Origin of the sequence: Gordonia marina, from assembly GCF_052036135.1 — a bacterium.
In the GTDB taxonomy this organism is placed as follows: Bacteria; Actinomycetota; Actinomycetes; order Mycobacteriales; family Mycobacteriaceae; genus Gordonia.
In genome coordinates this window covers 1-48,761 of the sequence record NZ_JBPSDN010000033.1, presented here as the reverse complement: position 1 = coordinate 48,761, position 48,761 = coordinate 1, and the positions used below count along the sequence as shown (strand labels likewise).

General features: G+C 69.3%; 54 protein-coding genes, 1 pseudogene and 1 riboswitch. Of the genes and pseudogenes, 24 read left to right on the top strand and 31 right to left on the bottom strand.

Going from position 1 to position 48,761, the window contains the following annotated elements:
* Positions 1 to 302 precede the first annotated feature (302 nt).
* Positions 303 to 1,535: a PucR family transcriptional regulator gene (locus tag ACSEEN_RS17375; protein WP_440713860.1), complete on the top strand. Its 1,233-nt coding sequence runs from the start codon at positions 303 to 305 to the stop codon at positions 1,533 to 1,535.
* Positions 1,536 to 1,831: 296 nt separating this feature from the next.
* Here the strand turns inward: ACSEEN_RS17375 and ACSEEN_RS17370 are convergent, their stop codons facing one another.
* Genes ACSEEN_RS17370 through ACSEEN_RS17360 form a run of 3 tightly spaced genes read right to left on the bottom strand, consistent with a single transcriptional unit; the run spans position 1,832 to position 3,947 of the window.
* Positions 1,832 to 2,362 carry a PaaI family thioesterase gene (locus ACSEEN_RS17370; protein WP_440713859.1) on the bottom strand — a complete coding sequence of 177 codons (531 nt, stop codon included), beginning with the start codon at positions 2,360 to 2,362 and terminating at the stop codon, positions 1,832 to 1,834.
* Between the two features lie 3 nt (positions 2,363 to 2,365).
* Positions 2,366 to 3,022, bottom strand: coding sequence for a nitroreductase family protein (locus tag ACSEEN_RS17365; RefSeq protein WP_440713858.1), 657 nt, complete (start codon positions 3,020 to 3,022; stop codon positions 2,366 to 2,368).
* Between the two features lie 43 nt (positions 3,023 to 3,065).
* Positions 3,066 to 3,947 carry a crotonase/enoyl-CoA hydratase family protein gene (locus ACSEEN_RS17360; protein WP_440713857.1) on the bottom strand — a complete coding sequence of 294 codons (882 nt, stop codon included), beginning with the start codon at positions 3,945 to 3,947 and terminating at the stop codon, positions 3,066 to 3,068.
* 112 nt (positions 3,948 to 4,059) lie between these two features.
* Here ACSEEN_RS17360 and ACSEEN_RS17355 point away from each other — a divergent pair, with 112 nt between their 5' ends.
* Positions 4,060 to 4,548 carry a winged helix-turn-helix transcriptional regulator gene (locus tag ACSEEN_RS17355; RefSeq protein ID WP_440713856.1) on the top strand — a complete coding sequence of 163 codons (489 nt, stop codon included), beginning with the start codon at positions 4,060 to 4,062 and terminating at the stop codon, positions 4,546 to 4,548.
* The gene (locus tag ACSEEN_RS17350; protein WP_440713855.1) at positions 4,545 to 6,353 is read left to right on the top strand and encodes an FAD-dependent oxidoreductase; all 1,809 of its coding nucleotides are present in this window, start codon (positions 4,545 to 4,547) and stop codon (positions 6,351 to 6,353) included. Before ACSEEN_RS17355 ends, ACSEEN_RS17350 begins: the two co-directional genes overlap by 4 nt.
* A 22-nt stretch (positions 6,354 to 6,375) precedes the next feature.
* Here the strand turns inward: ACSEEN_RS17350 and ACSEEN_RS17345 are convergent, their stop codons facing one another.
* The 5 genes from ACSEEN_RS17345 to ACSEEN_RS17325 are packed head-to-tail and all read right to left on the bottom strand — an operon-like array spanning position 6,376 to position 10,249.
* Positions 6,376 to 6,903 (bottom strand): carboxymuconolactone decarboxylase family protein, encoded by a 528-nt coding sequence (locus ACSEEN_RS17345; protein ID WP_440713854.1) that lies wholly within the window; start codon positions 6,901 to 6,903, stop codon positions 6,376 to 6,378.
* A gap of 13 nt (positions 6,904 to 6,916) precedes the next feature.
* Positions 6,917 to 7,297 (bottom strand): carboxymuconolactone decarboxylase family protein, encoded by a 381-nt coding sequence (locus ACSEEN_RS17340; RefSeq protein WP_440713853.1) that lies wholly within the window; start codon positions 7,295 to 7,297, stop codon positions 6,917 to 6,919.
* Positions 7,294 to 8,001: an MBL fold metallo-hydrolase gene (locus ACSEEN_RS17335; RefSeq protein ID WP_440713852.1), complete on the bottom strand. Its 708-nt coding sequence runs from the start codon at positions 7,999 to 8,001 to the stop codon at positions 7,294 to 7,296. Before ACSEEN_RS17335 ends, ACSEEN_RS17340 begins: the two co-directional genes overlap by 4 nt.
* Positions 7,998 to 8,915 carry a fumarylacetoacetate hydrolase family protein gene (locus tag ACSEEN_RS17330; protein WP_440713851.1) on the bottom strand — a complete coding sequence of 306 codons (918 nt, stop codon included), beginning with the start codon at positions 8,913 to 8,915 and terminating at the stop codon, positions 7,998 to 8,000. Before ACSEEN_RS17330 ends, ACSEEN_RS17335 begins: the two co-directional genes overlap by 4 nt.
* Positions 8,912 to 10,249, bottom strand: coding sequence for an alpha/beta hydrolase family protein (locus tag ACSEEN_RS17325; RefSeq protein ID WP_440713850.1), 1,338 nt, complete (start codon positions 10,247 to 10,249; stop codon positions 8,912 to 8,914). Before ACSEEN_RS17325 ends, ACSEEN_RS17330 begins: the two co-directional genes overlap by 4 nt.
* Before the next feature lie 97 nt (positions 10,250 to 10,346).
* Between ACSEEN_RS17325 and ACSEEN_RS17320 the strand changes: the two genes are divergently transcribed.
* Positions 10,347 to 10,958: a TetR-like C-terminal domain-containing protein gene (locus ACSEEN_RS17320; protein WP_440713849.1), complete on the top strand. Its 612-nt coding sequence runs from the start codon at positions 10,347 to 10,349 to the stop codon at positions 10,956 to 10,958.
* 156 nt (positions 10,959 to 11,114) lie between these two features.
* Here the strand turns inward: ACSEEN_RS17320 and ACSEEN_RS17315 are convergent, their stop codons facing one another.
* A complete protein-coding gene (locus tag ACSEEN_RS17315; RefSeq protein ID WP_440713848.1) occupies positions 11,115 to 11,477 on the bottom strand; it encodes a hypothetical protein in 363 nt (120 codons plus the stop codon).
* A gap of 78 nt (positions 11,478 to 11,555) precedes the next feature.
* On the opposite strand from ACSEEN_RS17315, the gene ACSEEN_RS17310 reads away from it, so the two are divergent.
* Positions 11,556 to 12,407: a glycoside hydrolase family 16 protein gene (locus ACSEEN_RS17310; RefSeq protein ID WP_440713847.1), complete on the top strand. Its 852-nt coding sequence runs from the start codon at positions 11,556 to 11,558 to the stop codon at positions 12,405 to 12,407.
* Positions 12,408 to 12,417: 10 nt separating this feature from the next.
* Here the strand turns inward: ACSEEN_RS17310 and ACSEEN_RS17305 are convergent, their stop codons facing one another.
* Together ACSEEN_RS17305 and ACSEEN_RS17300 are read right to left on the bottom strand one after the other, a co-directional pair.
* The gene (locus tag ACSEEN_RS17305; protein WP_440713846.1) at positions 12,418 to 13,251 is read right to left on the bottom strand and encodes a mycofactocin-coupled SDR family oxidoreductase; all 834 of its coding nucleotides are present in this window, start codon (positions 13,249 to 13,251) and stop codon (positions 12,418 to 12,420) included.
* A 19-nt stretch (positions 13,252 to 13,270) separates the two neighbouring features.
* Positions 13,271 to 13,879: a TetR/AcrR family transcriptional regulator gene (locus ACSEEN_RS17300; RefSeq protein WP_440713845.1), complete on the bottom strand. Its 609-nt coding sequence runs from the start codon at positions 13,877 to 13,879 to the stop codon at positions 13,271 to 13,273.
* Positions 13,880 to 14,007: 128 nt separating this feature from the next.
* Here ACSEEN_RS17300 and ACSEEN_RS17295 point away from each other — a divergent pair, with 128 nt between their 5' ends.
* The gene (locus tag ACSEEN_RS17295; protein ID WP_298443128.1) at positions 14,008 to 15,417 is read left to right on the top strand and encodes an acyl-CoA synthetase; all 1,410 of its coding nucleotides are present in this window, start codon (positions 14,008 to 14,010) and stop codon (positions 15,415 to 15,417) included.
* Positions 15,418 to 15,434: 17 nt separating this feature from the next.
* On the opposite strand, the gene ACSEEN_RS17290 is transcribed toward ACSEEN_RS17295, so the two are convergent.
* Positions 15,435 to 16,040: a CGNR zinc finger domain-containing protein gene (locus ACSEEN_RS17290; RefSeq protein ID WP_440713844.1), complete on the bottom strand. Its 606-nt coding sequence runs from the start codon at positions 16,038 to 16,040 to the stop codon at positions 15,435 to 15,437.
* A gap of 59 nt (positions 16,041 to 16,099) precedes the next feature.
* On the opposite strand from ACSEEN_RS17290, the gene ACSEEN_RS17285 reads away from it, so the two are divergent.
* The 3 genes and pseudogenes from ACSEEN_RS17285 to ACSEEN_RS17275 form a co-directional block, all read left to right on the top strand.
* The gene (locus ACSEEN_RS17285) at positions 16,100 to 16,573 is read left to right on the top strand and encodes a VOC family protein (RefSeq protein ID WP_440713843.1); all 474 of its coding nucleotides are present in this window, start codon (positions 16,100 to 16,102) and stop codon (positions 16,571 to 16,573) included.
* Positions 16,557 to 17,423 (top strand): pyridoxamine 5'-phosphate oxidase family protein, encoded by an 867-nt coding sequence (locus ACSEEN_RS17280; RefSeq protein WP_440713842.1) that lies wholly within the window; start codon positions 16,557 to 16,559, stop codon positions 17,421 to 17,423. The genes ACSEEN_RS17285 and ACSEEN_RS17280 overlap by 17 nt, the downstream gene beginning before the upstream one ends.
* Before the next feature lie 113 nt (positions 17,424 to 17,536).
* Positions 17,537 to 17,764, top strand: a pseudogene (locus ACSEEN_RS17275) (carboxymuconolactone decarboxylase family protein); the annotation flags it as partial.
* A 121-nt stretch (positions 17,765 to 17,885) separates the two neighbouring features.
* Here the strand turns inward: ACSEEN_RS17275 and ACSEEN_RS17270 are convergent.
* The 7 genes from ACSEEN_RS17270 to ACSEEN_RS17240 all read right to left on the bottom strand — a co-directional run bounded on the left by ACSEEN_RS17270 (position 17,886) and on the right by ACSEEN_RS17240 (position 23,356).
* Entirely contained in the window at positions 17,886 to 18,206 is a 321-nt protein-coding gene (locus tag ACSEEN_RS17270) for a metal-sensitive transcriptional regulator (protein WP_440713841.1), read from the bottom strand.
* On the bottom strand, positions 18,203 to 20,446 hold the full coding sequence (locus tag ACSEEN_RS17265; RefSeq protein ID WP_440713840.1) for a heavy metal translocating P-type ATPase: 2,244 nt from the start codon (positions 20,444 to 20,446) through the stop codon (positions 18,203 to 18,205). The genes ACSEEN_RS17270 and ACSEEN_RS17265 overlap by 4 nt, the downstream gene beginning before the upstream one ends.
* 23 nt (positions 20,447 to 20,469) lie before the next feature.
* On the bottom strand, positions 20,470 to 21,366 hold the full coding sequence (locus ACSEEN_RS17260) for a DUF8832 domain-containing protein (RefSeq protein WP_440713839.1): 897 nt from the start codon (positions 21,364 to 21,366) through the stop codon (positions 20,470 to 20,472).
* A complete protein-coding gene (locus ACSEEN_RS17255) occupies positions 21,363 to 21,569 on the bottom strand; it encodes a heavy-metal-associated domain-containing protein (RefSeq protein WP_440713838.1) in 207 nt (68 codons plus the stop codon). Before ACSEEN_RS17255 ends, ACSEEN_RS17260 begins: the two co-directional genes overlap by 4 nt.
* Positions 21,570 to 21,738: 169 nt before the next feature.
* Entirely contained in the window at positions 21,739 to 22,032 is a 294-nt protein-coding gene (locus ACSEEN_RS17250) for a hypothetical protein (protein ID WP_440713837.1), read from the bottom strand.
* A gap of 28 nt (positions 22,033 to 22,060) precedes the next feature.
* Entirely contained in the window at positions 22,061 to 22,600 is a 540-nt protein-coding gene (locus ACSEEN_RS17245; RefSeq protein WP_440713836.1) for a hypothetical protein, read from the bottom strand.
* A 45-nt stretch (positions 22,601 to 22,645) separates the two neighbouring features.
* Positions 22,646 to 23,356, bottom strand: a complete 711-nt coding sequence (locus tag ACSEEN_RS17240; protein WP_440713835.1) for a hypothetical protein — start codon at positions 23,354 to 23,356, stop codon at positions 22,646 to 22,648.
* A gap of 106 nt (positions 23,357 to 23,462) precedes the next feature.
* Here ACSEEN_RS17240 and ACSEEN_RS17235 point away from each other — a divergent pair, with 106 nt between their 5' ends.
* Positions 23,463 to 24,734 carry a competence/damage-inducible protein A gene (locus ACSEEN_RS17235; RefSeq protein WP_440713834.1) on the top strand — a complete coding sequence of 424 codons (1,272 nt, stop codon included), beginning with the start codon at positions 23,463 to 23,465 and terminating at the stop codon, positions 24,732 to 24,734.
* 23 nt (positions 24,735 to 24,757) lie between these two features.
* Here the strand turns inward: ACSEEN_RS17235 and ACSEEN_RS17230 are convergent, their stop codons facing one another.
* The 4 genes from ACSEEN_RS17230 to ACSEEN_RS17215 are packed head-to-tail and all read right to left on the bottom strand — an operon-like array spanning position 24,758 to position 27,080.
* Entirely contained in the window at positions 24,758 to 25,756 is a 999-nt protein-coding gene (locus ACSEEN_RS17230) for an acrylyl-CoA reductase family protein (RefSeq protein WP_440713833.1), read from the bottom strand.
* 33 nt (positions 25,757 to 25,789) lie between these two features.
* A complete protein-coding gene (locus ACSEEN_RS17225; RefSeq protein WP_247867778.1) occupies positions 25,790 to 26,170 on the bottom strand; it encodes a fluoride efflux transporter FluC in 381 nt (126 codons plus the stop codon).
* Positions 26,167 to 26,604 (bottom strand): fluoride efflux transporter FluC, encoded by a 438-nt coding sequence (locus tag ACSEEN_RS17220; RefSeq protein ID WP_298443100.1) that lies wholly within the window; start codon positions 26,602 to 26,604, stop codon positions 26,167 to 26,169. The genes ACSEEN_RS17225 and ACSEEN_RS17220 overlap by 4 nt, the downstream gene beginning before the upstream one ends.
* Positions 26,601 to 27,080 carry a universal stress protein gene (locus ACSEEN_RS17215; RefSeq protein WP_440713832.1) on the bottom strand — a complete coding sequence of 160 codons (480 nt, stop codon included), beginning with the start codon at positions 27,078 to 27,080 and terminating at the stop codon, positions 26,601 to 26,603. Before ACSEEN_RS17215 ends, ACSEEN_RS17220 begins: the two co-directional genes overlap by 4 nt.
* A gap of 55 nt (positions 27,081 to 27,135) precedes the next feature.
* Positions 27,136 to 27,211, bottom strand: a riboswitch (Fluoride riboswitch).
* Between the two features lie 72 nt (positions 27,212 to 27,283).
* Here ACSEEN_RS17215 and ACSEEN_RS17210 point away from each other — a divergent pair.
* Complete coding sequence (locus ACSEEN_RS17210) at positions 27,284 to 29,083, top strand: MFS transporter (RefSeq protein WP_440713831.1); 1,800 nt, start codon at positions 27,284 to 27,286, stop codon at positions 29,081 to 29,083.
* Positions 29,084 to 29,194: 111 nt separating this feature from the next.
* Here the strand turns inward: ACSEEN_RS17210 and ACSEEN_RS17205 are convergent, their stop codons facing one another.
* Positions 29,195 to 30,160 (bottom strand): arsenic resistance protein, encoded by a 966-nt coding sequence (locus ACSEEN_RS17205; protein WP_440713830.1) that lies wholly within the window; start codon positions 30,158 to 30,160, stop codon positions 29,195 to 29,197.
* Positions 30,161 to 30,221: 61 nt separating this feature from the next.
* Here ACSEEN_RS17205 and ACSEEN_RS17200 point away from each other — a divergent pair, with 61 nt between their 5' ends.
* Entirely contained in the window at positions 30,222 to 30,908 is a 687-nt protein-coding gene (locus tag ACSEEN_RS17200) for a DUF6629 family protein (RefSeq protein WP_440713829.1), read from the top strand.
* A 344-nt stretch (positions 30,909 to 31,252) separates the two neighbouring features.
* On the opposite strand, the gene ACSEEN_RS17195 is transcribed toward ACSEEN_RS17200, so the two are convergent.
* A complete protein-coding gene (locus ACSEEN_RS17195; protein ID WP_440713828.1) occupies positions 31,253 to 33,667 on the bottom strand; it encodes an ATP-binding cassette domain-containing protein in 2,415 nt (804 codons plus the stop codon).
* Between the two features lie 66 nt (positions 33,668 to 33,733).
* On the opposite strand from ACSEEN_RS17195, the gene ACSEEN_RS17190 reads away from it, so the two are divergent.
* On the top strand, positions 33,734 to 34,543 hold the full coding sequence (locus tag ACSEEN_RS17190; protein WP_247867771.1) for a hypothetical protein: 810 nt from the start codon (positions 33,734 to 33,736) through the stop codon (positions 34,541 to 34,543).
* Here the strand turns inward: ACSEEN_RS17190 and ACSEEN_RS17185 are convergent.
* Positions 34,516 to 36,336 (bottom strand): serine/threonine-protein kinase, encoded by a 1,821-nt coding sequence (locus tag ACSEEN_RS17185; protein WP_440713827.1) that lies wholly within the window; start codon positions 36,334 to 36,336, stop codon positions 34,516 to 34,518. The genes ACSEEN_RS17190 and ACSEEN_RS17185 overlap by 28 nt on opposite strands.
* Positions 36,337 to 36,450: 114 nt before the next feature.
* On the opposite strand from ACSEEN_RS17185, the gene ACSEEN_RS17180 reads away from it, so the two are divergent.
* The 9 genes from ACSEEN_RS17180 to ACSEEN_RS17140 all read left to right on the top strand — a co-directional run bounded on the left by ACSEEN_RS17180 (position 36,451) and on the right by ACSEEN_RS17140 (position 44,170).
* Positions 36,451 to 37,476 (top strand): phosphotriesterase family protein, encoded by a 1,026-nt coding sequence (locus tag ACSEEN_RS17180; protein WP_440713826.1) that lies wholly within the window; start codon positions 36,451 to 36,453, stop codon positions 37,474 to 37,476.
* Positions 37,477 to 37,489: 13 nt separating this feature from the next.
* Positions 37,490 to 37,960: a Fur family transcriptional regulator gene (locus ACSEEN_RS17175; RefSeq protein ID WP_247867768.1), complete on the top strand. Its 471-nt coding sequence runs from the start codon at positions 37,490 to 37,492 to the stop codon at positions 37,958 to 37,960.
* Between the two features lie 59 nt (positions 37,961 to 38,019).
* A complete protein-coding gene (gene katG, locus ACSEEN_RS17170; protein ID WP_247867767.1) occupies positions 38,020 to 40,254 on the top strand; it encodes a catalase/peroxidase HPI in 2,235 nt (744 codons plus the stop codon).
* Between the two features lie 128 nt (positions 40,255 to 40,382).
* Positions 40,383 to 41,708, top strand: a complete 1,326-nt coding sequence (locus ACSEEN_RS17165; protein WP_440713825.1) for a PepSY-associated TM helix domain-containing protein — start codon at positions 40,383 to 40,385, stop codon at positions 41,706 to 41,708.
* Positions 41,705 to 42,070, top strand: coding sequence for a hypothetical protein (locus ACSEEN_RS17160; RefSeq protein WP_440713824.1), 366 nt, complete (start codon positions 41,705 to 41,707; stop codon positions 42,068 to 42,070). The genes ACSEEN_RS17165 and ACSEEN_RS17160 overlap by 4 nt, the downstream gene beginning before the upstream one ends.
* Positions 42,071 to 42,121: 51 nt before the next feature.
* Positions 42,122 to 42,358: a FitA-like ribbon-helix-helix domain-containing protein gene (locus tag ACSEEN_RS17155; protein WP_247867764.1), complete on the top strand. Its 237-nt coding sequence runs from the start codon at positions 42,122 to 42,124 to the stop codon at positions 42,356 to 42,358.
* On the top strand, positions 42,355 to 42,774 hold the full coding sequence (locus ACSEEN_RS17150) for a type II toxin-antitoxin system VapC family toxin (RefSeq protein WP_440713823.1): 420 nt from the start codon (positions 42,355 to 42,357) through the stop codon (positions 42,772 to 42,774). Before ACSEEN_RS17155 ends, ACSEEN_RS17150 begins: the two co-directional genes overlap by 4 nt.
* A gap of 59 nt (positions 42,775 to 42,833) precedes the next feature.
* Positions 42,834 to 43,871: an LLM class F420-dependent oxidoreductase gene (locus ACSEEN_RS17145; RefSeq protein WP_440713822.1), complete on the top strand. Its 1,038-nt coding sequence runs from the start codon at positions 42,834 to 42,836 to the stop codon at positions 43,869 to 43,871.
* Between the two features lie 56 nt (positions 43,872 to 43,927).
* On the top strand, positions 43,928 to 44,170 hold the full coding sequence (locus ACSEEN_RS17140) for a hypothetical protein (RefSeq protein ID WP_440713821.1): 243 nt from the start codon (positions 43,928 to 43,930) through the stop codon (positions 44,168 to 44,170).
* 52 nt (positions 44,171 to 44,222) lie between these two features.
* Here the strand turns inward: ACSEEN_RS17140 and ACSEEN_RS17135 are convergent, their stop codons facing one another.
* The 3 genes from ACSEEN_RS17135 to ACSEEN_RS17125 are packed head-to-tail and all read right to left on the bottom strand — an operon-like array spanning position 44,223 to position 45,662.
* A complete protein-coding gene (locus ACSEEN_RS17135) occupies positions 44,223 to 44,498 on the bottom strand; it encodes a hypothetical protein (RefSeq protein ID WP_247867760.1) in 276 nt (91 codons plus the stop codon).
* Entirely contained in the window at positions 44,495 to 45,349 is an 855-nt protein-coding gene (locus ACSEEN_RS17130; protein ID WP_440713820.1) for an adenylate/guanylate cyclase domain-containing protein, read from the bottom strand. The genes ACSEEN_RS17135 and ACSEEN_RS17130 overlap by 4 nt, the downstream gene beginning before the upstream one ends.
* A gap of 31 nt (positions 45,350 to 45,380) precedes the next feature.
* On the bottom strand, positions 45,381 to 45,662 hold the full coding sequence (locus ACSEEN_RS17125; RefSeq protein WP_440713861.1) for a hypothetical protein: 282 nt from the start codon (positions 45,660 to 45,662) through the stop codon (positions 45,381 to 45,383).
* Positions 45,663 to 45,833: 171 nt separating this feature from the next.
* Here ACSEEN_RS17125 and ACSEEN_RS17120 point away from each other — a divergent pair, with 171 nt between their 5' ends.
* Positions 45,834 to 46,178, top strand: a complete 345-nt coding sequence (locus ACSEEN_RS17120; protein WP_247867758.1) for an RNA polymerase-binding protein RbpA — start codon at positions 45,834 to 45,836, stop codon at positions 46,176 to 46,178.
* A 104-nt stretch (positions 46,179 to 46,282) separates the two neighbouring features.
* The gene (locus tag ACSEEN_RS17115) at positions 46,283 to 47,233 is read left to right on the top strand and encodes an IS481 family transposase (RefSeq protein ID WP_440713819.1); all 951 of its coding nucleotides are present in this window, start codon (positions 46,283 to 46,285) and stop codon (positions 47,231 to 47,233) included.
* 217 nt (positions 47,234 to 47,450) lie between these two features.
* On the opposite strand, the gene ACSEEN_RS17110 is transcribed toward ACSEEN_RS17115, so the two are convergent.
* Together ACSEEN_RS17110 and ACSEEN_RS17105 are read right to left on the bottom strand one after the other, a co-directional pair.
* Complete coding sequence (locus ACSEEN_RS17110; RefSeq protein ID WP_440713818.1) at positions 47,451 to 48,122, bottom strand: class F sortase; 672 nt, start codon at positions 48,120 to 48,122, stop codon at positions 47,451 to 47,453.
* A gap of 3 nt (positions 48,123 to 48,125) precedes the next feature.
* Positions 48,126 to 48,521 (bottom strand): hypothetical protein, encoded by a 396-nt coding sequence (locus ACSEEN_RS17105; RefSeq protein WP_440713817.1) that lies wholly within the window; start codon positions 48,519 to 48,521, stop codon positions 48,126 to 48,128.
* Positions 48,522 to 48,761 lie beyond the last annotated feature (240 nt).

The window sequence follows — 48,761 nt, the reverse complement described above, 5'->3', positions numbered from 1 at the left end:
TGACCCTGACCACCGACACAAACACCGACTCGACGACGGAGGTGACCACCGATGACCTGATGCAAATACCAGCCTGACCACCACCGAAGGATCAACAACGAGTTACACCACTACTTGGGGCTTGACCCTGCGGCGGCGGGTTTGAGTATCGTCATGGGGGTCTCCAATCGTTCGCCGGCTTGTTCGGCTGTCGGTAGCGCTGCCCGGAGCGTTGCTACCGTGACCACGTTGCCATCAACGCAGGGCAGAGCCTAGGTCTAGTTCGGCCCTAGTAGCGCCCGCGAATGGTCCAAAATGGACCCATGGAGGATCAATGGCCACTGCCGTCAGCCGCAGCGCAAGACATCATCCGACTCGGCGCTACGCAACTCCTCGACCCTCGCGCGGAATGGCTCGACACATGGAACCACGCAGTCGAGCACGGCGACGGAACGGTCGCGCCCATGCTCTCGGACCCAGTGTTGGTGGAGGGCTCCCGGAACTCCAATCTGGACAGCTTGCAGCATTGGGCTGGAGCGAACATCCGGAACCCAGGTGCGCGCGTTTCAGCCAACCTCAGCCCGACGATTCTCGAGGCCACCCGCGATCTACTTCGCCGCGATCTCGATGAAACGGCGTTGGGCCTATGGCGGGTTGGTCAGAATGCCGGCTGGCAGCGGTGGATAGAGATCTGCTTCGAGTTGACCTCGGATACCCACGTACTGCAGGAAGTCCTCGCCGTCACCTCACGTTCGATTGCGGCTTTCGTCGACGACACCATCGCGGCTGTGGCTCGAATCATCCGACAGGAGCGTCAGGATTTGGCCCAGGGCTCGCACTCCGACCGGCTCACAACGGTTCTTCTGTTGTTGGAGGGTGCCCCGATCCCGAGAACGAGGGCCGAAGGCCGACTCGGCTACGGACTAACCGGCAGCCATCTCGCCGCCGTCATCTGGGCCACAGGCACTGCGACCGGCGAGGACTTGGAGTTCGCCGCCGAGCAGCTGATGCGCGCCACGGGTGCCACACGCCGACTCACCGTGCTTGCCACGCGTGCGTCGCTGTGGCTGTGGCTGCCGGTCGACAGCGCGCCTGCCGTGAGCGACCTCGAGCCGGCAATCGCCGCGGTTCCGAACGTGCGTATTGCGATCGGCAGACCACGCCCAGGAATCGATGGGTTCAGGCAGAGCCATCTGGAAGCAACCACAGTCCAGCAGATGATGGCCCGGCTCGGAACCGAGCGACAGGTCGGCAGCTACCGAGACGCCCAGCTCGTCTCGATGCTGAGTGCCGATGTAGGCCGCGCCGACGAGTTCGTCGCGGACACGCTGGGAGATCTTGTGACTGCAGATCCGCAGCTCCGGACCACGCTGCGCGTGTATCTGGAACAGCAAAGCAACGCCGCGAGAACCGCAGAAATTCTCTACGCCCACCGCCACACAGTCGTGCGGAGACTAGCGCGCTGCGAGGAACTCCTGCCTCTCCCTCTTGACGACAATCCTGTCGCCATCGGCGCGGCTCTGCAACTGATGTGGTGGCGTGACGAGAGACACTGAGGTGGTCAAAGATCGGTTCTTCGGGTTTCTGGTGCGTATGGTTCGCCGACCGTTCGGCCCAGCACAGAACCATCGGAGTTTGGCCCGGCCGCCGTGAGTGACCACCTTCGTTGGGCGTCGACCCCTTGGGTCGGTCGTCACCTATCGGTTGTGTTCGACAGCCAACCCCCGGCCGGAATCCGGTAGAACATGACCGCAATCGCACCGTAGTGCGCCGGCTGCGATCTTGGCCGGCGTCTTGGGCAACTCCCCCGCGACCATCGAACGACACGCCAGCCTGCCGAAACGCACCGACCTCAGTCTCGCAGAGGAGTGATCAGACAACTGCTGCTCGCGGTGGCGAGGACGGTGCCGTGGGCGTCGCGGAGGTCGGCCTCGGCGAAGCTCACCCTCTTGCCGGGTTTGACGACCCAACCGCGGGCGACGATGTCACCGTCGAACGCCTGGATCGGCCGCAGGAAGCTGACCTTGATCTCGATCGAGCTGTAGCCGACACCGGCCGGGAGCATCGAGTGGACCGCGCAGCCGGCCGCGGAGTCGAGCACGGTGCAGGCCAGTCCGCCGTGCACCATGCCGATGGGGTTGTAGACGGATTCGTCGGGCGTGCAGGCGAAGGCGACCTCGCCGTCGGCCACGTGGACCAGCCGGAATCCCATCAGCTCGCCCATCGGCGCGCCCGGGACGTCACCGCGCATCCACTGCGTGAGGAAGTCGCGCCCGGATAGTCCGCGGCTGCGCTCCGCCGTGGCGCTCGGGTCGTGCCATCGGACGGTCTTCGTCCTCACCGCATCGTCGCCGGCGGGAGCGGAATCGATCATGCTCGTCATCGCCTACCAGCCGTTCACGTGCAGCACGGACTCCAGCGGAGCGCGCTTGGCGGGCTTGAAGTCCGTGCCCTTGGTGTAGGCGACGGGCAGCAGCACGCCCTGCCGGACGTTCGGCGGAATCCCCAGCGCTTCGGCGACCTCTCGCTCGTACTCCAGGTGCAGTGTCGTCCAGGCGGATCCGAGGCCGCGCGAGCGCAGCGCCAGCGCGAGATTCCACGCCGCGGGAAGCAACGAGCCCCAGGTCTGCGCCTGGTTCCCAGACGGCAGTTCGCCGCCGGGCACATGTATCGCGCCGATCACCAGTGCCGGCACCCGGTCCATGACCTCGGCGAGGTAGGTCGCGCTCGAGGCCACCTTCTCCGCGGTCGCGAGATCCTTCGGCGGCTTGGCGGCCCGCGCCACAGCGCCCGCCGCCGCGTAGGCGGCGTAGGCCCTGCGGTAGTGCTCCGCGACGATCCGCTTCGGCTCGGGATCGGTCAGCACGATCCAATGCCAGCCCTGCGCATTACTGCCCGACGGCGCCTGCAGCGCCACCTCGAGCGCCTCCGTGATCACCTCCAACGGCACCGGCCGGTCCAGGTCGAGGCGCTTGCGCACCGAGCGCGTGGTGGTCAGCACCTCGTCGACGGACAGGTCCAACTGCGGGAATGTCGTGGTCATCGTCGTCCTCTTCTTCGCGTGTGTGGGTTCGATCCGATCAGGGCTACGGCGCGCTGCCGGCGATCCACTGCTCGTAGTAGGCGGGCATCGCGGAGGCCCGGGAGGTGAACTCCGGCGATCGCTTCTCGAGGAACGCGGCCACGCCCTCTTTCGCATCGCCGACGCTCGCCCAGAACAGCGCGAGCGACTCGACGCGGTGCGCGTCGGCGGGATTCGGGAGCGCGCCGTTGCGCCGCAGCATCTGCTTGGCCTGGGCCACGGCGACCGGGGACCTGCCACGTGTCCACGCGTTCGCGACGTCGACGGCGCGGGCCAGCAGGTCCTCCGGCCCCACCACCTCGTCGACCAGGCCGACCGCGGCCGCCGCGCCGGCATCGAGGATGTCCGCGCGGAGTACGAGATCCAGCGCGGCGGACTGCCCGACGATCCGCTCGAGGAACCAGCTCGAGCATGCCTCGGGGGTCACGCCGATCCTGCCGAAGATCAGGCCCATCCGCCCCTCCGTCGACAGGATCCGCCGATCCATCGCCAGCGTCATCGTGGCACCGACTCCCACCGCGGCCCCGTTGATCGCGGCGATCACGGGCTTGCGGCAGTCATGGACGGCGAGCGTGACCCTGCCGCCGGGGTCACGCACGTGGGCGACCTCCGGGTCGTCGAGATCCTGCAGGTCGGCGAGGCCGGGGCTCTTCGACTCGTCGAGCCCGAACACGTTCCCCTCGCCGCTCAGGTCCATACCCGCGCAGAACGCGCGGCCCGCGCCGGTGACGATGACCGCGCGGACGGCGTCGTCGTCGTTGACCTCGCGGAAGGTGCGCTCCAGCTCGTCCCCCATGGTCAGGACGAAGGCGTTGAGATTGTCGGGACGGTTGAGCGTGACGGTCAGGATGCCGTCGACGAGGCGGTGCGTGATGGTCTCGAACATGGTGATACCTCGGTGATCTCGGTCGTGGATCGGGAATTCCGCCACACTCTGGCTTCTTTGTTAAAAGCTAGCTAGACTCCACCTGACTGTCAATATCGAAGTGAGGTACGACGTGGACTGGCTCCGTCTGGACACTCAGAACTGCCCCGTACAGCGCACGCTCGAACTCGTCGGTGAGAAGTGGAGCCTGCTCCTCATCCGCGAGGCGATCAACGGCGTCCGCAGGTTCGACGACTTCCGGGACCACCTCGGCATGTCCGAGGCCGTGCTGTCGGACCGGCTCCGCAAGCTGGTCGCGGCGGGGATCCTCGAGACCCGCCCGTACCGGCCGGAGGGCGGCCGCACACGGAACGAGTACGTGCTCACGAACAAGGGCTGGGACCTGTGGCCGGTGATCGTCTCGCTCATGCAGTGGGGTGACCGGTACACCGCTGATCCCGAAGGGCCGTTCCTCGACGTCCGTCACTCCGACTGCGGCGCACCGGTTCGCGTGGTCGTCGAATGCAGCGACGGGCACGGCGCCATCGGGCGCGATCAGGTGGCCGTCAGCCCGGGCGCGTCCGCACGCGAGCGCACGACCGTGGGTGAGGTGTCGTCATGACCGAGCGAGATCACCGACCCGCCACGGACACCGACCTCCTCGTCCTGGCGACCGACTTCGACCGCGGCGGCTGGGTCCTCGACTCCCAGTTCCAGTCCCAGATGGGCGGCGCGTACCTCCTGGCCCACGGGCTCGGGAGCCCCGTCGCCGACGCCTCGGCCGCCGTCGAGGTCACGCACCCGGGCGAGTACCACGTCTGGGTGCGCGCCAAGGACTGGGTGCCGGCGCACCATCCGGGGCGCTTCACCGTCACCATCGGCGGTCGGACCCCGGAGACGGAGTTCGGCGCGAACGGCCAGGACTGGTCGTGGGAGCGCGCGGGCACCGTAGACCTCCCCGCGGGTGCAACGCGGATCGACCTCCACGATCTGACCGGCTTCGACGGACGATGCGAAGCGATCTACCTCAGCCTCAGCGACGTCCCGCCACCGGAGGGGAACAACGCCGTCACCCGGGCGTGGCGCCGCCGCCTGCGCGGGCTCCCGGCGGCGCCGATGGATGCCGGCGCCTACGACGTCATCGTCGTCGGTGGCGGAGTCAGCGGCGCCGCCGGAACACTCGCCGCGGCACGGCTCGGTCTCCGCGTGGCCCTGATCCAGGGCCGGCCGGTGCTGGGCGGCAACGCGAGCGTCGAGATCGGGCTCACGCCCCGCGGGGAGACCGGTCCTCTCGTGCACGAACTCACCGCCCGGCATCCCGACGGCGACCTGCTCGCCCGGGACGTCCTCGACCGGGAGGCGAACGTCTCGGTGTTCACCGAGCACGAGGTCTTCGACGTCGTCGTCGACGGACGGCGGGTCACCGCCGTCGATGCCCGCGACACCCGCACCGGAGCGGAGTACCGGTTCGCGGCCCCGCTCGTGATCGACTGCAGCGGAACGGCGATCGTCGGCCTCCTGGCCGGAGCCCGCACACTGTTCGGCAACGAGTCCGCGGCGGAGTACGGCGAGCCGTCCGCGCCGCCCGAGCACCTCGATCAGCACCACGGCCACACCGTCTTCTTCCGGACGCGCGAGTCGGATGCGCCGGTCACCTTCCCGGACGTTCCGTGGGCGCAGGAGGTCGCCAAGGACTACGCGAACCTCAACGGACAGCTCATCAAGCCCGGTGAGGACAACGGTCCCGGTCCCGTCGCCGGACGCTTCCGCACCCCGGATCCCGAGACCCGCCGGCGGATGCTGGTGCCCGCCACGCACTTCTGGGAGTACGGGCAGTGGCTGGACCCGTACACGCAAGGCGAGGAGATCCGCGATCACCTCCTGCGCGCGCTCTACGGGACCTTCGCCAACGTCAAGCAGACCGAGCCCGAGACGTACGCGAACCTCGCCCTGGACCACGTGGCCTTCGTCGCCGGACAGGGCGAGTTCCGGCGCTACCTCGGCGACTACGTCCTGACCGAGAACGACATCCGCGAACACCGGCAGTTCCCCGACGCCGTCGCGCTGAACTCCGGCGCATTCTGCCTGCACTACCCCATCGACAAGGACTACGACTTCCGGCTCCGCGACTGGAAATGGGACACCCGCGACGGACTGCCCTTCGAGGTGCCCTTCCGCTGCCTGTACTCCGCGGACCTCGACAACGTCATGATGGCCGGCAAGCACATCAGCGTCACCCACATCGCCGGGTCCGTCACCAAGTTCATGGGCAACGGCGCCCAGCACGCCATCGCCACCGCGGCCGCCGCGGCGCTGTGCCTGAAGCACGGCGTGTCACCACGGACGATCGCATCCGATCACATGGATGAACTCCAGCGAACGGTGGCGGGGCTGACCGAGGCCGGCCTGGGAAGTACACAGGCCTAGGGATTGAAGATCCGCCCCTGGATCAGGCGTTGTCCCAGCTGGTCGGCGCCGCGTCCAGGTCGATCTCGAGCGTTTCCAGAAAGCGCGCCGTCATCAGATAGTGCCCGGTGAGTAGAGCCACCGTCGCGGTGCCTTGCTCGCCGAGGACGGCCACCGCACCGTCGAACGACGCGGTACCCGCCTTCGGTTGCGCCACCATGTCGTCGACGAACCGCAGAACCGCGCGTTCGGATCGCGACAGCGCGCTGAGGTCCCCGGATTCGATCGCAGCGAGCTCGTCGCGGCCCAGACCGACCGACGCGGCGATAGCGACGTGCTGCATCCACTCGTAGGAACTGCCGCACCGGACACCGACTCGGAGAATGACCATCTCACGAATACGGGGCGACAGCGGTGAACTCGACAGCGCCGCTCCCAGGGCGAGATAGCCGTCAGCGATGTCCGGCGTCGTACGAAGAAGGCCTGCGACCAGGTTCGAGGGGAATCGGTGATAGATCGTCTTCTCCCGCTCGGATACCCCCGAGGGGTCGGCGAGGGTGATCCTTGCCATGAGTTCTCCTTGCTCAGTCGGTTTCGTCGAGGACCTGCTGGACGGTGCGCATCGCGGCAAGTGATGCGGGCGCGCCGCAGTACCCCGCGGTCTGGATGATCGCCTCGACGATCTCCTCGCGGGTGAGGCCGTTGGTGAGTGCCCCGCGGACGTGCCCGACCAACTCTTCGTGGGCACGCAGCGCGGTCAGCATGCCGAGGTTGAGCAGACTTCGATCCCGGCGGCTCAGGCCCGGCCGGTTCCAGACGGCATCCCAGACGTGTTCGGTGATGAACCGCTGCAACTCCTCGGATGCGGTCCCGGCGGTGCGGACGAGTGCACGATCGACGAAGTCGTCACCCATCACCTGCCGCCGAGTCGCCATCCCGTCGCGGTACGCGCTCTCGTCGGTCATGCGGACTCCGGATTCACCTGGATCGACGGCCCGTGCCCGGGGACGATCGTGCGGGCGGCATGGTTCTCGAGAAGCCGAGCGCTGTCGCGTGTGCGGGCCTCGTCGTGATTGAACACATCCGGAAGGATCTGCAGCCCGCAACACGGACTCAGCGGATGCCCGGTCACGAGGGCGTCACCGGAGAACAGCACGCCTTCGTCCGCCAAGAAGTACGCCGTGTGCCCCGTCGTGTGCCCGGGCGTCGCGATCGGCGTCAGCCCGCCGGGCAGGTCCACGCCGTCGGCGCTGATGACCGAGGGGATCTTGATGTCCATGCGCCCCCGAACCGCGACCATCGTCTGCGCGACCCAGCGCCGGCCCGCGGAAGTCGTGAGCTGGCGGAGCATGTCCTTCGGCGTGATCTGCTCCAGGTACTCGCGCCGGGCGTGCGGTACTTCGGCTTCGCCGGTGTAGACCGGCATCCCGACCTTCTCGATGAGAGTGGGGATCGCGCCGATGTGGTCGAGGTGCGCGTGGGTGATCAGAACCGCTGCGACGTCGTCGAGACTGTGTCCGATCTCGTGCACCGACTTCAGCACGTCGGCCGTGTCGCCGAAATAGCCCGCGTCGATGAGTGTCACGCCGGAATCACTGGTGACCAGCGCCCAGTTGACGTTCGTTCCGGCCGCCACGTAGACCGAGTCGGATACCTGGTCGATCTTCATTCTTCTCCTCCGATGAGATGCTCGATGACCCCGATGCCGTCGATCTCGAGGCGCAGTGTCTGTCCCGGGGCGAGCCAGCGCCCCAGCTCCATTCCCGATCCACCCGGCAGTGTCCCCGTCGCGAACAGCTCACCGGGGAAGAGCTGCTCGCCCTGCGAACAGTGCGCGATCGCCTCGCCGACCGAATACTGCATTCCCCGGGTCCCCGTCTCCGAGACCACCTCACCGTCGATCGTGACACTCGCCGTCAGCCGATCGAGATCGGCGGCGAGGTCCGGCCCCGTGACCGCGGTCGACGACATGGAGCTGGCGAAGTGCTTGGACCGCTGCGGCCCGAAACCCGATTGCATTTCGGCGAGCTGCACATCCCGGGCGGAGAAGTCGTTGATGACGACGAGGGCTCCGATGGCCGCCGCGGCCTCCTCCGCCGTGGCATCACGCAGGGGACGCGCCAGCACCACACCGAGCTCGAGCTCGAAGTCGAGCGCAGTGGTGTACGCCGGAGCGCGCACCGGCACACCGGACGGAATGATCGTGAGGGCGTTGGACATGTAGTAGATCGGCTGGCGGTACCACAGCGCGTTCGGACGGAACTGCGGGAAGCTCTCGCCGTTCGCCCGCTCGAAGGCGCAGGCCTCCTCGTAGACCTGAGGCAGGAATCGTCGAGCCATCCCGCGGGCGGCATCGATCGCGTGTTTCTCGAAGAGCATGAAGTCGCGAAAGGACGTGGGGCACACCGGAAGCACCGCGGCACCGTCGGGCATACCCGCGTAGCGCTCCAGCTCGACGTCGGGCCGGAACGGTGACTGCCAGCCGAGCTGCTCGGCCGGCCGCCAGCCCTCACCGGTGTCGATCTGCGCATCGATGCAGTGGTCGGCACGGTTGAGCAGTCGCCGAACGACGGTCCGGCTCATGACCGCCCCGCCCCGTCGGCGGCGAGCAGGTGGCGGCGGAAGAAGTCGTGGGACAGCCGCATCCATTCATCGCCGTGCCCCATGGCGCAGTGATCGTCACCGTCGTACAGCACGAGTTCGCCGTAGGGTGCCCCGATGGCGATGTCGATCGAATCCCGGGTGCTGACGAGCGTGTCGTCGGCCCCGTTGATCACCAGCAGCGGGTTGGGAATACGCGCGTAGTAATCGGCGATCGCCATGGCCGCGAGCCTCTTGGACGTATCCGCCGTACTGGTGGCACCGGTGGCGTTGCTCAGCGTCCACAGCATGATCTCGGGCATCCCGATCGACGCGAGCGGCCCGAAGCTCCGGTTGGTGGGCGCCCCGTTCGCGACGGTGGCCTTCAGGCGTGCGTCGACCGCCGCCATCCGAGTGGCCCAGTAGGCGCCGAAGCTGAGGCCGATCATCCCGATGCGTTCGCCGTCCAGCCGCGGATCCTCGGCCAGGAAGTCGATGGCCTTCGTGTAGACGCGCTCGGCGGCGGGCGACAGCGGCTCCCGGTACGAGTAGGTGCCCGGCATCTCCATGACGAACATCGCCAGACCACCGGACCTGTACTTCAGGAGCGGCAGGAGCGCCTCGGCCAGGGTGCCCTCGACGCCGTTGCTCACGAGCACGACCGGCGGCTGCTCCACCCCGCTCGGAATCACGAGGTAGCCGCGAATCCGGTCCCCGTCGCCGAAGGGAATCTCCACCCGCTCGATGGTCACATCCATCGCGGGAGCCAAGGCGGTCAGCAGGATCTCGCCGAGAACATGCGAACGCTCGTAGGCGCGGAGCCGGAGCGGGCTCCAGCCCGGCCATGCCGCGACGAACTCGTAGGTCATCGCCTTGATCAAGCTGTCGAGCGCGATCGCCGCGTCGGCGTGGGCGGGATGCTCCGCGCAGAAGCGCTCGGCGGCTTGGGGATCGGCTGCGGCATCGCGTTCGGCGAGGATCGTGACGGCGGGGTCAAGCAGTTCGCCCAGGGCACGGACATCGACGGTTCCATCGCCGAGCAGTTCGCTCGTGCTGGGCCCTCCGAGTTCGGCGAGCGCGGCGTCGGCCGCGGCCAGGTGCCGGTCGGCGATGGCGTCCCAGTAGCCGGCCCAGTTGGCATCCTCGAACGATCGGCAGCCATCGAGCTGCTGGCGAAACCCGGTCTTGTCGATGCCGCCGAGATGCGTGAACCGGTCGGCGAAGAGCCGCGGCAGGAAGGGCACCGGCCCGAGCCGGCGGGTCGCCGTCTCGGTCGTGTGCGTGAGAGCGCAGGCGGTCACCATCACTCGCTGGGCCAGATCGGACAGGGACATCATGGATCCTCCGGAACTCTCGATCGCAGAATATTCTGCTTTTAACGAGGCTACGGTCGGCGGCCACCAAACGCAATAGTTTCTGCGTTAGCATGTGCATGTGACTGAATCCGAGGCGCTCCGCCGGCCGGGTGGCCGTTCCGCTCGTGTGCGCGACGCCGTCCATCAGGCCGTGCTGGAGACGGTGATCGAGCTGGGCGTGGGCAAGGTCGGCATTCCCGAGGTCAGCCGTCGCGCCGCAGTCCGGGACAGTTCGATCTACCGACGCTGGGGGACTCGCGAGAACCTCCTCGTCGACGCCCTGCTCGGTGCTAGCGAGCACGCGCTCCGCGTGCCGGACACCGGATCCCTCCGAGGAGACCTGAGCGCCTTCGCGAGCGATCTCATCGACTACCTGAACACTCCCCTGGGCGACGGTCTGGTCCGGACACTCGCATCCATTCCGGACTCGGAAGACACCCGATCCGCGCGAGATGAATTCTGGACCAGTCGACTACGGACGCTCATGCCGATACTCACGCGAGCGAGCGAGCGCGGCGAGGTACCACCGGACGTCGACGGGCGCATCCTCATCGAACTCGTCATCGCACCGATTCACTTCCGGCATCTGCTCACCCGGGAACCCACCGATCCCGCGCTCGTGAGCGTTCTGGTGGATACCGCGATCCGGGCGGCGCAAACCACCGCGCACGGTCGTCCCGAAGATCGTTGAACGCGTCGACGCGATCGTCGACAGGATCGCCTACAGGCTGAGCCGCGGGCACCTCGGGCGCCAGGTGGGGTCCGGCTCAGCAATGCGATCGGAAGGTCGATGTCCCGTCATGGCGTGGTCGTCGCTTGCGGCAACTCGCGCCCCACGCCGAAGCACTCAGTTGGCGAATCCCGGCGCGGCCGGCATCGTCACGATGAACAAGCCGACCAGCACCACCACCAGGCCGCCTTCGACGAGCGCGACGAGAATCGTACGAACGAACTTCTCTTCCGCGCTGATCGTCTTGTTCCGGAACGTCGGAATCAGGCAGAACGGCAACATCGCGAACACCGCGATGCATACCCACACCGCGGCCAGGCCGACACCGCCACTCGTTCCCATCGTCCAGAAACGTACCCGGTCATCGCCGGCGGCGGATCCGGCAGTCGCGAAACCGCCGCATCCGTCCGCACAGCGCGATCTCGACCGCCGTATTCGACGGTCGCCGACCAACAGATACGACGGTTTCGCGGCCGGCACCGCACGTCCGCCCCGGACCCTGGAACAGGTCTGGCCCCAGAGGCCCCTGTGGTCCCATGAATGTGGTAAGCCTACCCTGTGCGAATCTCTCTGAAGTCGACGCTGCATGGCCTCCTCGTCGCCGGGCTCGTCGCCACGGCGCTGCCCCTCAGCGCCGGGCCGGCGCACGCCGACACCGCGTTCACCGAGGATTTCAACGGTGCCGCCGGGGCCGCCCCGAACAGTGCCACCTGGAACTACGAGACCGGTGGCGGCGGCTGGGGCAACAATGAGAAGCAGACGTACACCAACTCCCGCCAGAACTCCCGCCTCGACGGCCAGGGCAACCTGCTGATCCAGGCGCGGAACGACGGCGGGAACTGGACGTCGGCGCGGCTGAACACCTTCGACAAGTTCACCTTCACCTACGGCACGCTCACGGCGCGGATGAAGATGCCGATGGGCAAGGGCCTGCACACCGGATTCTGGCTGCTCGGCACCGACATCTACAGCGCGGGCTTTCCGCAGAGCGGCGAGGTCGACATCGCCGAGCACATCACCGGCAGCGACTTCGTGCACGTGGGCATCCACGGCCCGACGTCGACCGGCGGCCTGAGCACCGGCTCGCTGGACCTGAGTGCGCTCGGCGGCATCTTCGCGCCGCTCGCCGGCCGGTACGAGAACGGATCCGACGTCAAGAACATCGATCCGTCGCAGTTCCACACCTACGGCGTCACCAAGACCTCGTCGAAGATCAGCTTCCTCTTCGACGGGACACCGTTCCACACGATCGCCAAGTCGTCGCTGAGCGCCGATCAGAAGTGGGTGTTCGACAAGCCCGTCTTCATGATCCTCAACCTCGCCGTCGGCGGCGACTGGCCCGGTCCGGTCGACGGTGACACCGCGAACGATGCCACCGCGACCGTCGACTGGATCAAGTACACGCCGTAGTCCGCGTCCCTCACATGAGGGCCTGACCCGCATCAATGACGTGCTTGCGGCCGGTGACGTACCGCGAGTCGTCGGACGCCAGATAGACGACGGTCCGCGAGATCTCCTCGGGCTCCAGCCCCTTGGTCGGCATCAGCGTCATCCCGCCCGCCACCTCGTCGAAGTCGGCGCGCGTCGGGTTCTCCAGGTCGGGACGGAACAGCCGGAAGGTGACGTCGTTGACCACCATGTCGGTGAGGATGGTGCCCGGGTGCACGGTGTTCACCCGGATCGATTCCGGGGCCAGTTCCTTGGCCAGCGACCGGCACAGCTGAACCAGCGCCCCCTTCGCCGCCGAGTAGTGACCGATGTTGGCGGTCGGGATCAGCACGGCGAGGGAACTGGTCAGGATCACCGATCCGCCGCGACCACCCGCCCGGATGCGCGGCACCGAGACCTTGAGCGTCTTCCAGACACCGGTCAGATTGATGTCGAGCATCGTCTGCCACGTCTCCTCGTCCATGTCGAGGGTCGAGTCGTAGTGCGAGATGCCGGCGTTCGCGACGACGATGTCGAGTCTGCCGAACTCCTCGACCCCCGCATCGACGGCGGCCTTCAGCGCGTCGAGGTCCCGTACGTCCGCCTGACGGGCGACGATGCGCCGGCCCAGCGCCTCGACTTCACGGACGGTCTCGGCCAGATCCTCCGGGGTCGCCATCGGGTACTGCACCATCGGCACCTGCGCGCAGAGGTCGACCGCGATGATGTCGGCGCCCTCGGCGGCGAGCGCGAGCGCATGCGTCCGCCCCTGGCCGCGGGCCGCACCGGTGATGAAGGCGACCTTTCCGTCGAGCTTTCCAGTCATGTTCGTTCTCCTTGATGGGTTACTTCTTGTCGGAAGTCTGGGTGCCGGCCGGCGGGAAGATCCGCGCGACCGCCTCGACGGCGGCCCGCCGCCGGGCCGCCGGCCCGGGATCGTCGACGTCGCCGACCAGGTCGATCACGTGCGGCTGCCACAACCAGGCGACGGCGATCTCGTTGACCAGCACCAGCACGTCGACGGCCTCGAAATCGGTGCCGAGCCCGCCGTCGGCCTGCGCCGCGCGGATCCGGCCGACCGCGTCGAGGATCATCCGCTGGAACGGGTCGTCGGGATCGGCCTGAGGCTCGAGCTGGTCCAGCCGCAGCCAGCGCATCAGGCGCAAGTGGTCGGGATGCTCGGCGAAGTAGTCGAACACCCGTCCGGCGTACCCGGGCAGATCGAGCGGATCGAGCCGCGTCGCGGCGGTGAGTTCGTCCAGCGCTTGCCGGGACACGTGGGCGTACAGCTCGTCCTTGCTGCGGAAGTACGCGTACAGCCGCTCCTTGCTGGTCTTGGCGTGCCGGGCGATCCGGTCGATCCGCGCCCCCGACACCCCGTGGCGGGCGAACTCCGCGCTCGCCGCGGCGACGATCCGCTCCCGCGTGGAGTCCCCGCTCTCTTCGGTGGTCATGGCATCGACCGTACCGAACCAAACTGTTTGGTTTGGCCGATTCGGCAAGATCTGCTCTCGGCCCGGCAGAATGATCGTCAGCGTCGGCGGCTTCCCCTGTCCGCCGGCCCGCACGGAACGAGGCAACGATGAACCGCAGCGCACCCGCTCCCCTGCTCACCGCACTGGCGACGGCCGACGACACCCCCGCGGTGACCGTCGGCGACGACACGCTCACGCGCGCCGAGCTCGCCGGGGCCGCCGCGGCGGTGGCGGATCGGGTCCGCGGAGCAGCGGCCGTCGCCGTCGATGCCACACCGTCACTGGACACCGTCATCGCATTCACCGGCTGCCTCACCGCCGGAGTCCCCGCGGTCCCCCTGCCGCCGGATTCCGGTCCGGCCGAGCGTCATCACATCCTCACCGATTCCGGCGCGGAGCTGCTCCTCGGCCGGCCAGCCGACGGTGAGGCGATCCCCGCGGTGCCGGTCGACCCGGCGGCCCGCTCCGACGCGTCGTGGCCCGAACCCGATCCCGGATCGACGGCGCTGATCATGTACACCTCCGGCACCACGGGCGCGCCGAAGGGTGTCGTCCTGTCCCGGTCGGCCGTCGCCGCCGGGCTGGACGGACTCGGTGAGGCGTGGCAGTGGACCGCCGACGACACGCTCGTGCACGGGCTCCCGCTGTTCCACGTCCACGGCCTGGTCCTCGGCGTGTTCGGCGCGCTGCGGCACGGCTCGCCCCTGGTGCACACCGTGCGGCCGACTCCCGAGGGTTACGCGCGGGCCCGCGGCACCCTCTACTTCGGCGTGCCGACCGTCTGGTCCCGGATCACGGCCGACGAGGCCGGTGCCCGAGCGCTCGCCGGCGCCCGGCTGCTCGTCTCGGGCAGCGCCCCGCTTCCGGTCCCCGTCTTCGAGCGCCTGCGCGACCTGACCGGTCACCCGCCGGTCGAGCGCTACGGCATGAGCGAAACCCTCATCACCATCAGCACCCGGGCCGACGGCGAACGCCGCCCGGGTTGGGTCGGCCTCCCGATCCGCGGCGTCGAGACGCGGCTGGTCGACGACGCCGGTGCGCCCGCGACACACGACGGCGACACCCTGGGCCATCTCCAGATCCGCGGCGACACCCTGTTCGACGGGTATCTGAACAACCCCGCCAAGACCGCGGCCGAGTTCGCCGCCGACGGCTGGTTCAACACCGGCGACATGGCCGCGATCGACCCCGGCGGCTTCCATCGCATCGCCGGCCGCACCTCGGTCGACATGATCAAGTCCGGCGGGTTCCGGATCGGCGCGGGCGAGGTGGAACACGCGCTCCTCGCACACCCGGCGGTCGCCGAGGTGGCCGTGGTCGGACTGCCCGACGCCGATCTCGGGCAACGCATCGTCGCCTTCGTGGTCGGCGATCCGGTCGGCGAACAGGTGCTGTCCGATTTCGTCGCCGCCACGCTGTCGGTCCACAAGCGTCCGCGGGAGATCCGGATGGTGCCGTCGCTCCCCCGCAACGCGATGGGGAAGGTCACCAAGAAGACGCTGATCGGCGAGGGCTGAGCCTCCCCGCCCCTCGCTTACGTCTGCGCCACCCGATCACGCGACCGGGCGGCGTGCGCGGCCACCTTGCTCCGGTTGCCGCAGAGTTCCATGCTGCACCAGCGGCGGCTCCGGCTCCGCGAGGTGTCGACGAACATCAGCACGCAGGTGTCGTGATTGGCGCAGCGCCGGATCCGGCCGGCCGCGTCACCGGTGAGCAGCGCCGCCGCGGCGTCGGCCAGGAGCCACGGAAGCCACCGCGTATCCCGGGACAGGTCGATCACCGTCTCGCGGGTCAGCGCGCCGCCGGATGCCCGCCGCAGCCGCGTGCCCGGCGCAGCCGCCAGCGCGTCGTTCAGCACGTCCAGTTCGGCGTTCGGCACCGGATCGCCGGCCGCCACCGCGCCGACGACCGCCTTCACCGCCGTCCGCAGCCCGATCACCTGTGCGTACACCGCCGGGCTGATCTCCACCGGAGTGCCGAATCGGGCCGCGAGTCCGGACGCGCCCACCCATGCGGCGAGGGCGCCGGGGCCGTCGAGCAGGTCGGCCGGCGCGCCGCCGATCACCATCACGGTGTTCACCAGGTCCAGCGCCGGGTCACCCGCGAGAAAGACGAATTCCGGATTCCCCTGTCGATCCATTCCTAACCCGCTATACGTTGTTAAGACGGTTAGTCGCCCGCCCGATCTCAGGAGCCATCATGCCACTGCACACCGGCCACATCGGCCTCAATGTCACCGATCTCGATCGTTCGATCGCCTTCTACACCGGCGTCCTCGGCTTCGAGGTGCTCGGCCGGTCCGACGAGGACGGCCAGAAGTTCGCCTTCCTCGGCGACCCGAACGTCGCCTCCGAGGTCTTCCTCGACAAGCTCGCGATCACGCTCTGGGAGCAGAGCGACGGCCGCTTCTCGACCGGGATTCCGGGTCTGCACCATCTGGCCCTGCACGTCGATTCGGTCGACGAGGTCGAGCGGCTGCGGGCCCGCGTGCAGGACGCGGGTGCCGAACTGCTGTACGACGGCGAGATCATTCCGCACAGTGACGCGTTCTCGTCCGGCGGCTTCTTCTTCCTCGATCCCGACGGCCTGCGGCTGGAGGTCTGCGCTCCGGACGGGGTGCCGACCGCCGATGCCGTCGCCGGTGCGACACCTTCCTGTGGCTTCTTCGACTGAGCCGGCGGCCGTCTTCCACGACGGCGAACTCGACGTTCAGCGGCGCGCGGGGCTGACGGCGGAGGCCGCCCGCCTCGCGCGGATGCTGGAGCAGGACGCGTTCAGCCCCGGCATGACTCGGTTCGCCGCGGCGCGGACCTCGGTCTTTCTCACCGCACGCGACGACGCGGGCACCCTGTGGACGACGGTCGTCGTCGGTGATCCAGGCTTCTGCCGGGCCGAGGATTCGGTACTCGCGGTCGGCGCCGCACCGCTCCCGGGCGACCCGCTGCATGCCCTCGCGGCCGGACAGCCGATCGGGGTCCTGCTCATCGATTTCGCCTCGCGCCGGCGGCTCCGCGTCAACGGCACGCTCGTGACCTCCGGTGACGGCCTGCGGATCGCCGTCGCCCAGGCGTACGGCAACTGCCCGAAGTACATCCATCGCGAGCTCGCCGAACCCGGCCCGGCCGATGCGCCGCTGCGGTACACCCGGTCCGCCGCCCTCGACGGACGCCAGCGGGACGTCGTCACCGGCGCGGGCACGTTCATCCTCGGCACCACGCACCCGACCGGCGGCCTGGACACCTCGCACCGCGGCGGCGACCCCGGCTTCCTCCGGGTCGACGGCGACGGCCTCTGGTGGCCCGACTACCCGGGAAACAACGTGTTCAACAGTCTCGGCAACATCGCCGTCGACCCGGCCGCCGCGCTGCTCGTCGTCGACGGCGCCGGGTCGCGGCTGCACCTGACCGGCACCGCGTCCCTCGACTGGTCGTCGCCGGCCCTCGCCGACGACGAGATGCCCGCCACGCGATCGGTGCGTTTCACCCCGGCGGCGTGCGTCGGCGGCGAGCCGGAACCGTCCTAGATCTGGACATTCTCCGCGGACACGTCCGCCGCACCGCGCCCGGCGCCGGACGATGATCGGACCGTCGTCTACCCGCGGAAGGAAGTCATGTCCCACTACCACAACCCCGAGGACTGGTCGCATATCAAGAAACTCGGGGCCCACAGCCCGAGTCCTTCGCCAGCTTCCTCGCCTTCGATGAGGCGGCCCTGCGCGGCAAGGACAACGCCATTCCACCGAAGTACCGCGAGCTCATCGCGATCGCGGTCGCGCTGACCACGCAGTGTCCGTACTGCATCGAGGCGCACAGCAAGGCCGCGCAGCAGGCCGGAGCCACCGAGAAGGAGGTCGCCGAGACCGTCATGATCGCGACGGCGCTGCGCGCCGGCGGCGGACTCACCCACGGCCTCCAGGCACTCAAGTTCTTCGAGAAGGCCGCCGAGAACGACTGATCCGCCGCGCGGGAGCCGCGGCTCGTCCGGTTCAGGACCGGACGAGCCGGGCGATCGCCTCGTTGGCCTCTTTCAGCTTCTCCTGGGCGGCCTCGTCGCCGAGCTTGGCGGCGTCCAGCACGCAGTGGCCGAGGTGATCGGACAGCAGGCCGGTGGCCACCCCCTGCAGGGCCCGGGTCACCGCGCTGATCTGGGTGAGGATGTCGATGCAGTACTGCTCTTCCTCGATCATCCGGGTGATGCCGCGGGCCTGACCCTCGATGCGCTTCATCCGGTTGATGTACGCGGCCTTCTCGGAGATGTAGCCGTGATGGCTCTCCGGGTGGGCGCTCTGCTCGGCGGCGTCGGTCATGACGCCGATTCTTCCACGCCGCGGAAGCCGCGCAGCCGCAAACTGTTACCGACCACGAACACGCTGGAGAACGCCATCGCGGCACCGGCCAGCATCGGGTTGAGCATGCCGAACGCGGCGATCGGGATCGCGGCGACGTTGTACGCGAACGCCCAGAACAGATTGCCCTTGATGGTCCGCAGCGTCCGGCGCGACAGTCTGATCGCGTCGACCGCGCCGCGCAGGTCACCGCGCACCAGGGTGATGTCCGACGCCTCGATCGCCACATCGGTTCCGGTGCCCATCGCGAGACCGAGGTCGGCCTGGGCCAGCGCGGGGGCGTCGTTCACACCGTCGCCGACCATCGCGACCACTTTGCCGTCGGCCTGCAGGCTCGCGATCACGTCCACCTTGTCGCGGGGCAGCACCTCGGCGATCACCCGCTCGATGCCGACCTCGGCGGCGATCTGCCGGGCGACGGCTTCGTTGTCGCCGGTCAGCAGGATCGGTTCCAGTCCGAGCCCGCGCAGTCCGGCGATCGCCTCGGCGCTCGTCGGCTTCACGGTGTCGGCGACCACCAGGATGCCGCCCGGCCGTCCGTCCCATCCGGCGGCGACCACCGTCTTGCCCTGGGCCTCGAACTCCGCCTTGGCCGCGGCGATCGCCGGACTCAGCGACAGGCCCCGCTCGGCCAGCAGCCGCTCCCGGCCGACCACCACGTCGTGCCCGTCGACGATGCCGTGCACACCCAGGCCCTCCACATTGGCGAAGTCCGCCACGGCGGGCAGCGCGCCGGTCTTCCCGGCCGCGCCCGCCGCGATCGCCTGCGCGATCGGATGCTCGGACGCGCCCTCCAGCGCCCCGGCGATCCGCAGCAGGTCGTCGCGGTTCACGCCAGGCTCGGCGACGGCGTCGACCAGGGTCATCGCGCCGGTCGTCACGGTGCCGGTCTTGTCGAGCACGACGGTGTCGATGCGGTGGGTCGATTCGAGCACCTCGGGACCCTTGATCAGGATTCCCAGCTGGGCGCCCCGGCCGGTCCCGACCAGCAGCGCCGTCGGCGTCGCCAGTCCGAGCGCGCACGGGCAGGCGATCACCAGCACGGAGACGGCCGCGGTGAACGCGGCGGCGGCCGGGAACCCGGCACCGAGCCAGGCGCCCAGGGTGATCACCGCGAGAGCGATCACGATCGGCACGAAGACCCCGGAGATCCGGTCGGCCAGGCGCTGGACGTCGGCCTTCCCGGTCTGCGCGTCCTCGACCATCTTCGCCATCTGCGCGAGCTGGGTGTCGGCGCCGACGCGGGTCGCACGCACCACCAGGCGCCCGCTCTGATTGACCGTCGCCCCGGTGACCGGGTCGCCGGGGCCCACCTCGACGGGGACCGATTCGCCGGTCAGCATCGACTGATCGATCGCCGACCGGCCGTCGGCCACCTCGCCGTCGGTGGCGATCTTCTCCCCCGGCCGGACCACGAACTCGTCGCCGGCGCGCAACTCGTCGATCGGGATCCGTACCTCGGCACCGTCGCGCAGCACCGCGACCTCTTTCGCGCCGAGTTCCAGCAGCGCCCGCAGCGCCGCCCCGGCCCGCCGCTTGGACTTCTTCTCGAAATAGCGTCCGAGCAGCAGGAACGTCGTGACGCCCGCCGCGGCTTCCAGATAGATGTTTCCGGCGCCGTCCGACGGCGCGACGGTGAACTCGAACGGGTGCGTCATCCCGGGGGTGCCCGCGGTGCCGAAGAACAGCGCGTACAGCGACCAGAGGAAGGCCGCGCCGGTGCCCATCGTGATGAGCGTGTCCATGGTCGCCGCGCCGTGCCGCAGATTGATCCACGTGGCCCGGTGGAACGGCCAGGCTCCCCAGACCACCACCGGGGCGGCGAGCGTCAGCGACAGCCACTGCCAGTACTCGAATTGCAGCGCGGGGATCATCGCCATGGCGATCACCGGCACGGTGAGCACGGTCGAGACGATCACCCGCCGGCGCAGGGAGGCCAGTTCGGCGTCCGCGGGCATCGCCTCGCCGGAGTCCTCCGGGGCCGTCGTCTTCGGTGCCGGCAGTGTCGCCGAGTAGCCGGCGCTGCGGACCTCGCTGATCAGCCGGTCAGGGTCGTAGCCGTCGGGCATCTCCACCGCCGCCTTCTCGGTGGCGTAGTTGACCGTGGCGCTGATGCCGTCGAGCTTGTTGAGCTTGCGTTCGATCCGGTTCGCGCACGACGCGCAGGTCATGCCGTCGATGTCGAGTTCGACCGTCGTCATGGTGTTCTCCTCCTCGCGCGTCGTCACGCCGCGTCGACCACGAAGGCCGCCGTGTGGACCGCGCCGTCGAGCTGGAAGTCCAGGTACAGCAGGTACCGGCCCGCGGTCGGCGCCGAGGCGCTGAACGCGATCTCGGGTCCACCGGTCGCTCCCGGTCCCGGGGTGTCGCCGTGCGGGTGCACGTGCAGGTAGGCGAGGTCGCCCTCGCGCAGCGCCACCAGGTGCCCGAAGGCGCCGAGGTACGGCTGCAGCGTGGTGACCGGTGTGCCGTCACGGGTGACGGCCGCGGTGAGGGTGCCCTGGTAGCCGACCGGCAGATCGCCGGTCAGGGTCACCGTCAGGCCGTCGACCTGGGCGATCCGGCTCGGCTCACTGCGCCACGGGGTGACCTCGCCGGCGACGGCCACCGTGCGGCTCAGGGTCAGCGGCGACGTGTCGTGCCCGCCCGGGACGAAGTCGGCGAACACCCGGTAGGTGCCGGCCGCATCCCAGGTCCACGGGAGACTCCACACGCCGGTGGCCGCGTCGAGCGACGGATGTACGTGGCGGAACCGCGCGCCGTCGCTGCGCACGACGATCAGATGCAGATCCTGTTCGTGCTCGGTGGCGTACGACGTCAGCGGCGTACCGCGGGGGTCGTCGATCCGGAAGCTCAAGGTGCCCGGCTCCCCCACCTGGCCCGGCGCCGACACCGGCCCGAGTACATAGCCGTCGGCACTGAGCGACGTGCCCGTCACGGGTGCCGTGGCAGGCGGCGCGACGTGGTCGTCGTGGTCGTCATGCGTTCCGTGTGACCGGCTCGAATCGGTCCACGCCCGCACGACGCTGTCGGGCACCGCGACGCGCGCGATGCCGAAGGCCACACCGAACGCGACCAGCAGCGCGGCCCCGAAGAGCGCGAGCCGGGTCGGCGCGTTCATCGGTCACGCACCGCCGAGTACCCGGCCTCCTGGACGGCGGCCAGCACGGCGGCGTCGTCGACGTCGCCGGTCACGACCAGCTTGCCGGTCGACGCGCTCACGTCGATCCCCTGCACGCCCGGCACCTCGCCGACCTCTTCGCGGACCGAGGCCTCGCAGTGACCACAGGTCATTCCGGTGACGGTGTACTCGCTGGTGCTCATGATCGTCCTCTCGTCGTACCCATAGGGGGTATACAAGAGTCAACGGTATACCCCCGCGTGGTATTCCACCAAGGGGCTGAAGCGGATAGCCGACCGACGCCCGGTACGAATCAGCCCATGGCGAGGCGACGCCGAATCGAATCGCGGGCCGGCGCTCAGGGCCGGCGAGTCAGCTCGCGTGGGGTGCTGCGGCCCCTGCACCCGCGCCACCGAAGCCCGACCGCACGACCAATTCGTCGTCGAGTTCTTCGATCGGCAGAACATCGACCGCGAAGCGGTCGCGCAACATCTGCGCGATCCGGTCGAGGTATCCGTGAGCGTTCGGCCCGTTGGCCGTCACCTTGACCGGGTACTCCTCGCCAAGCGGCGCCGGCCAGCCGGATCGTCGTGCGTCCGCCCACGTGAGATCGTCCGGATCATCGCCGAACTGTCCGATCGCAGCGTTCACCTCGTCGGCGGTCACTCCTTTGCCGACGTGATAGGAAACTTCGCTATACCCCACAGCGCCAGCCTACCGCGATGTCCCTACCACTGGAATCACCTACGATCGCCGCGAATTCGCACATCCGGGCCCCGAAAGCCGAGACGGACTCAGCGATCGCGCGCACCACTCGGTCCGCGGTCGCGTCGGTTTGTCGCGTATCGACAAGCCCTCGCCGGCACTTCTCCGAGAGGTCGTCGACCCGGTTAATGAACGTCTTGTGATTGAATCGCGCGACCCCGCGCCCCACACCGGGATGCAGCGTCTTGAACTCCACCGGAACCAAAGTCGGCAGAACCACTGCGTCCGGCGCGCGTCGCCTCTTGAACTCACGTACGGACAGCACGTCGATGCCCCATGTCCGCAGCCAGCGCGCAATCTCCATCTCGTGCGCCTCGAAGTGTCGCCACCGTTCGTCGGCGGTGTCCGGTGCGATAGCGTTCCACGCGATCAACTGCTCGGAAGCAAGGATTCGCGCCGGATCGGCCCGCATGCCGCCGCGCTGGGCGATCACCAGCAGGTCGACCGGCAACACCCATTCCTGATCCATCGCACACGCCGGGGTCCCGTACATGTATCACCGCTGCCGCCGCCGTCAGAACGGATCCGAGATCACGGTGTCGATGATCCGCGGCGACGAGTCGCCCGGATCGCACCACGGGCGGCCGCCCTCGAAGGCCAGTCGCCCGTCGGCCACGCCGCGGCCGATCCCGAGCAGCAGCTCGATCACCGGCGCGAGGTCGTCCACCTCGGGTGACGGCGCGCAGAACTCGCCGCCCAGCGGCAGCGGGAACATCCCGATGTCGGTGACGGTCGATTCCGACCAGACCGCCGGACTCCACGGCGAGTCGGCGCACAAGTACTCCGACAGCACGTGCACGATCAGCAGGTCCGGCTCGACCTCGTTCGCGTGGATCCCGTCGCCGTCGATCGCGGCCGTCCACCAGGCGAGACCGTTGACCGGCGCGCGGCCGAGCGGACCGGCGCGACCGAGCGTCGTCTCCCCGAGGGGCGCGCCGAAGATCAGCAGTCCCCGCGGCCCCAGCGCCGCGAGATCGCCCGGGGCCGCCGGCCGCGGCGCGCCGGCCCGGATCGCGACCGTGACGTCGCCGGACAGCCAGGTCGGCGCGGCGCCGACGACCGCCGCCCGTACGGCGGCGAGCATCGCGTCCACCTGCCCGGCGCCCGGCCCCCGCACCTGCGGCATCACCTGCTGGATGCGGCGGTAGCCGCCGGCCAGCTCGTCCCGGATGCGCTCGGTCTCCTTCGGTGCCCAACGCTCTGTATCTCCCCCGTTGTGTGTCATGCGCAGGACGCTAATCCGGCCGCGACGAACCCGCCACCACGTTGTCCACAGCTGTGGACAACGTACTTGCACGCCGCGGCCGCGGGGAGTACATAGACTCGAGCGGGTGAGTGCACGCGCGGGAATCATCGTCACCGGTACCGAGGTCCTCAGCGGCCAGATCACCGACCGGAACGGACCGTGGGTCGCCGCGCGCCTGCTCGACCTGGGCGTCGACGTCGCCCACCTCGGCGTCTGCGGCGACCGGCCGCACGACATGACCGCCCAGCTGGCCTTCCTCGCCGGGCAGGGCGTCGACCTGATCATCACGACCGGCGGGCTCGGACCCACCGCCGACGACCTCACGGTGGCCACCGTCGCCGAGTTCTGCGGTCGCCCGCTGCGCGTCGACGACGACCTGGAGCGCGCGATCGCCGGGATCATCCGGCGCTGGCGCCGGGTGCCCGACGACGAGGAACTCCCGTCGTCGCTGATCGCCGCCGTGATCAAGCAGGCCCAGGTCCCCGACGGCGCCACGCCGATCGCCCCGACCGGTACCGCGCCGGGGATCGCGATTCCGGCGACCGGCGATCTGCCGCCGGTCCTCATCCTGCCCGGGCCGCCGCGCGAGCTGCGGGCCATGTGGCCGGACGCGCTCGCCACCGGCCCGGTCGCCGGGGTGCTCGCCCGCCGGATCGACGTGGTGCACCAGAGCATCCGCGCCTACGGCCTCTCCGAACCCGACCTCGCGCAGACCCTGCGCCGCGCCGAGACCGAACTCCCCGGACTGTCCGCCCTCGAGGTCACCACCTGCATGCGCGACGGTGAACTGGAGATCGACAGCCGTTTCGGCCGCGCCGACACCGACCGCTACGACGCACTGAAAGCCTTACTGCGCCAAGCACATCCGCAGGAGATCTACTCCCCCGACGGCGCCTCGCTCGACGACGTGCTCGCCGGGCTGCTCGACGGCTGGACCATCGCCACCGCCGAGTCGTGCACGGGTGGGATGGTCGCGGCGCGGCTCACCGACCGCGCCGGATCGTCGTCGTACATGCTCGGCGGCGTCGTGTCGTACGCCAACGAGGTCAAGAGCGGCGTCCTCGGCGTGCCGACGGCGCTGATCGACGAGTTCGGCGCGGTCAGCGAGCCGGTCGCCGCCGCGATGGCGGAGGGCGCCCGCCGGGTGACCGGCGCCGGGATCGCGATCTCCACCAGCGGGATCGCCGGACCGGGCGGCGCGGTTCCCGGCAAGCCGGTCGGCACCGTCTGCTTCGGCCTGGCGATCGACGGCCGCCCGACGACGACGGCGACCCGCCACTTCCACGGCGGCCGCGCGATGGTCCGCACCCTCGCCACCGTCTACGCGCTGCACCTGGTGCGCCGCGCACTCGGCTGAGCCCGGAGCCGCCGGAACAGGCGTCAGAAGCCCCCGGCGACGCGCACCCGGGTGCGGCCGGTCACCGCACCGGCCAGGATCTCCCGGATCGAACCGGGCAGCACCGACACGTCGACCTCGCTCGTCAGCAGGTCGAGGTGCCGCGGCCGCAGGTCGGTGCCGAGCCGGGCCCAGAGCGCCCGGCGGCGTTCGATCGGCTGCTGCACCGAGTCGATTCCGGCCAGCGTCACCCCGCGCAGGATGAACGGGTGCACCGTCGTCGGCAGGTCGGCGCTGCCGGCCAGCCCGGACGCGGCCACGATGCCCTCGTACCGCAGCCCGGACAGCACGTACGCGAGCGTGGTGCCGCCGACGCAGTCGACGGCGGCCGCCCACCGGGTCTTGCCGAGCGGCCGGACGCGCTCGCCCTCCGCCGGGATCCGGCCGATGATCTCGGCCGCTCCGAGTTCACGCAGCAGGTCGTGCGCGCTCTCCTTACCGGTGGAGGCGACCACCTCGTACCCGGCCGCGGCCAGCAGATCGACGCTGACACTGCCGACGCCACCGCTGGCACCGGTCACCAGGATCGGGCCGTCGTCGGGCGAGATGCCGTGCGCCACCAGGCGTTCCACGCTCATCGCGGCGGTGTACCCGGCGGTCCCGATGGTCGCCGCCTCGGCCGCGGTCAGGCCGTTCAGCTTCACCACGAGGTCGGCTGGAAGTCGCGCCGCCTCCGCGTAGCCGCCGTGCCGGCCGGTGCCGATGTCATGCCCGTGCGCGACCACCACGTCGCCCACCGCGAAGTCCGGAGACGACGACGCGCGCACCGTCCCGGCCAGATCGATGCCGGGGATGAGCGGATAGTCCCGGGCCACACCGGCCTTCGGCGTCACCGCCAGTGCATCCTTGAAATTGACGCCGGAATACTCGACGGCGATCTCCACCTCGCCCTCGCCGAGGAAGGTCTCGTCGACCACCTCCGCCGCCAGGTCGATGTTGCCGGACTCGTCCTGCCGCGCCACGAGCGCGTTCACCTCACCCATGACCGGAGCCTATCGCAGGCGGCGCGGCCGGGCTCAGCCCGCGAGCGAACCCAGCCACAGCCCGAGTGCCGCCACGCCCACGGTCGCGACGAAGGTCCCGAACAGGTTGACCGACGCCGCCCGCAGGCGAGCATCCCTGGCCAGGGCGACCGTCTCGAACATCGCGGTGCTGAACGTCGTGTAGCCGCCGCAGAAGCCGACACCGATCACCGTCCGCCAGCCGGCCGGCTCCCCGCCGAACACCACCAGCCCGGTCACCAGCCCGAGCAGCAGGCTGCCCAGCACGTTGATGGAGAAGGTGCCCCACGGGAATCCGGCGGCCACCCGCGCCTTCACCACGGTGTCCTGCATGAACCGCGCCACCGCGCCCAGTCCGCCGAAGACGGCGACGCCGAGTGTCATCCAGAGCGTCATCGGGCCCCTCCCAGTGCTGCGCGGGCGACGTTCGCCGTCCACAGTCCGAATGCCATCACGGCCAGTCCGGCGGCGAGGCTCGCCGCGGCGTAGGCGGCCGCGACGCCCGCGCTGCCGCCGTGCGTCAGCATGCCGATCTCCACCGCGAAACTGCTGTAGGTGGTGAACGCTCCGGTGAAACCGGTTCCGCAGAACAGTCGTGCGCGGCGGCGCATTCCGGTGTCGGGACCGGCCAGGACGAGCGACTCGAGCAGCAGTCCGAGGATGAACGCGCCCACGATGTTCACCGTGAACGTCGCCCACGGAAACGCCCCGGATGCGGCGGGCAGTGCGAGCTCGACGCCGTAGCGGGCGAGCGCGCCGACCATGCCGCCGACGAAGACCAGACCGATCGCCGGTCCCTGACCGGCCAGCGCCGAGGCGCGCGCGCTCACCGGCCGCCGCCGGAGGCCGGATGCTGCGGGACGACGATCACCGGCCGTCGCTGATCCCGGCACAGCGCCACCGCGACCGAGCCGTCGACCAGTTCACGCAGGTCCTGCCAGAATCCCCGGCGCCGCGTGCCGACGATCAGCACCGCGGCATCGACCTTGTCGGCCAGCGCGGCCAGGACCCGGTCGGGCGCTCCGACGAGATAGTGGAAGTCCCACGGGATCCCGGATTCGGAGAGGCGGCGGTCGAGGTCGTCGCGCAGCTGCCGTTCCCGGTCCTCGCGCAGCGCACTCGCCGAGTCCGGATCGATCGGCTCCTCGTGCCCGGTGCCGTCGACGCTGATCCGCGACGGATCGACGTAGACGAAGTGCACCCGGGTAGCCCGACAGAGCTGCGCCCATTCCACCGCGGTGTCGACCACCGCGGGCGGCTGGCCGGGCACCACCCCCACCACCAGATCACGACCCGACATCGCCATGAGAATCTCCTTCGCCTCGATCGGTGGACAGGCTCCCGCCCACCGATGCATCGATCGGTCAGCAGGAAACCATCAGCCGTTCCGGCGGTTCGAGCCCAGGGACTCCGGCGGGATCCATCGCCGGTTTCCAGAGTAACCGATCACACACGAAGGATTTCCTTTGCGATTCGATTACTTAGGTGTCCTAAGCACATAATGGGTCGATGACTTCCACACACCTCGACGGGCCCGCTCTCGACGAGCCCGATCCGCACTACAAGTGGATCGCCCTGTCCAACACCACCCTCGGCATGCTGATCGCGACGATCAACTCCTCCATCGTGCTGATCGCACTGCCCGACATCTTCAAGGGCATCCACCTCAATCCCCTGCTTCCGGAGAACACCAGCTACCTGCTCTGGATGATGATGGGCTTCCTGGTGGTCACCGCCGTCCTGGTGGTGAGCTTCGGCCGGCTCGGCGACATGTTCGGCCGCGCCCGCATGTACAATCTCGGTTTCGCGGTGTTCACCGTGTCGTCGATCTTCCTCGCCATCACCTGGTTCGACGGCTCCGAGGCGGCGCTGTGGCTGATCTTCTGGCGCATCGTGCAGGGCGTCGGCGGCGCGTTCCTGATGGCGAACTCGTCGGCGATCCTCACCGATGCCTTCCCGGCCAATCAGCGCGGCCTGGCGATGGGTATCAACGGTGTCGCGGCGATCGCCGGTTCGTTCCTCGGCCTGCTCATCGGCGGTGTCCTGGCCCCCATCCAGTGGCACTACATCTTCCTCGTCTCGGTGCCGTTCGGCGTGGTCGGCACCGTCTGGGCCTACCTCAAGCTCCGCGACACCGGCGTCCGCACCCGCGCGAAGATGGACTGGTGGGGCAACATCACCTTCGCCGTCGGCCTGATCGCCGTGCTCGTCGCCCTGACCTACGGCATCCAGCCCTACGGTGACTCCGACATGGGCTGGACCAACCCGTGGGTCCTCGCCGCGCTCATCGGCGGTCTCGCGGTGCTGGCGGTCTTCGTGGTGATCGAGTCCCGGGTCGAGAGCCCGCTGTTCAAGCTCTCGCTGTTCAAGAACCGGTCGTTCGCGTTCGGCAACGCCGCCAACCTGATGGCGTCGATCGGCCGCGGCGGCCTGCAGTTCATCCTGATCATCTGGCTGCAGGGCATCTGGCTGCCGCAGCACGGGTACGACTACTCGCAGACCCCGCTGTGGGCCGGTATCTACATGGTGCCGATGACGATCGGCTTCCTGATCAGCGCGCCGCTCTCCGGCGCCCTGTCCGACCGGCTCGGCACCAAGTGGTTCACCACCCTGGGCATGCTGCTCACGGCGGGCACCTTCGTCGCGCTGATCGCCATTCCGGTCGACTTCACCTACTGGGTGTTCGCGGTGATCCTGCTGATCAACGGCATCGGCATGGGCCTGTTCGCGTCGCCGAACCGCGCCGAGGTGATGAACTCGCTGCCCGCCGACTCGCGTGGCTCCGGCGCCGGCATGATGACGACCTTCCAGAACGCCTCGATGGTGCTCTCGATCGGCATCTTCTTCTCGCTGATGATCGCCGGCCTGGCCACGCACCTGCCCACAGCGATGTACTCCGGTCTCACCTCGAACGGCATGCCGACCGACGCCGCGCACGCCATCGCGAATCTGCCGACCGTCGGTATCCTCTTCGCCGCGTTCCTCGGCTACAACCCGATCGAGATGGTCGGCGGCCCGGCGCTCCAGCAGCTGCCGCAGGCCTCGGTCGATCACCTCACCGGGCTCGACTTCTTCCCGCACCTGATCTCCGATCCGTTCGCCGACGGCCTGTCCGCGGCGTTCACCTTCGCGGTCGTGTGCTGCGTGCTCGGCGCGATCTTCTCGCTGTTCACCGGCGGGCGCCCGAAGGCCACGGAGTCGACGGTCGCCCTCGGCACCGATGACGCGCCGGAGAGCATCGGCGAGGAGCTCGCCGCGGTGGCCGCGCAGGCCACCGGCGAGGCCCCCTCGGAAGTCGTGCGGCAGTAGCCGCGACAGCCGGTCAGCGCGCGCGACACCCGGCAGCCGACGCGACAGGTGCGACCGTCGCTTCGGCGCCGGGTGTCGCGCTCGTCGGCCGGGTGTCGCTTCCGCGCGGGGCTACGGCCCGCCGACCAGCCGCGGCACGACGCGCACCAGCACCACCATTCCGATCAGCTCGACCAGCGTCTGCAACACGGTGACGCCCGCGGCGGTGGCCGCCAGTCCGCCCGGGAGCGCCAGCGCCAGCGGCAGGACCACCAGCGAGTTCCGGGTGACACCGGAGAACAGCACCGACCGGCGCTGCGGCACCGTCAGGCCCAGCCGCCTGCCCCCGAACACGCCGAGCGCGGCGCCGAGCGCCGTCATCGCCACCAGGAACAGCGCGTACACCCCGGCGACCGGGGCCAGCGTGCCCAGCCGGCCGGCGAGGCGCGGCACCTGGGACGCCACCACGACGAACAGCACCGCCGCCATCAGCGGCACCATCGCCGAGGTCGCCACCCGCTCCACCCGCCGCCCCGCACCGCCGGACGACGACCACCACTGCGTCAGCCAGGCGAGCAGCAGCGGCACGACGATCAGTCCGGCGAACGCTTCCAGGAACGGGCCGGCGGCGACGACGTCGCCCACGCCCCCGCCGAGGAAGAGCCACAGATACACCGGCAGCAGCGCCATCTGGACGATCAGCAGTACCGGCGTCGCCGCCAGGAGCCGCGCGGCGTCACCGCCGGCCAGCCCGGCGAACACGATCACATAGTCCACGCACGGGCACAGCAGCACCATCAGCACGCCGATTCGCACGGCCTTCTCGTCGGGCACCAGCCCGAACAGCGCGGCGACCACGAGCGGCGCCACCAGGAAGTCGGTCACCAGGACCGCGGCCAGGAAGCGTCCGCCGCGCAGCGCGTCGAGCAGCCGGGCCGCCGGGACCTGCAGAAAAGTGACGTACAGCAGCGCGCCCAGCAGCGGTGTCGTCGCCGGGCCGAGGCCCGAGAACACCTGCGGCGCAAGCAGTCCCGCGGCGAGCGCCGCGGCGATCGCGCCCAGGTACGCGACCACCTGGAATCGCTCGAGCACGGGCACGACCCACACGGTAGCCCAGTGTCGCCACGCCCGATTCGCCCGGCGTGTCAGGATAGCCGGCATGTGCTTCAGTGCGACTGCCAGCTTTGTCGGTGCGGGTGTGATCGGTGCGACGGGTGTGGCCACCTTGACGCTGGTGAAGGACAAGCGCCAGCTACCGTTCGCCGCCCTTCCCCTCCTCTTCGCCATCCACCAGGCACTCGAAGGCTGGACCTGGCTGGAACTCGGGCACGACACCGACGCGCAGTTGTCCGGCTGGGGCGTCCACCTGTGGGTGCTCTTCGCCTGGGCCATCCTGCCCATCTTCATTCCGTGGTCGGTCTGGCTCATGGAGCCGGACCGGCGGCGACGGACCTGGCTGATCGCACCGATGGTGGTCGGCGCGATCACCTTCGCGTACATGGTCTACCTGTCGGTCCAGCCGGAGGTCCGCGTCGAGGTGATCGACAGCAACCTCGATTACCACCTCGGCACCCCCTTCAGCGCCGCCTACATGGCCGTCCCGTACGTGTTCGCGACCTGTTTCGCGCCGATGATGAGTTCGTTCCGGTGGGTCATCGCCCTCGGGGTGGGCAATCTGATCGGCATGAGCGTCGCCGCCGCGATCAAGGCCGCCGACTACTCGTCGATCTGGTGCACCATCGCCGCGTTCCTGAGCCTGATCGTCTTCGGCCACTACCTCAGCCAGTACACCGGCAAGGCCGCGGGAAAGCCTGTCGGCCACGGCCCCGCAACCGCGCCGGCATAGAAGCGCATTTCGACACGTTCCTCGGCTAGCGCCTCGTCACGGCTCAATGGGCTACTCACCGGGTCTCCGCTAGCCCGTCGAGCCGGTGAGGAACGAAGTGACGAACCATGCCGAAACGACCGCCATCAGCCCGTCGAACCGGTGAGCCGAACCATGTCGAAACGACCGCCATCAGCCCGTCGAACCGGTGAGCCGAACCGTGCCGAAACGACCGCCATCAGCCCGTTGAGCCGGCGAGGAACGAAGTGACGAACCGTGTCGAAACGCCCCTCTATCAGCCCGTTGAGCCGGTGAGGAACGAAGTGACGAACCGTGTCGAAACGCCCCTCTAGCAGGGGGTTCGGTCAGCCCGCCGACGACACGTACTCCGCCAGATGCCGGCCGGTCAGCGTCGAACTATCGGCGACCAGATCCGCCGGCGTCCCGGTGAACACGACACGCCCGCCCTCGACACCGGCGCCGGGGCCCAGGTCGACGATCCAGTCCGCGTGCGCCATCACGGCCTGGTGATGCTCGATCACGATCACCGACTTGCCGGAGTCGACCAGGCGGTCGAGCATGCGCAGCAGCTGGTCGACGTCGGCCAGGTGCAGACCGGTGGTCGGCTCGTCGAGTACGTAGACCTCGGCCTTGTCGGCCATCGCGGTCGCCAGTTTGATGCGCTGCCGTTCGCCGCCGGACAACGTGGTCAGCGGCTGGCCGAGCGTCAGATAGCCGAGGCCGACGTCGAGCAGCCGTTCCAGGATCTTCGACGCCGCCGGAGTACGCGCCCCACCCGCGGCGAAGAAGTCCCGCGCCTCGTCGACCGGCATCGCGAGCACCTCGGCGATGTTGCGCGGGCCGCCCGGCGACTCGCCGTCGCCCAGCAGGTATTCGAGGACCTCCGGCCGGAACCGCTTGCCCTCGCATTCCTCGCACGGTGAGGCCACCCCGGCCATCGTCACCAGGTCGGTGTAGATCACGCCGTTGCCGCTGCACACCGGGCAGGCGCCCTCCGAGTTCGCGCTGAACAGGGCCGGTTTCACCCCGTTCGCCTTCGCGAACGCCTTGCGGATCGGGTCGAGCAGCCCGGTGTAGGTGGCCGGGTTGCTGCGGCGGGAGCCGCGGATCGCGGTCTGGTCGATCGCGATCACCTCGTCCCGCGGCGACACCGAGCCGTGGATCAGTGAACTCTTCCCGGACCCGGCCACCCCGGTGATCGCCACCAGCACCCCGAGCGGGAGGTCGACGTCCACGTCGTGCAGGTTGTGCGACGACGCGCCGCGGATCTGAAGGGTCCCCGACGGCGCACGCACCGCATCCTTCAGCGCGGCGCGGTCGTGGAGATGCTGTCCGGTGAGCGTGCCGGACGCCGCGAGCCCCGCGAAGTCACCCTCGTAGCAGACCTCGCCGCCGCCCGATCCGGCCCGCGGTCCCAGATCGACCACGTGGTCGGCGATCGCGATCACCTCGGGCTTGTGCTCGACGACGAGCACGGTGTTGCCCTTGTCGCGGAGCCGGCGCAGCAGGTCGTTCATCCGCGAGATGTCGTGCGGGTGCAGGCCGACGGTGGGCTCGTCGAACACGTAGGTGACGTCGGTGAGCGCCGATCCGAGATGCCGGATCATCTTGACGCGCTGGCCTTCGCCGCCGGACAGGGTGCCGGTCGGCCGCTCCAGCGTGAGATAGCCGAGCCCGATCTCGACGAACGAGTCGAGGGTGGCACGCAGATTCTCCAGCAGCGGCGCCACCCGGGCGTCGTCGAGCCCGGCGACCCAGTCGCGCAGGTCGACGATCGGCATCCGGCAGGCGTCGGCGATGCTGATGCCGGCCACCAGGCTGGTGCGGGCGTGTTCGGCCAGGCGGGTGCCGTCGCACTCCGGGCAGACGGTCTGCGTCACGGCACGCTCGATGAACGCCCGGATGTGCGGCTGCACCGCGTCGATGTCCTTGCTCAGCATCGACTTCTGGATGCGCGGCAGGATGCCCTCGTAGGTGATGTTGATGCCGTCGACCTTGATCCGCGTCGCCTCCTTGTGCAGGAGCGCGTCCCGTTCCTTCGCGGTGAAGTCCTTGATCGGCTTGTCCGGATCGAAGAAACCGCTGCCGCCGTACACGCGACCGTACCAGCCGTCCGGGGTGATGCCGGGCACCTTGATCGCGCCGCCGGAGAACGACAGGTTCTCGTCGTAGATCTCGGAGAGATCGATGTCGGCGACGGTCCCCATCCCCTCGCAGCGCGGGCACATGCCGCCGAGACTCTCGAAGGTCTTCTTCACCGCCTTCTTGCCCGCCACCTTGATCGCGCCGCCGCCGCTGACCGTCGGCACGTTGAACGAGAACGCGGTCGACGGCCCGACGTGCGGCGTGCCCAGCCGGCTGAACAGGATCCGCAGCATCGCGTTGGCGTCGGTGATGGTGCCGACCGTCGAGCGCGGATTTCCGCCGATCCGTTCCTGGTCGACGATGATCGCGGTGGTGATGCCGTCGAGCACGTCGACGTCGGGGCGGGCCAGTGTCGGCATGAACCCCTGGACGAAGGTGCTGTAGGTCTCGTTGATCAGGCGCTGGCTCTCCGCGGCGACGGTGCCGAACACCAGCGAACTCTTCCCCGAGCCGGACAGCCCGGTGAACACGGTGAGCCGCCGCTTGGGCAGGTCGACGTCGACGTCCTTCAGGTTGTTGACGCGCGCGCCGCGCACCCGGATCAGGTCGTGACTGTCGGCCGGTGCGGCTGGGGCGGAATCGTCGATGCGGCGGGGCGACACGGCAGAGGGCATGGCAGTCATTGTTCCCTATCGCACAGGCGCGATACTGGACCGCGTGAACAAGCTCCGGCGCACCTCGTGAAGACGACGCATGCGCGCGAACGCGTCGCCTCCGTCGTCACCGGCCTGCAGGGGACGCTCCTCTTCGCGATCGCCGCGAATCTGGGCCGCGCCAACATCACCGACCGGGCGATGACGCTGGCCGGGCAGGCGTTCACCTCGATCCTGCCGGTGATGATCGTGATGACCTCCATCCCGGTGTCCGGCCCGATCGAGCACGCGATGGACCGCATCACCATCCAGTGGCTCGAGCTCGACCCGAACCAGCCGCTGACCGCGGGCCCGGCCACCGCGTCGTTCGGTGTCCTCGGCGCATTGATGACGATCATCGGCGCCACGTCGTTCTCCCGCGCCCTCGACCGGATGTACGCCGAGGCGTGGGGCATCCCGAAGCTCGGCATCGCGGGCTGGTGGCGGTGGCCGCTGGTGATCGGCGCCATCGTCGCCGGCATCACCGTCGAGGTCTTCCTGGTGCGCAGCTGGCCGTACAGCTCGGCGATGGTGTTCGAGACGATCCTCAGCGCACTGCTGTGGGCGCCGGTGTGGGCGGCGATCACCCGCCTGCTCACCGCCGGCCGGATCCCGGGCCAGGCGGTCCTGGCGACCGGTGGTGCGATCGGCGTCGCCGTGTCGCTCTACTTCCTGGCCACCCAGATCGGGTTCTCCCGCATCCTGGCGAACGCCGAGACCCGATTCAGCACGCTCGGCGTGGTCTTCGTGGTGATCGGCTGGCTGTTCGTGTACTCGTGGATCGTCGTCGGCGCCGTGGTGGTGACGCAGACCGTGATGACCTGGCGCGATCAGCTCGCCCGGAACAGCGCCTCGTGAATCGCGTGGTCGATCTCGCCCTTGCTCTGCGCGTCGACGTTGGCGGCCACGCCGAAGACGATGGTGCGCGGACTGGTACCGGCGATCAGCACCGTGAAGTCGTCGGAGGTGATCGGGCCGCGCGTCACCGGTACCGAACCGACGAGCGTCACGGTCTTCGCGGAGCTGTTCTCGATGGATCCGTCGCGGGTGTCGTTGATGATCGGCGTCCGGGCGTTGGTGTTGGAGTAGCCGGGCGTGTCCAGTAGGCAGCCGGCGAACTTCTTGGCGATGTCGCCGAGGTCGCCGGTGAAGTCGTCCGGCAGGGTGCCGACGGTCAGCTGAGCCTGCCACTGCTGCCCCACCGGCCGGGACACCACGATGCCCTGGGCATCGGTGAAGAAGGGCAGCACGCTTCCCGGATCGGGCGACCAGCCGGCCGGCAGTGCCGCCGCCGGAATCCGGATCGGGCCCGTTTCGAGATTCGCTTCGGTCGTCGACCGGGTGGTCGGCGTCCCGAGGGCGCACTGCGTCGGCACACCGTTCACGACCACCGGATCGGCCGTGGTGCTCGGCGGGGTGCTGAGCTCCGGCGACGAGGTGATGACCGGGGCGCTCGACGAGGCGGTGTCGTGACCCCCGCCCTTGCCGCCCAGCGCCACCACCAGCACCACCGCGATCACCACGATCAGCGCGACGCCGCCCAGGATCGCGGCGAGCGCACCGGCGCCGAGTCCCCCGATGACGCCCTTCTTCTTTCCGGCGGGCGGAAGCCCGCCGCCGTACGGGGCGCCGGTGACGCCGTACACCGGCGGATAGCCGCCACCGCCGGCGGCCGGATAGCCGGCCGGTCCCTGCTGCGTGTACGGCGCGGTCTGCGGCGGCCCCTGGGGCGGGATCGCGCCGTAGGGGTTCGACGCCTGCGGGTTCGAGGTGTGGGGATTCGACGCCTGCGGATTCGAGGCGTACGGGTTCGACGCGTAGGGGTTCGCGGCGGGTGCCGACGGCACGGTCAGCGACGGCACCGTGATCCCGCCGGAACCGACGGTGGGCACGTCGTTGGCGGGCGGCGCGGGCGCGAACGCCTCCGGGGCCGGTTCGGTGCCGGTCAGCGCCACGTGCAGCGCGCGGGCGAAGTCGACGGGCGAGTCGTACCGTTCGGCGGCCGGCCGCCCGGCCCGCGCCAGCACATCGTCGACGGCCGCCGGGATCTCGGGCCGCATGGTGGTGACGCGCGCCCCGATCGGCTCCCCGCCGATCAGCAGGAACGCCGCGAAGTCCGCGAGGGCGCCCTGATCGGCCCGTTCAGCGAGACCGGGCACGTGACCGGACGGCGGCAACGCCAGCCCGCCGATCGCGTAGCGCCGTCCCGCTCCACCCCCGTCGACGACGAAGACCTGGGCGGGATCGAGCGTGCTGACCACGAGCCCGCGGGCCCGCGCCTGCTCGAGCGCACCGGCGACGGCGACGACCACGGCCGCCGCGTCGGCCGGGGCGAACGCCCCGGACTGGCGGACGAGCGCCGCGGCGGTCGGGGCGGCCAGGTATTCCGAGGCGACCCAGAGGCGGCCCTGCTCGTCGCCGTATCCGCGGATCGCCACCACCGACGGATGGCCGAGTGAGGCCGCCTTCTCCGCGGTATCGAAGAACGCGCGGCGGTAGGCGGGATCGGCGCCCCGCGACTCGGGAAGCAGCAGCAGGCTGTCTTCCGCGGCGGCCTGCGCCGCCTTGACGAGGTAGCTCTCACCGGCCTCGGATACCCCGAGCGATCCCACGACGCGCAACCCAGCAAAGTCCTGTCCGGTACGAAGCATGGGCCCACACTATCGGCCCGGCCGCCGATCCGATGTGCGCGAGTGGCCGATTCGGCTCCGCGGCCGGGCCGCCGACCCCTAGTGTTTGAACCCACGGGGCGAGCGAAGGGCGCCATGCAGACCATCAATACGGTGACGGGACCGATCGACGCGGAGGAACTCGGACGGACTCTCGCTCACGAACACGTCTTCGTCGTGAACGAGGACTACCGGCTGAACTTTCTTCCCGAGTGGGACGAAGACGCGGAGGTCGCGAACGCGATCTCCGTCCTCGGCGAACTCAAGGCGCTCGGGATCGACAGCCTCCTGGACGCGTCGGTCGCCGGGATGGGCCGCAATGTGGCGCGGGTCCGGCGGGTCGCCGAGCAGGTGGAACTGAACATCCCGGTCGCCACCGGCCTGTTCACCTACAACGACCTGCCGTTGCAGCTGCACTACACCGGTCCGGGGCTCGGCTTCGACGCCGCCGAGCCGCTGGTCGAGGCCTTCGTGCGGGATCTGACCGAGGGCATCCCGCACAGCGGCGGCGCCAAGGCCGCCTTCCTGGTGTGCGTCATCGAGGCCGAGGGCCTCACCCCCGGCGTCGAGCGGATCATGCGGGCGGTGGGCCAGGCCAGCGTCGCCACCGGCGCACCGGTGGTCGTGCACACCAATCCGCACACCCGGTCCGGGCTCATCGCCCAGCGTGTCCTCGGCGAGGAGGGCGTCGATCTGCGCCGCGTGATGCTCGCGCATTCCGGCGACACCGGCGACCTCGAGTATCTCCGCAGGCTCGCATCGGCCGGCTCGATCATCGGCCTCGACCGCTTCGGCGTCGACGTGCTGCTACCCCACGAGGTCCGGATGGCGACGCTGCTGGCGCTGGTCGGCGAGGGCTACGCCGACCGGATCGCGCTGTCGCAGAGCGCATTCTGTTTCAGCGACTGGTTCGACCCCGCCAAACAGCCGAAGGTGACGCCGAACTGGAACTACCGGCAGATCAGCGAGCGGGTGATCCCCACCCTCATCGGTGAGGGCATCGCGCCGTCGACCATCGACACCATGCTGGTCGACGTGCCGCGCCGATTCCTCGCCGGGGATCCGGATCCGGGACTTCCGGCCCCGATTTCGCTGATTTCTGGACTTAGTACAGAAAACTAGGCAGCATGGGGTCATGACCGATCACCGCCCCGCCACGACGACGGCGCTCACCGCGTCGATCCGCCAGGCCGGCCTGCGGGTGACCCGGCCCCGGCTCGCGGTGCTGCAAGCCGTCGACGCTCACCCGCACGCCGTCACCGAGGCGATCCTCGGTGAGGTCCGCGAGCAATTGCCCGAGGTGTCCCGGCAGGCCGTGTACGACGTGCTGCGCGCCCTGACCGACGCCGGCCTGCTCCGCCGTATCCAGCCCACCGGGCATGTGGCGCGCTACGAGACCCGCATCGGCGACAACCATCACCATCTGGTGTGCCGCGACTGCGGTGACGTCCGCGACGTCGACTGCGCGGTCGGCGACGCACCGTGCCTGGAGGCCGCGCAGACGCACGGCTACCTCATCGACGAGGCCGAGGTGGTCTATTGGGGCCTCTGCCCCGACTGCGCCCGGCGCTCGTCCACCCCCGCCGAACTCCCACAGACCCCCTGACCCGTCCAGCCCGATCCACCGCAGACAACCGAATCCTCGGTCCATCGAAAGGAAACCCCGTGTCCGACGAACAGCCCCTCGCCGAAGTCGATGACAGCAAGGCCGGATGCCCGATTCACCAGCTCAAGCCGCCGACGGAGGGCGGCGGCAACCGTGACTGGTGGCCCAATCAGCTCAACCTCAAACTCCTCGCCGAGAACCCGGCCGAGGGCGACCCGTATCCGAGTGACTTCGACTACGGCGCCGCCTTCGAGACCATCGACCTCGACGAGCTCAAGGCCGATCTGGTCGCTCTGATGCGCGACTCGAAGTCGTGGTGGCCGGCCGACTACGGCAACTACGGCCCGTTCTTCGTGCGCATGGCCTGGCACGCCGCCGGCACCTACCGGATCGCCGACGGCCGCGGCGGCGCCGGACACGGCATGCAGCGCTTCGCCCCGCTCAACAGCTGGCCGGACAACGCCAGCCTGGACAAGGCCCGCCGCCTGCTGTGGCCGCTGAAGCAGAAGTACGGCGCCAAGCTGTCCTGGGGCGACCTCATCATCTTCGCCGGCACCTTCGCCATGGAGTCGATGGGCCTGAAGGTCTTCGGCTTCGCCGGTGGCCGCACCGAGAAGTGGGAGCCCGAGGAGGTCTACTGGGGCCCGGAGACCACCTGGCTCGACGATGAGCGCTACACCGGGGACCGCGACCTCGACAACCCGCTCGCCGCGGTGCAGATGGGCCTGATCTACGTCAACCCGGAGGGCCCCAACGGGAACCCCGACCCGCTGAAGGCCGCGATCGACATCCGCGAGACCTTCGGCCGGATGGCGATGAACGACGAGGAGACCGTCGCCCTGATCGCCGGCGGACACACCTTCGGCAAGACCCACGGCAACGGCGACGCCGAGGTCCTCGGCCCCGAGCCCGAGGGCGCGCCGCTGGAGAACATGGGCCTGGGCTGGAAGAACCCGACCCGCACCGGAGTCGGCACCGACGCCGTCACCTCGGGGCTGGAGGGCGCCTGGAACAGCACCCCGACCACGTGGGACAACAACTTCTTCTGGACGCTCTTCGGTTACGAGTGGGAGCTCGGCAAGAGCCCGGCCGGCGCCCAGCAGTGGCATCCCAAGGACAACGCCGGTGCGACCAGCGTGCCCGACGCCGGTGACCCCGCCAAGAAGCATCAGCCGATGATGCTGACCACCGACCTGGCGCTGCGCTTCGACCCGATCTACGAGCCGATCTCCCGCCACTTCCTGGAGAATCCGCGCGACTTCGAGGACGCCTACGCCCGCGCCTGGTTCAAGCTCACCCACCGCGACATGGGCCCGGTCTCCCGCTACCGCGGCGCCCTGGTCCCGGACGAGACGCTGATCTGGCAGGACCCGGTGCCGCCGGTCGACTTCGACCTGATCGACGACGGCGATGCCAAGGCCCTCAAGAAGGCCATCCTGGACTCCGGGCTCACTCCCGCCCAGCTGATCAAGGCCGCGTGGGCCTCGGCGGCGTCGTACCGCAACAGCGACAAGCGCGGCGGCGCCAACGGCGGCCGCGTCCGGCTGGAGCCGCAGCGCAACTGGACGGTCAACGAGCCCGAAGAACTGGCGCACACCCTCGAGGTGCTGGAAGGCATCACCGACAAGTTCAACTCGTCGACCGAGGGCCTGATCGGCCACCTGCGCCACGGCGACAAGAAGGTCTCCTTCGCCGACGTCGTGGTCCTGGCCGGCAACGCCGCGATCGAGGAAGCGGCCCGCGCCGGCGGCTACGACCTGACCGTGCCGTTCACCCCGGGCCGCACCGACGCCACCCAGGAGCAGACCGACGTCGAGTCGTTCCACGCCATGGAGCCCCGCTGGGACGGCTTCCGCAACTGGGTGTCCGACGACGCCGTCGTCCCGGCGGAGTACCTGCTGGTCGACCGTGCTCAGCTGCTCGGCCTGAACGCCCCGCAGATGACCGCGCTGATCGGCGGCCTGCGCGTGCTCGGCGCCAACCACGGCGACTCCGAGCTGGGCGTGTTCACCGACCGGCCGGGCGTCCTGTCGCAGGACTTCTTCACCAATCTCCTGGACATGGAGATCGAGTGGAAGCCCACGGACGACGGCACCTACGTCGGCTCCGACCGCGCCTCGGGCGAGAAGAAGTGGACGGCCAGCCGTGTGGATCTGGCCTTCGGCTCCAACGCGCAGTTGCGGGCCCTGGCCGAGGTCTACGGCCAGAGCGATTCGGGCCGCAAGTTCGTCGACGACTTCGCCGCCGCCTGGGCCAAGGTGATGGACAACGACCGCTTCGAGCTGCGTCGCTGACCTGGCGAAACCCCCGATGACGGGCCCGGGTCCGCACACCGCGGAGCCGGGCCCCGTCGTCTGCCGACGCCGCGATTCTCGGTTTTGCAGCAGTTGTTACATAGGGTAGCCAATGCTAATTTCTCGCCATGACTCTCGATTCGGACGTCGCCGAGGCCGGTGAACAGCCCGCCGGGGACGACGCCCCGGCCGCACGTACACGGCCGGCGTCCGCACCGAAGAGACGAACGCGCAAGTCCCCGGCACGTAAGCCGGTGCGGCGGGCGCTCATCCTCGCGCACCGCTGGCTGTCGCTCGTCCTGGGGCTGGTGCTCGTCGTGATCTGCACCTCGGGTGCCCTGGTCGTGTACGAGCCGGAGATCGACCGCGCCACGCATGCCGAGCAGTTCCACGCCACCGACTCGCCGAACCCGGTCACCTTTCAGCAGGCGATCGACGCCGTTCACCGCGCCGACCCCGGCTTCGCCCCCGCGTATGTCAGCGAGAAGGGCGGCGTCTACATCCTGAACTCGTCGGACTCCTCCGGTGGCGCCTACTTCGTCGACGCCGGCACCGGGCGGGTCAACGGCCGGGCGAACCTCCAGCACGGGCCGATGGGCTTCCTCACCAATCTGCACGACTGCGGGCTCACCTGCGAGGGCTACACGGGCTACGCGGCCTGGCTCAACAGGCCGTCACCGGTCGCCGGCACCACCGCGTTCGCGGGAATGACCTGGGGCGCGGTGATCCTGGCGCTGACCGGTGCGCTGCTGGTCTTCCTGGCCGTCTCCGGCGTCGTCATCTGGTTCCCGGGGCTGGCGAAGTGGCGCCACGGCTTTCGCGTCCGCCTCGGCAAGGGCCGGTTCGCCCGCGACTACGACCTGCACAACGTCATCGGCATCGTCGCCGCCGTCCCGCTGTTGATCTGGGGCCTGACCGGGATGAACTTCGAGATCCCGACGCTGTCGCACCTGTGGTACTCGGCGACCGGCGGCGTCGATCCGGGTGACGACCAGTACTCGATGGACGGAGACGGCACCGGGCCCGCGATCACCCTCGACGACGCGATCGGCGTGGCGCAGGCGCGGTACCCGGGGGCCCGGATCACCTGGATCGGCCTGCCGTCCGAGGGATCGGAATACTATTCGGTCGACGTCCTGGACGGCGACACCGACCTCTGGCGCGGCAGCGCGACCTACCACGGAAACCGGAGCATCGGCGTCGACGCGCACGATCCGACGATCGTCAAAGTGTTCTCCGGGCCGCCGAAGACCGTGTCCAACACGATCATCGACCAGTGGGCGCAGCCGACCCTGCACTACGGGCAGTCCGTCAACGGCTGGTGGCGGGCCCTCTGGTTCCTCTTCGGTCTGACCCCGCTCGCGCTGATGATCACCGGGCTCAGCACCTGGCAGTTCCGCACCGCGACCAAACGCCGCCGCAACCGCGCGGCCGCCCAGCGCCACGCGCAGTGAACCGGACGGCCGGCGCCCTGGTCTGCGGCGTGATCCTCGCCTGCGCGGTGTGGTCGCTCATCCGCGCCCTGCGCCGGGAACCGCCGCGCTGGCCGGATACGGCGACGGCGCTGATCATCGTGGCCGCGCTGTCGTGGCTGGCCACCGGCTTCTTCGCCTGGGTGCGGCACACCGCCGAGCCGGCGCGCCCGGAGGTCTTCACCGGCTACGCGCTGACCGCGGCGGCCCTGGTCGCCGTCGGGGTCCCGGCCTCGGCGCGCGCCGGCGGGCGTCTCGCCGACGTCGCCCGGTTCGCCGTCCTGCTCCTCGCCGCCTTCACCTGCTGGCGGGCCGAACAGGTCTGGCTCTTCACCCGCACCTGACCGACTGCTAGCATTGCAGTCATCGACTGCACGGCGTCACGAGGAGAGATCATGGCCACACTCACCATCCGGGGTTTCGATGACGACCTGCATGCCAAGCTGCGTGTACGAGCCGCACAGCACGGCCGCTCCATGGAAGCGGAAGTGCGCGCCATCCTCGAGGACGACCTGACTCGCTCACCGAAGCGCTCCGGCCTGGGCAGCCGGATCCATGCACGATTCGCCGAACTCGGCGACTTCGAGACCTCCCGAGCCACCGACGCGCCGCGGGCGGCAGACCTCGAATGATCGTCCTCGACACGAACGTCTTGTCGGAGTTGTTCCGCCCGGAACCAGATCGGCACGTCCTCGAATGGCTCGACGATCAAGACGCCGCGGATACCGCGACCACCGCGGTGACCTCGGCCGAGCTGCTCTACGGTGCCGCCCGGCTACCCGCGGGCCGCCGGCGGACGGCCCTCGCCGCCGCGATCACGGCAGTGCTCGACGAAGATCTCGCCGGACGGATCCTTCCGTTCGACGCCGTCGCCGCGGTCCACTACGCCGAGATCGTCACCGAACGCGAACGACTCGGCCTTCCGATCGGCGCCCCGGACGCCCAGATAGCGGCGATCTGCGCGGCGGAAGACGCCACTCTCGCCACCCGGAACATCAAGGATTTTCAGAACATCGGTATCGACCTCATCAATCCCTGGACCGTCTGAACTCGGTCGATATCGGACAGCGGTCCCGGCCGGCCCGGCGGCTTTGTAGATTGAGATCCATGAAACTCGGTCTGCAACTTGGGTACTGGGGTGCGCAGCCCCCGCACAATCACGCCGAACTGGTCGACGCCGCGGAAACGGCCGGCTTCGACGCGATCTTCACCGCCGAAGCCTGGGGCTCGGACGCCTACACGCCGCTCGCGTGGTGGGGCAGCCGGACGCAGCGTCTCCGGCTCGGCACATCGGTGTTGCAGATGTCGGCCCGCACCCCCACCGCGTGCGCGATGGCGGCGCTGACCCTCGACCACCTGTCCGGCGGGCGGCACATCGTCGGTCTCGGCGTCTCCGGCCCGCAGGTGGTGGAGGGCTGGTACGGCCAGTCGTTCGCACGGCCGCTCGCCCGCACCCGCGAGTACATCGACATCATGCGCCAGGTCTGGGCGCGGCAGGCGCCGGTCACGTCCGACGGCGACCACTACCCGCTTCCCTACCGCGGCGAGAAGGCGACCGGCCTGGGCAAGCCGCTCAAGCCGATCGTGCACCCGCTGCGCGCCGACATCCCGGTCTACCTCGGCGCCGAGGGACCCAAGAACATCGCCCTGGCCGCGGAGATCGCCGACGGCTGGCTGCCGCTCTTCTACACCCCGCGGATGGCCGACACCTACAACGAATGGCTCGACGAGGGCTTCGCCCGGGCCGGCGCCCGCCAGACCCGGGAGACCTTCGAGATCTGCGCGACCGCCCAGATCGTCCTCACCGACGACACGGCCGCCGCCTACGCCGGGATCAAACCCTTCCTGGCGCTCTACATGGGCGGCATGGGCAGCGAGGACACCAACTTCCACGCCGAGGTCTACCGGCGCATGGGCTACGCCGAGGTGGTCGACGAGGTGACGGCCCTGTTCCGCGCCGGCCGCAAGGACGAGGCCGCTGCGATCATCCCCGACGAGGTGGTCGACGATTCGGCGATCGTCGGCGACGAAGCGCACGTTCGTGCGCAGATCGCCCGCTGGGAGGCCGCCGGCGTGACCACCATGCTGGTCTCCCCCGGCTCGATCGCGGAGGTGGAACGCCTGGCCGCGCTCGTCGCCGAATGATCCGGGCGGCCGGGGTCGCGACCGAGTGAACCTGCGCCCGCCAAGGTGAACGAAAAGTGAACACGCGGGCAACGCAGCTTGACTTGACCTTGCTGGATGGTTACAAAAGGGAGGACAGTAAACGATCAAAGGAGGAGGACGATATGCGCAATCGCACCAGTCCCGATCTGTCGTCGAGGGTGCGTGGCATCACGCGCCGCCTGAATCAGCGTATGCACATGAGCGCCGCCGACCGGCTGAACATGCAGGTCGCGCACACGCCCGTCGCCGTTCTCGGCAGCGCGGGACGCCGTTCCTGATACGCCCCACATGTAGCGAGAGCCCCGGCCGCCGGCCGGGGCTCTCGTGCATCTAGCGGCGCCGTGACCTGGTCAGATGCCACGCACCGCACGAGCATTCGTAGCAACTCAGCGTCGGTGGGCGGCGTGCACCCGCGGAGAGCGCCAGGATCGCGCCGGTGACGGCGGCCAGCGAAGGATAGGCGATCTTCTCCGGGGTCGGACAGATCGGCGGCTCGTAGTTCACCGGGCGTTCCCGCTTGCGGCGCGGGGCGTGGCGGGCGGCCGTCGCGCGCTCGATCTCGGCGTAGAAGGCCTCGAGCTCGTCGTCGCCGAACCCGCCGTTCACGTCCCGGCGAGCCCGGTGTGATCAGTGTCATATCGCGGGATCACGCGATACACCTTCAGGTCTTTCGGGACGCCCTTCGCCTTGAACCGCCGGCGCTTGACCGCGTAGTTCTCGACACCGGCGAGTTCCAGCGTCGGCCCGCTGGCGTACACCTCGCCGGCGCCGGCCGCGGCGCAGACCCGGGCCGCGATGTTGACGTCGACACCGAGGAAATCGTCGCCGACGGCCCGCGGCGTACCGGTGTGCACCCCGGCGCGCAGCGCGGGCCGGTACGACTCGACCTGGATCGCACTGACCGCGCCGGTGGCCTCGTGGGCCGCCTCGATGGCCTCGGCGCCGTCGGCGAAGACCGCCATCATGCCGTCGCCGAGCGTCTTGACCACCTGACCGCCGTGCGCGACGACCACGCGCTCGCACACGTCGTTCACCTCTTGCATCAGCCGCAGGACCTGATCGTCGCCCGCGTTCAGTGCCCACCGCGAGAAGTCGACCAGATCGGTGAACAGGATCGTCACCTCGGTCGGCTCGGCGGGATCGGGCGCGCGCCGCCCGCTCAGCGCCTGCCAGACGCCCACCGTCGCCAGGCCGAGTTCGCGCACCGCGCTCGGCCGGTCGGCGTTGACGTCCTCCACCGCCCGCGCGAGCCGGTCCAGCGTCGTCGAGTGTCCACGCGCGACCTGCTCGGGCGGCACCAGTTTCCGGGCGAACTGCGCGGCCCGCACCATCGGGGCACTCGCGTCGGTCCGGGCCAGCAGCACCCCGGCCCGCTGCAGCGGCGTGGCGGCCGGCTCGCGGGCGGGGACCACGGCATCGCCGGGAACATTCGCATCGCGGTCCGCGGGTGGGTTCACACGACTCACTGTAGTTCAGGACCCGGCGCGATCACCGGAGACGCTCGGCCTCCCGGGCCAGCCGCACCAGCTCGGCGGACATCTGTGCGACGACGGCCGGCTCCTCGCCTTCGCGCAGCGCCGTGTCCAGGTCTTCGGCGGCGCAGCGCAGCGCGAACATCCGGTCGCCGAGCGCGATGACTTCGTCGGGCGAGAGGATCAGCGCGTCGCCGGGAATAGCCGTGCCCTCGGTGAGCGTTCTCTGTTCGTAGGCGCGCTGCCGGCACGAGCGCTTGCAGTACTTGCGGCGTCGTCCGGTCGCGGAGTCGACCATCTCCCGTCCGCACCACGCGCACGCGTACGGACGGCGGCGGCCGGATCGCTCGGCGGTTTCGGTCACGGGTGCGACCCTACCGCGCGCCTGCCCGGATCGTTCCGGACGCGTAAGATGGTTCTGTTGACCTGAAGTAAAAAGAAACCCTGACCATGAGAGAAATGGGGCTACATGGCTGATCGAGTACTCCGCGGAAGCCGTCTGGGCGCGGTGAGCTACGAGACCGACCGCGATCACGACCTCGCACCCCGCCGCATCGTCCAGTACCGCACCGACAACGGCGAGATCTTCGACATTCCGTTCGCCGACGATGCCGAGGTGCCCGGCACCTGGCCGTGCAAGAACGGTATGGAGGGCACCATCCTCGAGGGCGCCGAGCCCGAGGAGAAGAAGGTGAAGCCCCCGCGCACGCACTGGGACATGCTGCTCGAGCGCCGCTCCGAGGAGGAGCTGGAGGTCCTGCTCACCGAGCGCCTGGATCTGCTGAAGACGCGCCGCCGCGGCGGCACCGCCTAGCTGTACCCGGCCAGGACGTTGGTAGCGGTGTGTCTGCTTGAAACGAGGAGAACCTCTGAGTGGGATGTGGCTTGTCGAAGGCCCACTCCAACCCAGAGGTTCTCATGTCCCACGGTAGTGCCCGTCTCACTGTTCACGGTCGCCGGCTGATCGTTGAACGTCACCAGACCGGCTGGCCTCAATCACATATCGCCGCGGCGATGGGAGTCTCCCGCAAGTGTGTGAAGACCTGGATCGATCGCTTCGCCGCCGAGGGCGATCCCGGTCTGGCGACCCGTTCCTCACGTCCGCACTCGATGCCCACCAAGACCAGCGACGAGGTCGAGCAGAAAGTCCTCGCTGCGCGTGCCAAGCATCGCGACGGCCCTGATGTGCTCGGACCGAAGGTCGGCGTCCCGGCCCGGACGGTGTCGCGGATCTTGCGCCGCCACCGGGCGCCTTATCTGCGTGAGCTCGATCCGATCACCGGCAAGCAGATCCGCTCGCCGAAGCAGACCGCGACCCGGTACGAGCGTGAACACCCTGGTGAGTTGGTGCACATGGACGTCAAGAAACTCGGCAAGATCCCCGACGGCGGCGGGTGGAAGGCCCGCGGCCGCGCCGGCGGCCATCGCGATCGCAAGGTCAAGGCCGGCTACGACTACGTCCACTCGCTGATCGATGATCACTCCCGGCTGGCCTACTCAGAGATCCTGCCCGACGAGAAGGGCGCGACCTGCGCGGAGTTCCTCGAACGCGCGATCGCCTACTTCGCCGAGCACGGCATCACCAGAATCGAACGGTTGATGACCGATAACGCCTGGGCCTACCGGTGGTCACTTCGAGCGGTGTGTGCCGACCAAGCCATCACGCAGAAGTTCATCAAACCGCACTGTCCGTGGCAGAACGGCAAGGTCGAGCGCCTCAACCGCACCCTGACCACCGAGTGGGCCTACCGCCAGGCCTTCACCACCAATGACGAACGTGCTGCTGCGCTTGCGCCCTGGCTGAAGTACTACAACAATGAACGCCGCCACAGCGCACTCGGAGGCAAACCACCGATCAGCCGCCTGTGACCAACCTGATGGCCGGGTACACCTAGCCGGTCCGACTCCCGGCCACCGCCCGCCGGCTGAGCCACGCCGAGCCCGCAAGGGCGAGGCGTGTGTCGAAGCCACCGCATCCCGGGGCCGACCGCCGGGGCAGCTCAGCCTCGGACTCTAGACGACAAACGACTGGCGGCTCCGGAATCATTCCGGAGCCGCCAGTCGTCGTTCGGCCGAAGACTCGGTGTCAGTCGACGGCCTCGGCGATCACGACGATGTTCTGCAGGTAGCTGCGCGCCTGCGCGTCGAAATCGCCGCCGCACGTGATCAGCACCAGCCGCGGCGGACCCTTGATCGAGAACAGATCCTGCGGCAACTCGTGCTTGTCGTACTGCCGACGCGAGACCGCCTTGTACTTGAAGATGCCCTCGCTGGTCGTCACCTCGATCGGCGCACCGATCGGCGTCGACCGCAGCTTGAAGAACGCACCCTCGCCCTGGACCCGGCTGTCGACATGCGCCAGCAGCACCGTCGACCCGGCCTCGGCGGGCTTGGAACCCGGCCGCCACCAGCCCACCAACGACACCTTCTCCGGCGGATCGAGCACGCCGCCGGGCTTGGTGTCGACCGGAACGACCGGCGCGTTCACGCCGATCGCCCGGATCTTGACGTGCGTCGGCGGCTGCGCCTCGGCACTGACACCGCGCGTGGACTCCGTCGACCCGGCCGCGTCCGCCGCCTTGGTCGGCAGATCACGTCCGGAACCGCAGCTGATCAGCACCACGCCGATGACCAGCAACAGCGCGGCCAATACCGCCACCGCCGTCAGCGCCCGGAACCGCGGCTTCGACTTCGGTTCCGGCCCAGGCCCCGACTCAGGCCCCGGACCCGGCTGCACGTTCAGCTGATCGGTCGTCATCGATCAGGACTTCCGCCGCGACGCACGCAGACCGACCGCACCCAGCGAGGCCAGACCCAACGCCACCAGCAACATGCCGATATTCGTCCAGCCGCGGGCCGACGAACCGTCACCGGCGGTGACGATCAGCGGCGGGCGCGGCTGAATCCGCGTCGGATCGTTGCAGGGGTCATACGAATCATGGTTGTCGACCAGCACGATCCGGCCACCAGCCGGACCCGAATAGGCGGCACCGCCGCCGTGGTTGCCGCTGCCGCCACCCTGGCTACCGCCTCCACTGTTGCCGGGGACGGCTCCCTCGTCGACGCAGATGCCGTCGTAGCGGACCGTGCCCGCAACGCAATCGCACCCGCTGCCGTTCCACTGCTCGTTCTCACCGCACAGCGAACTCGGTGCCACACAGACGCCCGACTGCGGACTACGCACATAGCCGGACAGGCAGTCACACCCCGATCCGGTCCACACCTCGTTGAGGCCGCAATCCTGAACCTCCGGGGTGGTCGTCGTCGGAATGAATCACCCCAGGTTTGATGCCGCTCCTTTCTGAGTCCCATCAGGAAGGATGACAATCATGCCCAAGAAGATCGATCCCGCCGTCCAGGCCCGTGCTGAGCGCCTGTGGCGCGAGCACGGCGCCGA

What these genes read in the sequence shown, in the direction of transcription:
- ACSEEN_RS17110 (WP_440713818.1), bottom strand. Translation starts at nt 48,122, where the DNA reads ATGACGACCGATCAGCTGAACGTGCAGCCGGGTCCGGGGCCTGAGTCG.
- ACSEEN_RS17340 (WP_440713853.1), bottom strand. Translation starts at nt 7,297, where the DNA reads ATGACCGACGAGAGCGCGTACCGCGACGGGATGGCGACTCGGCGGCAG.
- ACSEEN_RS17300 (WP_440713845.1), bottom strand. Translation starts at nt 13,879, where the DNA reads ATGACCACCGAAGAGAGCGGGGACTCCACGCGGGAGCGGATCGTCGCC.
- ACSEEN_RS17350 (WP_440713855.1), top strand. Translation starts at nt 4,545, where the DNA reads ATGACCGAGCGAGATCACCGACCCGCCACGGACACCGACCTCCTCGTC.
- ACSEEN_RS17115 (WP_440713819.1), top strand. Translation starts at nt 46,283, where the DNA reads ATGTCCCACGGTAGTGCCCGTCTCACTGTTCACGGTCGCCGGCTGATC.
- ACSEEN_RS17295 (WP_298443128.1), top strand. Translation starts at nt 14,008, where the DNA reads ATGAACCGCAGCGCACCCGCTCCCCTGCTCACCGCACTGGCGACGGCC.
- ACSEEN_RS17330 (WP_440713851.1), bottom strand. Translation starts at nt 8,915, where the DNA reads ATGAGCCGGACCGTCGTTCGGCGACTGCTCAACCGTGCCGACCACTGC.
- ACSEEN_RS17290 (WP_440713844.1), bottom strand. Translation starts at nt 16,040, where the DNA reads ATGGATCGACAGGGGAATCCGGAATTCGTCTTTCTCGCGGGTGACCCG.
- ACSEEN_RS17365 (WP_440713858.1), bottom strand. Translation starts at nt 3,022, where the DNA reads ATGACCACGACATTCCCGCAGTTGGACCTGTCCGTCGACGAGGTGCTG.
- ACSEEN_RS17210 (WP_440713831.1), top strand. Translation starts at nt 27,284, where the DNA reads ATGACTTCCACACACCTCGACGGGCCCGCTCTCGACGAGCCCGATCCG.
- ACSEEN_RS17165 (WP_440713825.1), top strand. Translation starts at nt 40,383, where the DNA reads ATGACTCTCGATTCGGACGTCGCCGAGGCCGGTGAACAGCCCGCCGGG.
- ACSEEN_RS17240 (WP_440713835.1), bottom strand. Translation starts at nt 23,356, where the DNA reads ATGACACACAACGGGGGAGATACAGAGCGTTGGGCACCGAAGGAGACC.
- ACSEEN_RS17215 (WP_440713832.1), bottom strand. Translation starts at nt 27,080, where the DNA reads ATGGCGATGTCGGGTCGTGATCTGGTGGTGGGGGTGGTGCCCGGCCAG.
- ACSEEN_RS17335 (WP_440713852.1), bottom strand. Translation starts at nt 8,001, where the DNA reads ATGAAGATCGACCAGGTATCCGACTCGGTCTACGTGGCGGCCGGAACG.
- ACSEEN_RS17265 (WP_440713840.1), bottom strand. Translation starts at nt 20,446, where the DNA reads ATGACGACGGTCGAACTCGACATCGACGGCATGACCTGCGCGTCGTGC.
- ACSEEN_RS17200 (WP_440713829.1), top strand. Translation starts at nt 30,222, where the DNA reads ATGTGCTTCAGTGCGACTGCCAGCTTTGTCGGTGCGGGTGTGATCGGT.
- ACSEEN_RS17370 (WP_440713859.1), bottom strand. Translation starts at nt 2,362, where the DNA reads ATGACGAGCATGATCGATTCCGCTCCCGCCGGCGACGATGCGGTGAGG.
- ACSEEN_RS17155 (WP_247867764.1), top strand. Translation starts at nt 42,122, where the DNA reads ATGGCCACACTCACCATCCGGGGTTTCGATGACGACCTGCATGCCAAG.
- ACSEEN_RS17325 (WP_440713850.1), bottom strand. Translation starts at nt 10,249, where the DNA reads ATGATGTCCCTGTCCGATCTGGCCCAGCGAGTGATGGTGACCGCCTGC.
- ACSEEN_RS17195 (WP_440713828.1), bottom strand. Translation starts at nt 33,667, where the DNA reads ATGCCCTCTGCCGTGTCGCCCCGCCGCATCGACGATTCCGCCCCAGCC.
- ACSEEN_RS17360 (WP_440713857.1), bottom strand. Translation starts at nt 3,947, where the DNA reads ATGTTCGAGACCATCACGCACCGCCTCGTCGACGGCATCCTGACCGTC.
- ACSEEN_RS17180 (WP_440713826.1), top strand. Translation starts at nt 36,451, where the DNA reads ATGCAGACCATCAATACGGTGACGGGACCGATCGACGCGGAGGAACTC.
- ACSEEN_RS17245 (WP_440713836.1), bottom strand. Translation starts at nt 22,600, where the DNA reads ATGGATCAGGAATGGGTGTTGCCGGTCGACCTGCTGGTGATCGCCCAG.
- ACSEEN_RS17285 (WP_440713843.1), top strand. Translation starts at nt 16,100, where the DNA reads ATGCCACTGCACACCGGCCACATCGGCCTCAATGTCACCGATCTCGAT.
- ACSEEN_RS17225 (WP_247867778.1), bottom strand. Translation starts at nt 26,170, where the DNA reads ATGACGCTCTGGATGACACTCGGCGTCGCCGTCTTCGGCGGACTGGGC.
- ACSEEN_RS17375 (WP_440713860.1), top strand. Translation starts at nt 303, where the DNA reads ATGGAGGATCAATGGCCACTGCCGTCAGCCGCAGCGCAAGACATCATC.
- ACSEEN_RS17120 (WP_247867758.1), top strand. Translation starts at nt 45,834, where the DNA reads ATGGCTGATCGAGTACTCCGCGGAAGCCGTCTGGGCGCGGTGAGCTAC.
- ACSEEN_RS17255 (WP_440713838.1), bottom strand. Translation starts at nt 21,569, where the DNA reads ATGAGCACCAGCGAGTACACCGTCACCGGAATGACCTGTGGTCACTGC.
- ACSEEN_RS17305 (WP_440713846.1), bottom strand. Translation starts at nt 13,251, where the DNA reads ATGACTGGAAAGCTCGACGGAAAGGTCGCCTTCATCACCGGTGCGGCC.
- ACSEEN_RS17270 (WP_440713841.1), bottom strand. Translation starts at nt 18,206, where the DNA reads ATGACCGACGCCGCCGAGCAGAGCGCCCACCCGGAGAGCCATCACGGC.
- ACSEEN_RS17125 (WP_440713861.1), bottom strand. Translation starts at nt 45,662, where the DNA reads ATGGTCGACTCCGCGACCGGACGACGCCGCAAGTACTGCAAGCGCTCG.
- ACSEEN_RS17175 (WP_247867768.1), top strand. Translation starts at nt 37,490, where the DNA reads ATGACCGATCACCGCCCCGCCACGACGACGGCGCTCACCGCGTCGATC.
- ACSEEN_RS17260 (WP_440713839.1), bottom strand. Translation starts at nt 21,366, where the DNA reads ATGAACGCGCCGACCCGGCTCGCGCTCTTCGGGGCCGCGCTGCTGGTC.
- ACSEEN_RS17345 (WP_440713854.1), bottom strand. Translation starts at nt 6,903, where the DNA reads ATGGCAAGGATCACCCTCGCCGACCCCTCGGGGGTATCCGAGCGGGAG.
- ACSEEN_RS17150 (WP_440713823.1), top strand. Translation starts at nt 42,355, where the DNA reads ATGATCGTCCTCGACACGAACGTCTTGTCGGAGTTGTTCCGCCCGGAA.
- ACSEEN_RS17145 (WP_440713822.1), top strand. Translation starts at nt 42,834, where the DNA reads ATGAAACTCGGTCTGCAACTTGGGTACTGGGGTGCGCAGCCCCCGCAC.
- ACSEEN_RS17185 (WP_440713827.1), bottom strand. Translation starts at nt 36,336, where the DNA reads ATGCTTCGTACCGGACAGGACTTTGCTGGGTTGCGCGTCGTGGGATCG.
- ACSEEN_RS17230 (WP_440713833.1), bottom strand. Translation starts at nt 25,756, where the DNA reads ATGGGTGAGGTGAACGCGCTCGTGGCGCGGCAGGACGAGTCCGGCAAC.